Source organism: Collinsella acetigenes, from assembly GCF_012844445.1.
In the GTDB taxonomy this organism is placed as follows: domain Bacteria; phylum Actinomycetota; class Coriobacteriia; order Coriobacteriales; family Coriobacteriaceae; genus Collinsella; species Collinsella acetigenes.
Map to the genome: position 1 here is coordinate 1 of NZ_JABBCP010000005.1, position 57,671 is coordinate 57,671.

Consider the following 57,671-nt stretch of genomic DNA (forward strand, 5'->3'; position numbering starts at 1 on the left):
TCTCGGCGGCCCCGTCGCCCGAGCCCTCGCCCGCCGAGGTCGGGAGCGTCCTCGCGCTCGTCGAGGAGGCGTTCGACAGGAAGCTGCGCGCGGCGTAGCATGGGGAGGGCCCGCTCCGGGGGACGGCATTACACCACTTTTCGGGACGCGATACCAAATGACTGGCGGTTTTTCAAACACTTTTAAATGAGTGGCGGTTTTTGAAATGCCCCAAGGCCAAAAACTGCCTATAGATGCATGATTATCCGCCACACATTCGAAAAAACGCGATTTACCGCCACACATTCGCGCGTGCGAGAGAAGAGGCGGCACGACGTCTGCGGAGACTTACGACGGCAGCGCACCCAGCGTACCCCTTAGGCGCGAGGATGCGCCGAAAGATATACCTCGCGCAGATGGGTGCGGTCGACATGGGTATAGATTTGCGTCGTAGAGATGTCGGCGTGCCCCAAAATCTCCTGCAGGACACGAAGGTCGGCACCGCCCGCAAGCATATGGGTTGCAAACGAATGACGAAGCGTATGGGGATGCAGTCCCTCGATACCCACCAGGCGGCCGTAGCGCTCGCAGATAGCATGAACGGATTGGCGCGATATGCGTCCGCCGTTCTTATTCAAGAAAACACCCGGGCACGCGGCGACACGACGAGCATGAGCCGCCAACTCGCGGCGTGGTCCGTCGAGATAATCGACAAGAGCCTTGAGAGCAGAGCCGCAAAGGGGCACCAAGCGCTGTTTCGACCCTTTGCCGAGCACGCGGACAAACTCGTCATCCAAATAGAGATCTTGTACGTCTAGGCCCACCAATTCGCTCGCGCGTAGACCGCAGCCATAAAGGACCTCGAGCATCGCCCGGTCGCGCGCGCCGGCGGCACCGGCTGGAAACTCTTGATCAAGCAATGCCCGCGCAGCATCGATGGAAATATAGTCGGGCAGACGCTCCTCTTTTTTGGGAAGATGCACGTTAGCCGTTGGATGAGTCTCGCAGATCCCCTCGCGCACCAAAAAACGGTGGAAGCTCTTCACCGAGGAAAGCGCACGCTCGATCGACGCGCTCGCATAGCCACAGTCACGTCGCGCAGCCACGAACGCCTCCACATCCGCACGTCGAACGTCCTTGGGAGCATCGATGCCCCGTCCGATCAGATGCACAAGATACGCCTCGAGATCGCGACGATACGCAGCCACAGTATTTGCGGAGAGATTGCGTTCCACCACCAGATGATTGAGAAAATCACGTACGTTATGCTCAAGTGGGGTCTTACCCGTAAGTAGATCTCCCGCCGACCGTCCCCGAAAAGCTCCTGGCGTCCCAGAAACAAAAGGGACCTTCCGATCCCGCGTCGTGGCAGAATCGGAAAGGTCCATACGAACATTCATATCGCGAGAGCGTTGCGACAACTACTTCTCCTGCGGATTATGCGGGTTCACAAGTTCGCGCGATGTGCCCTCATGCTGGCCGATAGCCGCACGAACGAACTCGCGGAACAGCGGCTGCGGCTTGGTCGGACGGCTCTTGAACTCAGGGTGTGCCTGGGTGGCAACAAACCACGGATGAACATCCTGGGGAAGCTCTATCATCTCGACCAGACGCTCATCGGGCGAAACGCCGGAGATAACCAGTCCCGCCGTGGCAAGCTGGTCACGATAAGCGTTATTGAACTCAAAACGGTGACGATGGCGCTCGTAAACAAGCTCCTCCCCATAAGCCTCGCGCGCGAGAGTGCCCTCTGAGAGCTTGCAGGGATAGGCACCCAAACGCATGGTGCCGCCCTTCTCGGTCACGTCTTCTTGCGAGCTCATAAGGTCGATAACGGAATGCGGGCCCTCGGGATCGAACTCCGAAGAGCTCGCGCCCGCAAGACCGGCAACGTTGCGAGCAAATTCGCACACTGCAACCTGCATGCCCAGGCAAATACCCAGATAGGGAATCTTATGCTCGCGAGCATAGCGGGCGGCGCAGATCTTTCCATCAAAGGCGCGCTTGCCAAAACCGCCAGGCACCAGAATGCCGGAAGCGTCGGAAAGAACCTCGTTCACATTCGAGGCGTCAAGGCTTTCCCCGTCGACAAGCTGGACATCGACATGGCGATCGTAGAAGATGCCCGCATGGTGCAGAGCCTCGATAACGGAAAGATAGGCATCGGGAAGCTGGGTATATTTGCCCACTACGGCAATCTTGACGCGATCCGCATGCTTGTTAGCGTGGTTTTGCTTGCCAATGAAAGCATTCCAGTCGGCCATATCGCGTTCGCGCGGGTCGAGCCCCAGACGCTCACAGACACGCAAGTCGAAGTCCTGATCCGCCAAAAGGCCCGGAACATCGTAGATGCTTGCACAGTCTTCATTGGTAAACACGCAATCGGTGTCGACATCGCAGAAGCTGGCGATTTTGGAGCGAATGCTGTCGTCGATATCATGATCGGAGCGCAAGACGATGATGTCGGGTTGGATACCAAAGCTGCGCAGCTCCTTGACGGAATGCTGCGTGGGCTTGGTCTTGACCTCGTGAGCTGCGGCGATATAGGGAACCAAGCTCACATGGATGAAGCAGACGTTCTCGGGGCCAGCATCTTTGCGATACTGACGAATGGCCTCCACAAAGGGCTGTGACTCGATGTCACCGATGGTTCCACCCAACTCGGTAATGACCACGTCGGAGCCCGTCTGTTCCTCGATGCGGCGGAACTTATCCTTGATGGCGTTTGTGACATGGGGAATCACCTGGACGGTGCCGCCCAGAAAATCGCCGCGGCGCTCGCGCGCGATCAAGCTCTTGTAGATAGCGCCAGTGGTGAAGTTGGAATCGCGGGTAAGGTTCTCGTCGATAAAGCGCTCATAGTGACCAAGGTCGAGGTCGGACTCATAGCCGTCCTCCGTAACAAAGACCTCACCATGCTGGAACGGACTCATGGTGCCCGGGTCGACGTTGAGATACGGGTCGGCTTTCTGCATCGTCACCTTGTATCCGCGCGACTTAAGAAGACGGCCCAAAGAAGCCGCCGTGATGCCCTTGCCAAGCGACGAAACAACGCCACCAGTTACAAAAACATGCTTGGTCATATTTAGTTACCTGCGCTTCCCGTAGAAGTTTCCATTGTCTTCGACGGGTCTTTATTGTACGACGAGACTTTGGACATGCTATTGAAAATTAAAATCGAAATAAAAGAAATCGGGCGGCCCCGGCATCAAATGCCAGAACCGCCCTTTCAAAAGCAGTAGCTTCGGTGGCGCACCGAAAGCAGGAAAGGCAGCTATCGCTTTTCTGAAGCGATGCGCTTCCCCATCTCCAAACCTTTGAAATACCACCTGCCGGAATCGGTGATCGAATACGTGTTGGGGAGCTGCGCCCCGGCCTCGGTAAAGTGAACTTCCTGATCGAGCAGTCCCGCTTCGGATAACCGGGAGATAGCGGCGTGGATGCGCCATTCGCTTACACCAACCTGCTTGGCGAGCCATGCACGGGAGAACCCAGCAGCGTCGCCTCTTTTTTCCACGGCATCGATACTCTGTAGAATCGCCAACTCGACGCGCGCCATATCGGCAACGCTTGCACGTCCCCTACCTGCCATGCTATGTCCTTAGAACGTTCCGTCACTGCGCCATGGGCGGACACGCGACCGGGCTCATCCGGCCGCTCTTGCATATTTTAGGGCAATAAAACGCGCAAAATATAAAAAATCGGCATGATAGCGCGTATTTTTGGCAGGCGGACAAAGACCGGCCTCAGGCTCTCCTGGACCGGTCTTTATCAGGGGCATTTTGTTGCAAAGCAGCCTAGCGATGGTAAAGCGTATGGCGCTCGTACTTGGGCTCACAGCACACGTTGATACCCAAGCGGCGCATGACTTCCTCGTCGGTAGGCGAGATGATCACGCTAAAGAACGCATCGCAGCCGCGCAGCTGTTCAAGGCCGGAAAGGACGCGCGCCGCAACCTCGCTCTCCGCCGAGGTGATGGAGAGGGCCATGAGGGTCTCATCGGTATGCAGGCGCGGATTACTGCTGCCCAGGAAATGAGTCTTCAAGCGGCTGATGGGCTCGATGGCATCGTCGCTGATGACCTCGACCTCAAGGTCGACACCAGAAACAGCCTTGAGCGCATTCATCAGAAGCGAGCTGGCGCAACCCAGGCGATCGGATGTCTTGCCGGTTACCACAGAGCCATCGGGCATGACCATGGCACCCGCAGGCGCCCCGGTCTCCTGCTCGCGAGCGCAGGCCGCGGCACGCGCGGGAGAATAGTCGCTATCGACGCCCGCCTTGGTCATGATGCGCTTCAGGCGATCGACCTGCTCGTCACCCATACCGGTGCGACGAACCTGCTCGCGGCCGGCAAAATAGCGGCGCACGATCTCCATGCGACTCGCATCGGAGCACGCCTCGTCGTCGGTGATGGCAAAACCAACCATGTTGACGCCCATGTCGGTTGGGCTCTGATAGGGGCTCTCGCCCAAGATCTTCTTCATAAGCGCACGGACCACGGGGAATGCCTCGACGTCGCGATTGTAGTTAACCGCGGTCTTGCCATAGGCTTCCAGGTGAAACGGATCGATGATGTTCGCATCGTCGAGGTCGGCGGTTGCCGCCTCGTATGCGATGTTGACGGGATGCGAGAGCGGCAGGTTCCACACAGGGAAGGTCTCGAATTTGGCATAGCCAGCCTCGACGCCGCGCAAGTGCTCGTGGTAGAGCTGCGACAAGCAGGTAGCGAGCTTGCCCGAGCCAGGACCCGGGGCGGTAACCACCACAAGGGGGCGCGTCGTCTCCACGAACTCGTTCTTGCCATAGCCCTCGGGCGAAACGATCAAGTCGACATCGTGGGGGTAGCCCTCGATGGGATAGTGCAGCTTTGCGGTGATGCCCAGCTCTTCTAGGCGATGGCGGAAGACATCGGCTGCAGGCTGGCCCGCATATTGAGTGATAACGACGGCGGCGACGGCAAAACCGTTGCTGGAAAACAGGTCGACAAGACGCAGGACATCCTCGTCGTACGTGATGCCCAGGTCTCCCCTCGCCTTGTTCTTCTCGATATGGTTCGCGTTGATGGCGATGATGACCTCGACCTCATCGGCAATACTTTTGAGCATGCGGAACTTGGAGTCGGGCTCAAAGCCGGGAAGAACGCGGCTCGCGTGGTTGTCATCAAAGAGCTTGCCGCCGAACTCCAGGTACAGCTTGCCGCCAAACTGTCCGATACGCTGGCGGATATGCTCCGCCTGCAGCTCGATGTACCTGCCGTTGTCAAACCCCTGACGCATGCGACGGGCTCCCTCCATAACGATATGGTCTCGTATCCAACGGGAGATTATAGCGTGAGAGAGCGGCTTTTCGGCACGACAGGTGCACTCATGCAAAAACGATGCCGAAGCCCATACCGTGCTACCATAAACCTTCGAATAATACGAACCACCTGTTCAAGGAGCACCGCTCGTGGCAGATACCTCGTCAGCATCCACATCCACCCACGCAAAAACCGAGCTGCAAAAAGACATCTTTATCCTCAAGCAGCTTGTGGGCAAAGACTTTAAAATCAAATATCGCCGCAGCTTCCTGGGCGTTGCCTGGAGCGTGCTCAATCCGCTGCTCATGATGATCGTGATGGCCATTGTGTTCACCACCATCTTCGCCCAAGGGCGCAATGAATCGATCACGCCGGAGATGTACCCGCTCTACCTCATTGTGGGTAACGTCACCTTCGCCGTGATGTCTGATTCCACAAGCCAGGCGCTTTCCTCCATCATCTACGCATCTTCACTGCTTAAAAAGGTCAAAGTGCACCGCTTTGTCTTTCCGGTGCAAAAGGTCTTGTTCTCACTCGTGAACTTCGCCTTCTCGCTTATCGCGGTGGCAATCGTCATGCTGTGGTTCCACGTAGTGCCCACTTGGCATCTGCTGCTACTTCCCATCTGCCTGATTCTCCTCATGTTCTTTTGCATGGGCCTGGGCCTTTTGCTCTCTGCCGCCACGGTGTTCTTCCGCGATGTCATGCACCTATGGAGCGTTGTGCTCACGGCATGGACCTACTTCACCCCGATCTTTTGGACCACCGACTTCATCCCCATGATGGACTCGCACATCCTGCGCGTCTTGATGTATGCCAACCCCATGTATAACTACCTGCAGTTCATGCGCGATATCTTCTTGTTCCAGACCTGCCCCACCCCGCTCGAGTTCGGGCTTTGCGTTGCCTGGGCGGTTATCGCCATGGTTATCGGCTACGCCGTCTTTCACAAGAACGAGCACAAGTTCATCCTCTATATCTAGGAGCCCGGCATGTCAGATGCAAAGAACGCCGCGGCTGCGGCCGAAGAGTACGCCGTCGAGGTCAACGACGTCACCATGATCTTTAACATGGCCTCCGAGCAGCTCAACAACCTCAAGGAATACTTCATCAAGCTCGCAAAGCACGAGCTGTTCTTCAAGGAGTTCCGCGCGCTCAAGCACATTAGCTTCAAGGTGCGCCGCGGCGACGTGGTAGGCCTTGTGGGCACCAACGGCTCGGGCAAGTCCACCATGCTCAAGGTGATTGCCGGCGTGCTGGAGCCCAGTGAGGGCGAGTGCATCGTGCGCGGCAACATCGCCCCGCTCATCGAGCTGGGAGCAGGCTTTGACATGGAGCTCACCGCGCGCGAGAACATCTACCTCAACGGGGCGCTGCTTGGCTACACCAAGCAGTTTATCGACGAACACCTGGATGAGATCGTCGATTTTGCCGAGCTGCACGACTTCATGGATATGCCGCTTAAGAACTACTCCAGCGGCATGGTGGCGCGTATCGCGTTCGCCATCGCCACCATCACCGAGCCCGACATCTTGATTGTCGACGAAACCCTCTCCGTTGGCGACGTCTTTTTCCAGCAAAAATGCGAGCAGCGAATCCAGCACTTCATCGAATCGGGCGATGTCACGGTATTGTTTGTCTCCCACTCCATCGAGCAGGTCGAGCGCATCTGCAAGCGCGCCGTCTGGATCGAAAAGGGCGATCTTCGCATGGATGGCCCTGTCAAAGAAGTATGCGAGGCATATCGCAACCAGTTCAACTAGCCCGCGGGCAGCAATCGAAAGCACAATATGCCCCATAAAATCGAGAAAGCGGAAGGGGTCTACACAGCAGGCACCCTTCCGCGTATTTTAGGTGACAACCTTCGCCGTGCGCGCGAGGAGATGGGCCTTTCCCAAACACGTTTTGGCCTGATGGTCGGCCTTTCGCGTCAAATGATCAACACGCTTGAATGCCGGGGCTGCAATATACAGATTGACTCGCTGCAGCGCATTGCCGACGGATTGGATATCCCCGCTTGGAAGCTCTTGGAAGACCATGCGGGCGAATGCACCGAGCGCGAAAACACCCACTCCACGCATACGCATCGAGACACGCACGTTTGCTGGTAGGCGTCGGCGGCAGCTGTGCGCGCGTAAACGGAATACACTCGGCCCGCGCACATACCGTCTCCATGCTAAAACGCATGACCGCACGATTCTTTGATAGCCCCCGCCTTGTCGCGCTGCATCATGGCTACACTGGTATATGCCAGCCATTGCGGCAACAACGCCCCACGAGCGACAAGGAGCATATCGATGGTCGCTACCGAACGTGCCGAACAAACCCTAAAGTATCTCTCGCTGCTCTCGCAGCAGTTTCCCAATCAGCAGTCTGTCTTCACCGAGATCATCAACCTGCAGGCGATTCTCAATCTGCCCAAAGGAACCGAGCACTTTATGAGTGACCTGCACGGTGAATATGAAGCCTTCATGCACATCCTCAACAACTGCTCGGGCGTTATTCGCGAGCACATTGACGAAATATTCGGCGATACGCTGTCCAACTGCGAAAAGGGTGACCTATGCACGCTCATCTACTATCCAAGCGAAAAGCTGCGATTGGTGCGTGCGGCGAGGCGGGACTCCCCCACCTGGTACAAAGAGAATCTCAACCATCTCATCACCGTGGCGCGCTCCCTTTCGAGTCGCTATACGCGCTCCAAAGTCCGCAAGGCCATCCCCCACGATTACGCCTATATCATCGATGAGCTGCTGCATACGCACCCGGATGAAAACAACTACCGCATTCGTTATCACGAGCGCATCATCGACTCGATTCTCGAGACCGACTCGACCGACGACTTTATCCGCTCGCTCTCGGCGCTCATCAAGCGCCTGGCAGTCGATCACCTGCATCTTGTGGGAGACGTCTTTGACCGCGGCGGTGGCGCGGCAAAAATTATGGACCGCTTGATGGACTACCATTCGCTCGATATCCAATGGGGCAATCACGACATCTTATGGATGGGAGCCGCTGCAGGCGAAGAAGCGTGCATCATCAGCGTCTTGCGCAATAATCTGCGCTACGACAACTACGAGATCCTCGAAAACGATTATGGCATCTCGCTGCGCGCCCTTGTCGCCTTCGCAAACAAGACCTATCACGCCAACGACAGCATCACGCCGCTCATCAAAGCCATCAACGTCTTGCTGTTCAAGCTCGAGGGGCAGATCATCATGCGCCACCCCGAGTTCGACATGCAAGATCGTCTGCTGCTCGACAAGATCGATACAGATGCGGGCACCATCGATATCAACGGCATTACCTGGAAGATGCGTACAACCGACTTCCCCACCGTCGACTCCGAACACCCTTACGATCTTACAGAGGAAGAGCAGGCTATCGTCGATAAGCTCGTAGCAGAGTTCACCGGAGCCGATCATCTGCGTCGCCATATCGAATTCCTCTACAGCCGTGGGTCCGTTTATCTGGTACGCAACGGCAACCTTCTGTTCCACGGCTGTGTTCCCATGAATGACGACGGCACGTTCTCGAGCTTCAGTTGCATGGGAACGTATCGCTCTGGCCGCGATTATCTCGATTTTTGCGACAACGTGGCCCGCCGCGCATGGCGCACGCGCGAACGCGATGCTCTCGACTGGATGTGGTATCTGTGGATCGGCTTCAAATCGCCAATGTCCGGCCGCCTCGTCAAAACCTTCGAGCGCTCTTATATCGAGGACCGTACCTCATGGGAGGAGCCCATGGATCCATACTTCACCCTTACGCGCGAAATCCCTGCATGCGATGCCATCATGCGTGAGTTCCGCCTTCTGCCGGGCACGGGTCATATCATCAATGGACACACACCGGTCAAAACCGTTGCAGGCGAAAAGCCCATTCGCGCCGACGGACGCCTGCTGGTAATCGATGGCGGCTTCTGCCGCGCCTACCATCCCAAAACCGGCATCGCAGGCTATACGCTCATCTCCAGCTCGCGTGGCATGCGCCTAAAGGCGCACGAAGCGTTTAAGAGCGTTGACGAGGCTTTGACCAGCAACGCCGACATTCAAAGCGTGACCACGCGTTTTGATGTCGCAAAACGCCGCTTGATGGTTTCCGACACCGACACCGGCGAAGAGATCCGTCGTCATATCAACGACCTGCGACTCCTGCTTGACGCGTATCGAAACGGCGTCTTGCCCGAGGTCTGCCAGGTCTAACTGCACGCAAGCCCGCACGGCGCACGAGGCAGACGCTGGGTCATGCGGGCTGCGGATTTTTGACCAGCGTTGAGCCGTTCCTACCCAGCATTGCCGATTCTGCCCAGTAAACAACATTCGGCCGTTTAGATGGCCTTCACCTACCGCCTACGGATTTGTAGGCTTAGTAGTTTTGTAAGGCCACCCCTTACCTTTGCATAACAAAACCCATAAAGTATCTCTTCGGACTTACTACCTTATGTCCGTAAGCGTCTAATCAGGAGCATCTGTGCGAAAACTTGCCAACATGCCAACAACAAAGCAGTTTGCAAAATTCGCCGTGGTGGGATTTGCCTCCCTCGCGGTTGATTACGCCTTACTGTTGGTCTTGGTTGAATGGATGCATATCGACCTCCTCTTTAGCACGACGGTCTCGTTTATCGCCTCTGTGATAGTGAACTACGCACTGAGCATGCGCTTTGTCTTTGAGCATAAGGAGGACATGAGCCGTAAGCGTGAGTTCACGATTTTTGCCATCCTCTCCGCCATCGGACTTGGTCTCAACGACCTGTACATGTTTGTAGGCGTCGCCGTTTTCAACATTGGCTACCAGTTCATGAAGCTCGTATCCACGTTCCTGGTAACCTGGTACAACTACTTTAGCCGTCGTCGTTTTCTGGACGGCAGCCGCGCATAGCCGTCAGCAATAGCACATTGATTGATAGGTGCCCTGCAGAGTTTTCTGCGGGGCGCTTTTGTATATGTATGGGTCCTCGCGCGCGGAAAAGCTAAGAGCAACGGTGGCGCAGTCCTCGCCGTCTGTGCACGATACGCAGCACAGCTACGGCCTCTGCCCCGCCCCAGAGCCCACGTCCCAATGCCCGCACACAACGATGAAAGCATCTGCTTCGCAAGCCGAACCAATACGGCCCGAGAGGCAGCCCGCACGTCTTGCAACAAAAAGCGCCGAGATCCGCAAAGGATCCCGGCGCAATTGAGCAATCGAGTCAAAGCGATACCTAGAGGCTACTCCCCCGTCACATATCGCCAGACGATCTTCTCGCCGCCTGCAAGCTTATAGTTAGCGCATGACGTCATGGGCATTACGCCGTTGACGTAATACGTCCAGCCGCTCTTGCCACCGTGCTCTTTCTCGGCAAGGCCGCCAATCGAAGAGACATATAGACCAAACTGCGTATTGCCAGCGTTGATGCTCACACCGGTTGCGCACAAGGCGTCATAGACCGTTGCTCCAGCAGGAATCGAAACAGATGCCGAAGAACTACCGGCGCCAACCGCAGAACCATCCACGGTGACAGAGACGGTAATGCTCGCATCCGCTTGAGCAGGGGAACTCGAACTCGAGCCCGAGCCCGACCCCGCTTGAGACTGAGCAGCAAGAACACTATGCGATTCCGTTGTCTTGACAAGAACCTCACCTTGCGAGGTGGCCTGCTCGATAACGGTAACCTCTGCGTCATCGGGCAAAACAGGAGCATCGCCCGCTTCTTGTTTGAAGCCGTGGTCTTTACCAAGGGCAGCATACGCGTCGCCCGAGATGCGGTACCCATCGCAACCAGCCAGGATTTGCGCAGTATCCTCGTTTTTGCTCGCACGCTCCACGGGATAGGAAACGACAACGCGCACGGAGCCGGCCATGTCCTCGGCAATCCAAGTAACATGCGAAACCTTAACGTTCGCCTCACGCGCCCATGAAGCAAGGGCGGCGGCGCGACGCGCGGTGCTGGTGATTGCATCCTCCGCCGTGGAATCGCTCGCGTTTTCAATCCAGATGCCGTCCTTGCCAAGAACAACGTTCACGTCGCCTGTCGAAAGAGAGACATCGTCCGAACCGTATTTGAGCCGAGCGATCTGCCCTTTGACATCGTCATCGGTCACCGAAGAAGATGCAAGCTCCAGCGATGGCGAAGAAGATGAGCCCTCCTCGACCGTTTGGAGCGTATTGCCGCCCAGGAAGGCAAGCGGATCGGATCCGTTTGCATACTGATACGCGGACCATCCGCAAAAAGCAATCACGAGAGCCGCAAGCACAGCAACGACAACGCGAACTGCCTGTGCGGCGTCCGAATTCCTACGTGCAGAATTTGCCATGCTACTCACCGCCTTGCTTTTTGCGCTTAAGCACTATAAGAACAACCACGCAGACGCCCAAAGCGATGCCGATAAACGGCCAGGTGGGTAGATCGACCTTCTTTTTCTCAGCGGTTACCGCAACTGCCCCGCGATCGGACGACTTCTCGACGGAAGTCTCGAGCTCGCCAGAATCAAAACCGGCAAGAAGCGACTCATGCTCGCCGGTCTGCCGCGCCGCATTGCTCTTGAGGACCCCCGCCAAAGACACAGTAGCGTGCGAAGTAAGGACGAGAGAGGTCGAAGAGGCGTTGCCCTTGGTTGAGACCGGGCGAGACGAAGGAACCGGCGAAGGCACAGGGCTCTCGTTCTTTGTCCACTTGGCATAAAGCGTCATATCGGCCGTCACGACGTCTTTGGAGAAATCCCACTTCTTGCCTTCAGCCGTGTACCAGCCGAGGAATGTATAGCCGTCGCGGGTAGGGGCGACCGGCTCGGAAACCATCTTGTTCTTGGCAACATAACGCGGTGCGACGTACGAACCGCCCCGTGCATCGAACGCAACTCTCCAGGACTCGGCACCCGCTAGCTTAAAGAGGCGTCCCGAGTCATTGGCGTAGTACAGGTTGCCCTTCTCATCACAGATGATAGAAGCGGTGCAGTATTCACGATACTTTGCGTCGGGCGTGAATATCATTTGCGCCGCATCGTCGCCCAGTTTATAAGCGTAAACGCCACCGGGCAGAGCGTTGCAGGTGAAGTACACGTACGTGTCGTTACCTTGAACCGAGACGAGCGGGGCACTCTTGGACTCGCCCTTGTCTGCGCGGATGCTCTTTTTAACGCTCATAGTGCTCAGATCGATGACAGAGAGCGTTCCGTAACCCTCGATGTCCATGCCACAGACATACGCCAGACCGTTGCTCACTGCCGGCGTAGAGGTGGAAATGGCAGCGAAAGCGACACCCTTCCCCTCATTCTCCATCGTGAGCCTGTTGCCGCTGCGACGAATCTTGTAGAGCGTTCCGTTATCGCGGGAGACCGCGAGATACGTGCCGTCGCCGTTCTCGCCAGCCTCGACGGCGACGATGCCAGAGCGAACGGGCGTGCCTACGCTTACGCTCGAGAGCTCTTTGCCGTTGGAGCCATCAATGAGGGCAACCTTACCGGACTCGTTACCGATGATGATGTCGTCACCGGAGGCCGCAGCGCCCGCCCAGTAGTAGCCCTCGTTCTCGTTGGTCTCGGACTTCTTCTTGTCTGTTGTCCAGTCCACTTTGCCGGAAGCCAGGTCAACGCACACGAGCGCACCTTCTGAACCGTCGACAACAGTGAAGCCTGCGTAGGCCTTGCCGCCGGAAATGGTCACGGACGTGAGAGCTTGGGTATCTTTGATCCCGAGCGAAGGGGTCTTGTATCGACAGGCTATCGAGTACTGCCCATCCTTCTTGTCCAGAACAAAAATGCCGAGCGAGCCGTCCTCAAAAGGAACGACCAGATAGCCGTCTTTATAGGCGGGACGGCAGAAGTAGCCATTGTTCGCACCAATAGAGCAGCTCGCAAGCTCCTTCTTTCCGGTTTCAGAATCTATGAGCACAATGCGGTCGCCCTTAACCGCGCAAATATTACCGTCGATAATGAGCAAGTCCGAAACGCCTTTTGCACCGCCCTTGATATCCGCAGGCTCATCCCACGCAGATTCAGCTGCACCAGACGGAGTCGGCACTTCGACAACCGAGCCATTGGCTTTGCCGCCGGCAAACGCAGACCAGGCAGAGTCGAAGTTAGACTTAGGCGCGTTGGGGTCGGTCGTGAGGGCATCGGGGTCAGGCAGCTTGTCGTCAGCCGTATAGACCCAGGCGATAGACTTCGCGTCCTTCAGCTTGACGCTGCCCGCGCCCAAATCGGAAGGCTTGCCATCGATAAAGAGCTTCCAGTAAGCCCCAGTCGTAGAGTCCCATGCGAGCGTTCGCCCATCAAACGGCGATGTAATTGAGTTGAGGAACCAGCCCCATGTACCCGTACCATAATCCGCAGAGATGCCACTCTGCTTGAAGGCAAGTTCAGTCGCATCAGCCACGGTCGCGGCATCAACCATGGTGTAGTCAGCCGCAGGCGCCCACGTCTGAACATTACCGCCGCTGTCAACACCGATAATCTGCAGGGAAGCCTTTGTCTGCCCAGGCATAGTACCGTCAGAGCCGTAGACCCAGGAAACTTTGTCACCGGCCTTGAGCGTGTAGTTACCGGCGCCCACATTTGCAAGCTTGCCGTTGACAAAGAACTGCCAGTAATTCCAAGTGGAAGCGTCAACCTTTTCGGTCGAGAGCTTTACGCCCTCATCAAACGGAGAGGTGAGCGAGTTGAGGTACCAGCCGTAGGAGCCCGTCCCGGTGTCAGCGCCAATGCCAGCCTGCTTGAACACCTGCTCAGAGAGCTCCGCGGCGGTCGAGCCCTCCTTCACTTGGACGGTCGTGGGCTGAGCCCAGGTCTGCTGGCTACCGTCCTTAGCCTGGCCAACAACCTCGCAGCTCACGGAGAGCTGGTCGGTGGGCGCAGCGTCACCGTACTTCGAGTAGCACCAGACGACAGAGTCGCCCGCCTCGAGCGTGTAATCGCCAGCGCCCACCGATGCGGCCGTACCGTTGATAAAGAGCTGCCAGTACGCTCCGGTCTGCGAATCATAGCCAAGCGTTCGGCCCGCGTCGACGGGCGAGGTGACGGAATTGAGGTACCAGCCCCAGGTTCCCATGCCGTAATCGGCAGTGAGGCCGTGCTTCTTGAAGAGCGCCTCAGAGAGGTCGGCGGCGGTAGACCCCGTTTTGAGCGTATACGGCTCGGCGGCGGTCCAGGTCTGCTGGTTGCCCTTAGCGTCGACGCCAATAACCGAGCACGTCGCTGTGACCTCGGGGCTGTTTTGACCACTCGTGCCCACGACCGTCAACGTTGCTGAGACATCCTGGTTGGCAAGCTTGGCATACGTGGCATTGTCAGGATAGCGCTCGGCATAGCGAGCGTACTTCTCGCTCGTCAGGCGCGAGGAAACGACAACCTTCGTGTTGTACTGCGGCTGCGTGACCTTGAGATTCTCTGCGGAAACAATAGAGCTGTTGCTCGACTTAAACAGACGCCAGTCCTGTCCGGACATCGCATCATAGCCAGGCAGGTCAACAGGAACAATGCCGAGGGACGTCGAATCGGTCGTTGCCTTGTTGTAGCTCCAGGCAAGGTTGCCGTCGGCATCCAGATACGCTTTCTGAAACGCGTGCATGTCACCGGTAACAGCAGCGGCATCCTGACCGTTAAGGATGGCAGCAGCGTAACCAGCCTTCGCCTTTTCCATAAGAGAAAGCTCAGCATCGAGCTCCCCCTGATCCTGCGGAGCAATCGCAAAGTCGAGGGTCTTGCTTGCCGTGACCTCGGCGTTGGACTTATCGGTCACCGTAAGGGTAATCTTGGCCTTCGCCGCCTCGGCGCCAGGCAGCGGCTGGTAGACCGTGCCTTTGTAACCGTTGAACGTGATGCCGTCGGTGCTGGCGGAGTACTCGACCTTGTAGTACTTGCCGTCGATATTAAGCGTGCTCGTGCGCGGCATCTGCAGATCGGCGGTCAGGCCATCCTTGTTAGCGACCGCGTCGGTGCCGGAGTACTTGATGTTGTTGTAGGTAAAGGCCGCATCGACCTTCTCCTGCAGTGCCTTCTTGTCGGCGGCGATCTTCTCGGGATCGCCCTTGACGGTGAGCTTGAAGTCGTGCGAGCCGGCAAGCTTGATGTCGCCACTCGTAACCGTAACCTTGGCGGTCAGCGTCACGTCTCGATCGCTCGATGCGCGCGAAACCTTACCCGTCTTATCTTCCCAGCTATAACCAGAAACAGACAGGCGCTCGGTGTCGGAGCTTGTCCATTCAACAGAGAATTTCTTTGCGGAACCCGCCTTGTACGGAAGCGTGACATTTTGGGTCACGCCATCGGCGGACTCGCCCGCCGCGTAGCCAATCTGCAGGGATTCGGCGGCACTGTCAAGAAGGTCTTGCAGCTCAGCCTCGTCCCAAGCAACCTGTACCGACTTGTTGGGCTGGTAATACTCGGTCTTGCCATCGCGCGACAGCTCAAACACCACATCGGCGCTACGCAGACCATCGATGTTGTAACCGGTGTAGTTGTTGGGGTCGATGTAGAAGAACTTCACATCGCCGTTGGTCTTATCCTGGGCGTCGGAGATACCGACCGTAGCCTTGGCGTCCTCGGCCTTAAAAGCAACGCTGCCCTCGGAGACCTTGACGTCAATATCGGTGAAGCCCAAATCGGCAAGCTGCGCCTTCAGAACATCGTTGACGTTGCCGCCCTTGGCGCTGTAATCAACGGTGATCAGTTTATTGGCATCGTTGAGCTTTTGGACTGCGGCCTCAAGCGATCCTGCGGCGATGACGGGATTGGCAGAGACGAGCTCGACCGTCGAGCTGCCGCTCGTGGCGACAGCCTTCAGATACTTGCCCGCGGCAGAAGCCGAGACCGTCGCCTCGGCGCCCGACATATCGGACAGAAGCGTCCAGTCGGCCGTCGGAGCCTTCGCGTCGTCGGCCGCATACCAGGCAACAGTCGCCCGGTCGGTGACGTCGATACCGTTGGTGGTCGAACCGTCGGCGCGCTTGGCCTGTGCCGTCGCCTTAACGCTATCGCCCGAGACGAGATGAATCGAATCACTATTGATCTGCGGCGTAGTGGTCACGCGCAGCAGGTTATACTCCCCCGCCGCGGTAACGCTGTCCGACGAAACCCACTCAACCGTGTTGTCGAGAGCGCTCGCCGTAACCTTGATCTTCTTGCCGACAAGCGCATCCGTAATAGTCAGGCTACCGTCGGTCGTATCGATGCCGTCGGTGAGCTCGGTCCAGTCGGCATCGCCCTCGCCCTTGGCATACCACGCCATGGTGAGCTCAGCATCGTCGGGCACGTCCTTCGTCGAGCCCGACCAGCTGCCCGGAACCTGCACGCTCGGCGTGATCTTTGAACCCACGCTCAGCGTAACGTTCTTATCGGCAAGCTCAATGCCCGCCAGCTTGTACTGGCCCTTAAGCGTCACGGGACCAAGCGGAGCAATAGACTGCGTGCCGCTGTACGAGCCCTTCTTCTGCGTGCTGAAAACGGTATTTTCGCTCGTCACCTTCACGCGCAGATACTTGCCGGCATAGGCAGCGTCAACGGTATAGGTGGCCTCAGTAGCACCGGGGATATCGGTATAAGCGGAGTCATAGCTCGAGCTGGTATTTGCATACTGCCACTGATAGGTCACATTATCGGTGCGGTCGATATAGTTATAGTTGGAGCCGTCCTTTTTGCGCACCTTGGTCTTGAGCTTGTCGCCCACGTGCACGCCGTTGGTGGCAGGAGAGCCCTCAAACTGCACGTCATAGAGCTCCACTTGACCCGCAACAGAAACAGGACCCGCCGCATAGTAAGAAGGCTTCTGCTCGCCGTAACCGCCGTTGGCCTTGGCCACGACGTAGTAGCCCTTAAGGGCAGCGGTCACCGTCAGGGTGCTACCGGTCTCACCCTCGATAGGCGTGTTGCACGAGTTGGCCCTGTTCGAAGTGCCCTTGTACCACTGCCACGAAACGTGCGAATCAGCGGTAACGTCAGTGGAACCCGCCTTGGCGGTCGCCGTAATCGTGGAACCAACCTCGACTTTGCCCGAAGTCGGGCTCATAGTCACGCTCGTGACATTAATTGAACCGGCAGCAGCAACGAGAGCGCCCGTCGAGTTGGTCAAGCTCGAAGAGCCGATCTTCGAAGACACCTTGCACTTGAGGTACTTGCCGCCCAAAGTATCGGTTAGCTCGAGGGTCTCACCCGTAGCACCCGCAATGTCGGTATACGTGCCGCCCTTGGTGTCAGAGCTCTGCCACTGGAAGTTGAGCTTGTCCGCGTCAACGAATGCGCCGTACGCGCCGCCCGTCTCCTTAGCGCGAGCTTTAGCGGTATCCCCTACTGTGAAGACGCTCGTGTTGTCCTTGGTGTTAACGATGGACACGGCCGAAATCTCGACCTCACCGGCCAGCTTGACCTTGCTGGATGTGGTCTTGCTCACCGTGTTGACGCCGGCAGTAGCCTCGACCTTAATGTACTTACCCTCGAGGTCATTGGTCAGTGTAAGCGTAGCGCCCGTCTCGCCCTTAATCTTGGTAAAGCCCGAGTACTTCGAGGTGGATGCGGACCACGTGTAGGTGACCTTGGCGTCGGCGGGGGCTTGCTGATAAGAGCTTATGTACGGAGTCGCCGTAAGGGTATCGCCCACGCTCGGCGTGTCGCTACTGAGTTTGACGCTGCCAAGCTCCATCTGCCCGGCGCCCAGCACGGGACCGGGGATGTTATTGGCATTGATGCCCGAGCCGGAAGAAACGGACGGACCATAGTAGTCCTTGCCATCAACCGTTACCTTGCAGATGAAATATTTGCCTTCCATCGCGGCGGTGACGGAGAGCGACTGCTCATGGCCTACGACCTCGGTGTAGTCGGCGACATTGCTGCTGGCCCTGGTCGTGCCGGCGAGCCAGGTGTAGGTCCAGGTGCCGGGATTGGCAACGGACTCAGTCAAAGTGCCGTACCAGTCGTCCTCGACCTCATCGTACATGTTTGCCCAGAGCGTATCGCCCGCATTGAGCGCGCCCGACTTTGTGGAATAGGAGTTGTCTTTATCCTTGGAGTCCTGGATATAGACCTTGGCCTCGGAGGTCAGCTCGTCAGCAGAGGCGATTGCGGGGGCATTGGCCTTTCCTGTAGCGGTAACCGCAGTGGGCGCGACGGCCGCAGGCTGCTCGACAGCAGCGTCGGCTTCGGGCGCGGCCTTCTCTGCCGGCTCCTCATCGGCCACAGGCTCCTGCTCGGCGTCGGCCGCGGCGTCGTCGGACGCGGGCGCGTCCTCGGCAGACTGATCCTCGGCAGCGGCCTCGACCTGCGGCGTCGCCGCGAGCTCATCGACAGCCCGGGCGATGCCCTCGGCGCCTTCGGCCCACAGCTGTGCCGGCGTGGTGCCAAAGACCATAAGCATGGTCATAAACGCCACAAGAACACGTGCGGAGGCTATTCTCATGTTCCTGATTGTGCGCGCTACTCGATTGCGCGCCTCTTTGCTCGACAAAGCGGCAGGCTGCCGCTCACCGTCGTGCGGGTGCTGTCCGATCACGTCGGACCTCCTTTCTCCAGAGCCGTGTGCCGCATGAGGCGACACCTAGATGGGAGGCGATCCGACTTGACATCATCCATCCGCGCGCACCGCCCGATCTGCAGCGCACTGATTCCACGGATGTCCGAGATACGGTTACTGGTACAGCCGGGGATTCTCACCCCGATTCTCCTGGGCGCATGCGCCCGTGCGTCTCCGCACCACCATCTTGGCCATGTTTTACCGGAGCTATCCTACCACAGACCGTATGGTCCCCTACCTGCCGGAACAATCATCGGGCAAGCTTTTCACGCACTGTTATTCAAGATGCGTGGTCAGACGCACGAAACTCGCCTGCAACCGGTCGGCGTCAGCAGCTCTAGGGTTTTGGCAATGCGATAAGCGAAGCGCAAACAGTAACGGTAAAGCACATCACAATCACGCCCGTTCCAACTAAACACACCTGAAGCTGCCCACAATTTCGAAGCACGGGAATACGCTTCCACAGCCCGCGTTTATCGAGCAAAATGCTAACGATAGCAGCAGGGGCGACAACGGTTAACAGGTCGTATTCCATAACACGAAACCAAAATGGAAGCGCCGTATCGAACGCATTGGGATAAAAGATCGCAAATTGACTGCCCAGAATGCATAAAAACCAATTGCAAAGAAGCAGCAGATTCCAAATGGCTCCCGCCCATCGCGGTATACGGCGTAGCATTCGGATAAAAGAGCTGGCAGCACCCCGCATGTTCGAGAACGCTCCATGCGCCTGATTTACCATCGAATCGAAGGGGGCCGGATGACCACTTGAGTTGGGTCCGGGGCGCTTCATCCATGCCTGCTGCGGCAGCGAGCTCACCGCGGAGCTCAATTCGCGAACGCTCGCATAGCGCTCGCGCGGATCAAAAGCGCAGGCCTTGCATATCACCCGTGCGATAGAATGCACAACGCCAGCCTCCTCGCAAGAAGACACATCCATAGCGTTGGGAGGCTGCCTACCCGTAAGACAAAAGAACAGCACCTTGCCCAAAGCATAGATGTCGCTGCGCACACTCGTCTGCCCAAAGCCAAACTGCTCGGGCGGGGCATAGCGCCGCGTGCCAAAATGCGTGGTATCGCACTCTGCGTCTTCATGCCACAAGCGCGCAATGCCAAAGTCGATCAACTGCGGCCCCGAGGGCGAAATGATTATATTTGATGGCTTAAGATCCCTATGGATAACGGGCGGATTGATGCACTCATGCAGCTCGCGAACCGCTGTGCAAAGCTGTAAAAAGAGATATTTCATCGCTGCCGGAGAGATGCTACCGCTCGATACGTATTCGGAAAGCGTGGGACCCTCGATATACTCCATCACGACCGAGCGACGCTCGGGACCTCGCAAGCATTCGACGATCTTTGGCACGTGACCGATAAAAAGCCCCGCCCGCTGAGCCCGCTGCAACACCTCGTAAACGTCAGCTCCATCCGATTGCACGGGATATACCTTACGAACATATCGCGGCACCGCGCTATCGAAACTGCCGTGCGCCACCGGCGCGCCGGCGGGCACAACGACCTCAGTCGACCCCGTAGCGTCAGCATCTTTTAGCACTTCGATTACGCGCCACCGGTCGTCATGGCCGTACGCTCGCAGAAAACAATCGAGTTCGCTGTCGAAATTGCTCTCTATGTCACCTGTTATATCCATGGGGCATATCATAGCAAGGCGTGCGGACAAGATTTCGAATCAATGTATGACGAGAAACGTCTAACAGATAGTATCCTCGCCCAGGCGATAGAGCTCCTCGTTGACCTTTTGCAGCGAGCGAGCGCGATCGATGCAAAACAGGATGATGGCGTCGCGCCGGCACTTGGGATCCAGGCGCGCCGCGCCGGCAGCCGTAAGCGCACGATTGGTCTCGCGCACGCTCAAGGCCATGGCAAAGGCGATTTGCAGCACCTTGTTACGAGACGGGTGGCGTTGCCCGGTAAAAATCTGGTAGCCAAAGGTCTCGTTAAGGTCGGCCATACGCACCACACGCACACGTTCGAGGTGCTTTTCTTCCAACAGCTGCTGAAGATAGTCGGAAAGGGAGATGTCTGGCAGCTCATGGCTGCCGAGAAACGAATCGACCGTCGGAGCATCCAGCAGCTCATGCAAAAGCTCTTCCGTCAGACGTTCGTGCTCCATCTCCCCCTCCTTTCATAAACAATTCGGTTAACACGAAACCGCTTCTTAGAAGCCAGAAACGTCCACGCGCTCCCAGTTGGCAACGTCCTCGGGCTTCTCCATGCTTGCCGCCTCGAACTTCCAGGTGCCGCCCGCCTTGAGGTTATTGATGTTCGCGAGGGCTGTGCCGATCTGCGCGCCATCAGCATCATACAAGTTGTACTCGATCTGCAAGTAGCTCTTATCCTCATCGGTATTGTTGACGAGGGTGCCGGTGATCTTCACGCCGTAGGGGTTCGAAGTGTCGAGAGTCTCGTCCGAAATGGTGTAAGGCTCCTGCTCTGGCTTCTTCTCCTCGGTCTGCTCGGTCTTTGCAGCGCCGGCGCTCGTAGAGGAGTCACTCCCCTTGTCGCCGCCGGAAAGCGAACCAAACGCGCCGAGCGCCACAAGCACAACGACAACGATGAGGACGATCTTGCCAATGGGTTTTTTCTTTTTCTCTGCCATGTTCTTTCCATTCTCCAGTCCAACGAGAGCACACGTCACGTGATGTACCGCCCATGGTAAAGAGAGTGGAATTGTATTTCATTAGCTGGGAGCTAATGCGAGGGTGGATGGCGAATTTCGGCAGCACGTAGGGAGGCCACCCGCGCCCACTCAACGCCGAAAACCCGCGCACAAACGCGCATATTTCGCCCTCCAGAGCAAAAAGTCGACGTTTGTGCGCGGGTTTTGAGATGCGGAGCGCCAGCCGCAGCAGGCCACTCGTGACGTACTGTCGCTGCACGCAAATGCCTAGACTCGAGTGCACGCAAAGGCACGACCGGCGGCCTGTTTGCCCTATGCCATATGCACGAGGCGCTTGTACACGTCCAGGCCCAAAAGCAGGCACTCCTCCGAGAAGAGCATCGTATCGGTATGGAGCGCAGCCGTGGCGTAGGCAGGGCACCCCTGCTCATCGCGCGGGTTTTCGACCGGCAGCCCACCATCCTCCGCCGTGGGAACGCCACAGCCCAGCAGGAAGAACACACCCGGTAGGTGGCGCTGGTAGAAAGAGAAATCCTCGGCAATCAGCAAGGGCTCCTCGATAAGCTCGAGCTCGGGCACCACCTGGTGCGCCAAGCCGAACAAAGCAGGATCGTTATCCACAGGCGGATATCCTTCAGCAAAATCAAGATCGTAGGTGCAGCCCGTAGCCGCACAGGCCTCCTCCAACGCGCGCCGGATGCCCGCGCGTGCACGGTTGAGCATCGAATCGGTAAAGACACGCAGGCTACCGGCCAGGTGTGCCTCCCCCGCCACGGCATTGCACACCGTACCCGCCTCGACCAGACCAAACTTGCAAATGCATGGTTCTTCGGCGCCCAATCTATCCATGAGCTCACGCTCAGCCACCAAGAACCGCGCTGCCGCGAGCGCGGCGTCGTGCGACTCCGCCTCGTGCACGCCAAGAGTCTTGGCAATGTGGATGCTTTCACCGTGGATACGCACGTGCGTCTCGCTCGCACGCGCGAGCATGGGGCCCGCACAGGATGCAACGGTACCTGCCGGCAAATCGGGCCACACATGAAATCCGAAGATACGATCGACGTGATAGCGCTCGAAAACCCCGCTCTCACACACCGTCTTAGCGCCGCCCGTGGTCTCCTCTGCCGGCTGAAACACAAAGAGCACATTGCGTTTGAGCTCACCGGGGCGCTCACGCAAAACGTAATCGACATACACGGCGGCCGCAAGGGCCATTGCCATATGGGCGTCGTGGCCGCAGGCATGCGTCTTGCCCGGATGAGTCGAAGCAAAGCTCGCGCCCGTCGCCTCTTCAATGGGCAGCGCATCCATATCGGCACGAATCGCTGTCGTAGAAGCAGCGTCGACGCCCGCGTCGAAATACGCGCAAACGCACGAATCACACGGATGCGTCACCTCGCAGGAAAGCCCAGCGAGTACGCGCTCTACATATGCCGTGGTCTGACCCAGATCAAAACCGAGCTCCGGGATGCGGTGAAGGTCTCGGCGATAGCGCACGATCCGTGCAAGGTCGGCGTTTCGCTGCGTATCGTTTGTATCCATGGGTGCCCTTCGACGCGTTTGATTGCCCGACATTATAGGGCACCCATCTTGCCCCAGAGCGTCGAGGTACCCTTTCATGCGAGTATTACGAAACAGTGTCGTTGCTGCTTTTCGCCTTGTTTCACCATCATATTCATGGTACTGTGGCAAAACTCGATAGAGGAGCGGGCGCGAAGACGCGCGGGCGAGCCGGCAGGCAACGACCCCGCACCGAGGCAACCCCGCCGAACTTGGTCGACCGGGCACGGAAGACCAGGTGGGCTTGCGGGAAATACCCGCAAGACTGTCTGCACGGACATTCTGCAGGAGTGCTATCAGAAAAGGAGCCTCAATGGCAAAGACCCCCTTTGTGTCCAAAGACCAGCTGGTCGCTATAGCAAAGCAGTTCCCTACCCCGTTTCATCTGTACGATGAGGCAGGCATTCGCCGCAACATGGAAGCGGTGCGCGACGCGTTTGCTTGGAACCCCGGCTTTAAGGAATACTTCGCCGTCAAAGCGAATCCTAACCCGCGCCTCATCTCCATCCTGCATGAGTACGGGGCAGGCTGCGATTGCTCGTCTGAAACCGAGCTCATGCTCGCCGGCGCCATGGGTATTGCGGGTCACGACATCATGTTCTCGTCCAACGACACGCCTGCAGACGATTTTCGTCTGGCAGCCAAGCTAGGAGCCATCGTCAACTTTGACGACATCTCGCATATCGATTTCTTCGAGCGGGTGGCAGGCCCCATCCCCAAGACCGTGAGCTGTCGCTTTAACCCCGGCGGACTCTTCCAGCTGGCAAACGGCATCATGGATAACCCGGGAGATTCCAAATACGGCATGACCGAGGAACAGCTCTTCGAAGCTTTCCGCATGCTTGTTGAGCGCGGCGCCGAAAATCTGGGCATCCATGCCTTTCTGGCAAGCAATACCGTCACCAACGATTATTACCCCGCCCTCGCGCGCATCCTGTTCGACCTCGCGGTACGCCTGCAACGCGAAACAGGCGCGCACGTGACATTTGTCAACTTGTCCGGCGGCGTTGGCATTCCCTATCGCCCCGAGCAAGAACCCAACGACATCCACGTTATCGGCGAAGGGGTGCGCCGGGCGTTTGAGGAAGTGCTCGTCCCTGCGGGCATGGGGGACGTCTCCATCTTCTGCGAGATGGGCCGTTTCATGATGGGTCCCTACGGTTGCCTGGTCACGCGTACCCTGCACGAGAAGCATATCTATAAGGACTATATCGGCGTCGATGCAAGCGCCGTCGACCTCATTCGCCCTGCCATGTACGGCGCCTACCATCACATCACCGTGATGGGACAGGAAAACGGACCGGACAAATCTAGCGCCCCGGCCACAAGCACCTACGACATCACCGGCAATTTGTGCGAGAACAACGACAAGTTCGCCGTCGACCGAGCGCTCCCCCGCATCGACATCGATGACCTTCTGGTCATCCACGATACCGGCGCGCATGGCTACTCCATGGGCTACAACTACAACGGCCGTCTGCGCTCGGCAGAGGTTCTCCTGCACGAGGACGGCACCTGTGAGCTCATCCGCCGCGCCGAGACGCCCGCCGATTACTTTGCCACGCTCGACGTCGCTCCCACAGGTCGGCAGCTTCTCAACAATCTGAAGAACAATTCTTAAGAAAGGGACTCAATAATGGATATCCGCAATCTGGAGGGCTCGATCGTAGCTCTCGTCACGCCTTTTTGCGCCGACGGCAGCATCGACTTCGCCGCACTTGAACGCTTGGTTGACTTCCATCTGCAAAACAACACAGACGCCATTTTGGTGCTCGGCACCACGGGTGAATCCGCAACCATGACCGACGAGGAAGACAACACCGTCGTTGCCGCCGTGGTCAAACAGGTTGCCGGACGCGTCCCCGTTATCGCGGGCTCCGGATCCAACTCGACCGCCACGATGCTCGATAAGTCGCTCTCCTACCAGCGCTTGGGCGCAGACGGCTTGCTCACCATCACGCCGTACTACAACAAATCCAATGAAGAGGGCATCTATCAGCACTTCAAGACCGTGGCAGACGCCGTCGACATCCCGTGCATCCTCTACAACATTCCCGGCCGCTGCGGTTGCGGCATTAGCAAGCACAACGTCGAGCGCTTGGCTGCCCATCCCAACGTCATGGGCATTAAAGAGGCCAGCGGCAACGTTGCGTTTGCGGCGAGCATCGCGCATCTTCTGTCCGACGAGTTTCGCATGTACTCTGGCGAAGACGCCCTCACCGTGCCGCTTATGAGCCTGGGCGCCTCGGGCACCATCAGCGTCTGGGCAGATGTTCAGCCCGCGCTCGTCCACGAGATGTGCCACGCGTATCTGGATGGTAACGTTGAGCGGGCGCGAGAGATTCAAATCGCCGGTCAGCCGCTCATCCAAGCGCTCTTTAGCGAGGTCAATCCCATTCCCGTCAAAGAGGCCCTGAGCCAGATGGGCCTGCTCGACCTTCACTATCGCATGCCGCTCATGCCCATGGCGGACAACACCCGCGCTGTCCTCACGGCAGCACTTAAGGAGGCAGATATCATTGCTTAGCACCATCATCATGGGGACGGGCCGCATGGGCTCGCTCATCAAGGCAACCGCCGAGTCCATGACGGATGCATCCGGCGAAGCGCTTTTTGACATCAAGGCCCAAATTGGCTTTGATACAGACGAGCTCACCACGGCACCCGCCGCCGACGTGATTATCGATTTTTCCAACGCCTGCACCCTGTCTGCCGTTGCCGCCTATGTCGAACGCACGGGCGCAGCGCTCGTGAGCGGCACCACGGGCTACACCGCAGAACAGCTCGAGCAGATAAAGCAACTGGGAAAGCACGCCCCCGTCATGTGGAGTGGCAACTACTCCATCGGCGTGGCTACGCTGCGCCACCTGGTGGCACAGGCAACGCGCGAGCTCCCCGGCTTTGATGTTGAGATCTGCGAGACGCACCACAATCAAAAGGTCGATGCCCCTTCTGGCACGGCAAAGATGCTGCTTGACGAGGTTATTGCCGCCGAACCCGAATGTGGCTACCACGCCCAATATGGCCGCGAAGGCATGTGCGGCAAGCGCGACCCCAAAGAAATCGGCATGCATTCGCTACGTGGCGGCACCGTCGCGGGCGTGCACACAGTGAGCTTCTTTGGCACCGATGAGGAGGTCTCCCTCACCCACCGTGCCACGAGCCGCCAGATCTTCGTTAACGGCGCGCTTGCCGCCGCGCAGAAACTCGCAAAACGCGAACCCGGTTTCTACACCTTTGACCAAGTTATGTTCGAGTAGCCAGACGCTAACAAGAGCCATACACCGGCTACGCCCCTCGTTTTGAAAGGAAACCCCATGTCAAACGACACCAATATGGATGCACAGGAGATCATCAACTTCATCGCCAACGCCAAGAAGAAGACACCCGTGAAAGTTTACGTGCGCGTTAAGGCAGGCAGGAAGGTCGACTTCGGCTCCGCTCACACCTATGGCGAGGGCGCGGGGCAGGTTGTCTTTGGCGACTGGTCTGAGCTCAAAGGTATTCTCGATGCCCATGCAGACGATATCGAGTACTTTGACATCGAAAACGACTGCCGCAATTCAGCAGTGCCCCTGTTGGATATGAAGGGCATCAACGCACGCATCGAGCCGGGCGCAACCATCCGCGACCGTGTGTCCATCGGGGACAATGCCGTGATCATGATGGGTGCTGTCATCAACATCGGCGCCGTGATTGGCGAAGGCTCCATGATCGATATGGGCGCCATCCTGGGCGGCCGCGCCACCGTGGGCAAGAACTGCCACATCGGTGCCGGTACCGTTTTGGCCGGCGTCGTCGAGCCCGCAAGCGCTACGCCCGTTATCGTTGAGGACGGCGTGCTCATCGGTGCTAACGCCGTTGTGCTCGAAGGCGTACACGTGGGCGAAAATGCCGTCGTCGCCGCCGGCGCCGTGTGCGTCGAGGACGTTCCCGCGGGCGCTGTCGTAGCAGGCGTTCCCGCCCGCATCATCAAGCAGCGCGACGAGAAGACCGATAGCAAGACCGGTCTCGAGGAGGGACTGCGCCAGCTGTAACAGCAAAGCAAAGAAAAGCCCGAGAAAGCTGAACTGCGTCCCAAATCTTAGATGCCCTAAAAGCGACTAGGCTGCGAGGGTCTGGTTCCGGAACTCCTCCGGGTTCAGACCCTTCAATCTTACCTGCGGCTGTGATCTGCGCCGCACCGGACAACAGCCCTGCATGGGCCGCGTCCACGGCCATTCCCTCCGGGATATTATGTAGCGGCACCGCCGGCGTCCCGATGGCGGACGCACCGGCAATGCCGATTTTTTATTGCCGTTGGCTTCCAGCCATGAAATTGCCGCCCCCATGCGCTCCAGCGGATACCTGTGATAGCCGTGATTTTTTTCGCGGACAACATGGCGAGCGCGTTTACGCCGCGAGCGCAAAGCTATTTCTCTGCCCGGCGCAAGCCGATCCTCTGGATTACCCCGATCAAGGCAATGACTGCGCGGTCCGATCCGCCGACGCATACCCAATATGCGCCATAGAAGCCACTGATTCCTCTGTACTTCAATCATCACACGACCGATTCCGGCCTTATTTCTCCAAGATCTCCGCGATCTTTGCAAAGTCCTCTTTTGCCTCCCTGAAGATCGGCAGCATGCAGTAACAATGCACCATCTTCGGGCGGGCAGACACCGTATAGGGGACATTTGCCCGCTTACAGGCTTTCTCAAAATCCGGCAAAGCACCGTAAAGCACTTCGTCGGCAGAATAGAAGAAGTTGATATCGCCTACGCCGGTAAAATCTCCCCGAGAGCCAGAGATCATATAGTCCGGCACATTCTCGCAGCCGTGCCGCATAAACTTCTCCACCGTCACCATGAAGGCATAATCGATGGAAACGTCTCTTTCATTGAGCGCCTGCATCCGCGCCCGTTCCGCATCATTCCACGGCACCTCGCCGGGGGATACGGCGACAATGTGCCTCGGCTGCGGCAGCGGCTCGGGCTGTGCATTGTTATGCGCCGCAATGCCAAGCGCCAGCGCACCGCCAGAGGAAAAGCCGCAGGTACTGACGTTCCCACCGCCATACATCTCAATCATTTTTCGGTAACATTCGTACACCATCGCGTAGGTTTCAGTAATGCAATGCTCCATGCATAACGGGTAAAACGGAAACCACACATCACAGCCGGTATCACGGCACAGCTTGCGCATCACAGGCAGATCGCCCTTATCGGGACCGATCACCATGCCACCGCCGAAGAAATAGAGAATAGCTCGCTCGGACGGCTTCGGACGCTCTCGCACAATCAGGCAGGGAAGGCCACTCACGGTGACTGTTTCATAGTGCGCCTTGCGGTCGGTGGGCGTAAAAACGCCGCGGTGCCGATTCTGCTTTTCGATTTCCTTTTGCAGCGCATCCTCCGGCAAAGCAAATGCCTTTTTCGCACCGGAGAGTTTATAAGCCATGCGCAGGATAGATGCAAAAATGCTCATGCTCGATCTTCTCATTTCCGTGCCGTGATGCACAGCCAGTTTTTCTTTTTGTGTAGCTGCACATCGTGAAAACCCACTTGCTCCAGATGAGCCTTCAGCTCGGTGTCCTTGTAGATGACCATGCCGCCGATGATCTTCGTCCACTTCTCATCCTTATCCGTGTCGCCGTTGCTCTCGTTGCAGATAAGAAAGGTCCCGCCGGGCTTCAACACTCGATAGATCTCCTGGAAGCATTGCGGCAGATCAGGCCAGAAATATACCGTTTCAAAGGCCGTAACGACATCGAACCAGTCATCTGTGAAAGCCATATCCGCCACACTGCCTTGAAGGACGGAGCAGCGCCCCTCCGCGATGGCGGCGCGGTTGACCTTCCTTGCCTTCTCCACGCTGACGGGCGAATAGTCGATGCCCTTCACGATACCCTGCGGGCAGCTCTTCAGCAGCCTCTTGATATTTGATCCGCCGCCGCAGCCGCAGTCCAGCACTTTGGCATCCGGTGAAAGGCACAGGAATTCAAGTCCCCATGTTGCCACAGGCGTATGTCCAAGATTCATCATAGAAACCATGATCCTGCCGCCAAACCCTACGGGCTTGCGGGTGTTCTCGAAAAAGGACATTCTCCGTCACTCCTTTTCCAAAACGATGATCTTATTCGAGATATTCCGAACGATAGATAGCTTGCCCAGCAGCTTATAGATTGGCGCAAACGCCGCCATGCCTTCCGTCAGACTGTGCTCTTCGACAAATCGGAAATCCGGCAGCAGCGCCGCAAGGGCTTCACCGTTCTTCACTCCCCAGCTGAATTTCGCATGGCTGCCCTCGATGGACTTTTCCTTGAAGCACCTCGCCATCATCGGATTCATCGTTTCAACGAATACCGTGACCTTCTCAAAGCGGCTGGAAATCACTGCAAAAATCTGCTGCACGTCTTTTGCGTTCAGGTACATGGTCAGCCCCTCAATGACAATCAGTGCTGGCACATTCCGCTCGCTGATTTCGCCTCCCCAATCGTCCATGGCGGACATGGCTATTTGCGAAATCGCACCGTTTTCCGGCAAGAGCTTCTCACGCACCGCCATCGTCTCCGGCAGGTCGAGGTTGCACCAATGCGAGTAGCCCGACACCCGATAGCAGCGGGTGTCCAGCCCGCAGGCGATATTGACCACCACCCCACCCGGGTGTTTCGAAAACCATTCTTCCGTCAGACGATCCAGCACAATGGTGCGGGCAATAACGCCGCTGCGCATGGCGGCATCCTTGTCGGCAAGGGAGAAATCGTAGTCTAGCTTCTCAATGATTCCCTCTGCTTTTGCGTCGTGAATGGTGCCGCGCCCCCGACTCTCTTTTGCCCTTGCATAGACGGTTTGCAGCATGGTCTCCGGCACGCCCGAGAGCTTGATTTTTTCTCCCATGTCATAGCTCCTTTTGTTTTGCGCACTCTGCGTACGTCAGTGGGAACGAGGCCTTCAGCACGGTGCTTTTCTGCACCGTCCAGCCGTTTTCCCGCAGAAATGCCAGGTATTCCTCGCTCGTCCACCTGCTGTGCAGAGGAAAGCCCGCCAGCTTCATGGCAAATGCCTTGACCCTTCCAAAGAAGGAGTTGTCCGCGTGGGTGAAGGTCGGCGCGACCAGAACGCCGTCGTTTCTTAACACCCGGCGTATTTCGGAGAGAGCATTCTGCGGTTCCGGGACGATATGCAGGGCATTTGCCACAATGATCACATCAAAGCTTTCATCGGCATAAGGGAGATGAAACATATCCTGCACAGAGAAATGCAGCTTGGTGGATCGATTGTCCCGCCGTGCTTCCGCGATCATCTCTGCCGACGCGTCCGTTGCCTCGATATGGTCGGCGCTGCTTACGATGTTCTTTGCGATAAGCCCCGTGCCAGTGGCCAACTCCAGTGCCGTTTTGCGCCGCACCGCGGGGCGTAGCAATCCGTATAGCTGCGCGTAGGCCGCCGCGTCCTTGCGCATGAAGAGGTCGTATCGCCCAGCGTTTTTATCCCAGAAGGTTTGGCTTTTTTCCATCGCCCTGTCCTCGCAGCAAAATGTTAAATCGCTCTAACTAATATAGATGATCGGAACAGTTAGATTAGTCTAACCACAGCCATTTTAAAAGTCCCACGCCGCAGCTTTTCCGCTTATGCAAAGCATGGATGGGTTTGGGATCCAAGAGGTTCTCACGCCCCGCGGTAAAGACACAACGGGTCTGAAGATCCTCGAACAATGCCTACCCGACTACATGGTTTTGAGCCGCAACGCTCTCCTCTCTTTCACATGCCTTGAGAGAGGGTGCACCGTGGTGGATCCAAATAGGACAAGCCACCAGCCCGATGACCTGCCCTATCCCAAAGACATTTAAGGTCTTAGGCACGGGCGCGCAGCATGCAGCGACCTTGTTGAAGACAGGATAAGCAAGTGCCGCTGCATCATGAAGTTTATGAATCGCCTATACAGAGTTATGGTCGTTGAGCGCTATGAACGACAGCAGGCCCCTTCTACGCCATTCAAGCGTCATGAGGCGTCGATATCCTATCGGTTCTCGATGCTGCTGATCTTCTTGAGCTCAATAGAGATGAGACCGTTGGGCTCGTTGACGAACTCGATGTAATCCGAGTTGGAGCCCATTTCGGCCGGGAAACTGATCTCGATACCGGTATCGGTGCGAATCTTGTGATTACGCACAGCCGCGCGCTCAACTTGCTTGCGCTCCACGGGCACGCGCTCGGGCAGCTTCTCCTCGCGCAGGGCGGACTTAACGCTCTCTTTGATCTGAGGACTGTCTTCGAACACCTCGTCGACGATATCCCAGGGCGGCAGCTCTTCGTCGTCCTCAACACGCTCGGCCACAGCGGCCTTGACCTTAGCAAGCGCCACCGCGGTGTTAGTGCCGTGCTCTTCGGCGACCTCCTCGACCACGCGCGTAACGGTGTCGATAGCCTCCTTGCCCGAGACGCCCGTTTCGCACTGCAGCAAGCCCTCCGGAATCAACATACGGTCCTCGCCGGCAATCTTGCGTTTCTTGTCCACGTAGCCGATCTCCATAGTGCTTGCGCGCACCACGCAGTAGCTCTGCAGCTTCTGCGAGGGATTGGGCAGAATCGCATAATGGCGAGCGATGCCGTTGACGGTCTGGCCAGCATCGGTGCCCACCTCGTGCATAAACGCCTGTTTGCTCGAAAGAAGCATCACGGCAAACCAGCGCACATCGTCGTCATCATCAAAATCGGCAACGAGAATATCGGTTGATTGGGCTTTATCAGCACGCGAAAGCTCGCCGCCGATAAAATCTGCCACCTGCTGCGAAAGGTCGATAAAGTCGCGCTCACCATAGAAATAGCTCTTGAGCTCGCTGCCGAATGCAGATTCCTCGGAGAAAGTCGCCCGCTTGTTGTCCCCACTTTCTCGCGCACGACGCAGATGCGTGGTGACAAACTGACGGCACGCACGACTGTCCTCGAGGTCGAGCTCACGTTGGCTGATGACGTTGACCGCAGAATCGAAGTCCAGAATATGCAAGATGGCGTGATTGATCTTCATCGATATGCTCCTCGGTGCGAATTGAACCCTGCCATGATACCAGCACATGCGGGGCGCAAACCAAAACTACAGTGCCTTGTTCGAACCAGATCCGTATTCGCGCAGGATGGCGGCAACTTTATCTCGCCAGGCAGAGACTCCATCGATACGCTCCAGCGGCAACGATGCCCGAAGTGTCTCGGTCAAACTTGAAAGCTCGGGCAGCTTGGGAGTCAATGCGCAGCGCGCGAAGGCAGCCAGGGTATCGATGAGGAACCTCCGCGTATCGGAATCAACCTCGGAAAGCGCAGAAAGAATCTTTGGCACGTTTTGCTGCCAATCGGCAGCAATATCCGAAAAGTGCTTCGCGCCCGTAACGCTCAGCAGCCCAAACAGCTCGTCAATAAAACGGCCGCGCTCTGCAGGCGTCACGCCGGAAACCCATGCAGCCAGGGCATCATCCATATAGCGCGCGCCCGCCGAGAGACCCTCGCAATAGGCGAAATCGGTTGCCCCCTGCGGCACCACCCAGGAAAAGGGATTGTGCTGCAAAAGACCAAAGTCGCAGCTTTCGACCACAGCATAATCCTCTTGATGCTCAAAGATCATACCGATAATCGAAGAGCGCGGGAGCGTTTTGTCAATCTTGCCCGCAGCCGCCAGCGCCTGATACTCCGCGCCGCCCAAAAACGTCTCATTAAAGCCAGGGCCATCATGGGAATACACGCGTACAAGGCGCTCACGCACAGCGGGGTCGCACATGCTCGCCGCATAGACCGCAAGGTTTCCACCTTTGGAATGACCGCCGCACATAAGCGGACCGTCCAGCGCGAGCGCGGCCGATTCAAGATATGAAGTCGCTGTTGTTTGCGCAGGCACAGGACAGCGGAAAGACATGTTGAAGTCTTCCTTCCAGCCCACCATAGTCGAATCGGTTCCTCGAAAGGCAATGTAGACGCTTCCGTTGGGTAAACAAAACGTCATGGCGGCAAACTGTTCCTCCGCTGCCGCGTCAAACACCGCGCGATAGCCGCATACGCGCATGCCGCGATAGCGTGGATTGGCGCACACGGCGACCAACAAGTCCCAACTGCCCCGTGGATCCCATAGCTCCCCTGTCATGGACTCGCGACACTCCAGGCGCAAAAGGTCGCGAACGTCGACGCCCTTCCAGGTGTTAACAGAAGGGCAATCGGCAGGCAGCCGATAGTAGGCAAGCCAGGACAAAACGAGGCTATCGACCGCACAAAACGGTCGCTCATTCCATGTATCCAGAGCGGTTTGAGCATAGGTCAGGAAATTGCCCGAAGCACTCACGTCCTCTTTGCGATCGTCCATGAACCCCTCCCTGCTTCAGATGCTTCCGTGTCTCCATCCTACCCAAACAGCAGACAGAATCGAAATGTGACAGATTAAACCAGAGGACTTTCTGTCACATCGCTCATCAATAGAAAGATGCAGGCCAGAACCAACAAGGTCCTGACCTGCATCTTCGTATAATGTGTCGAAATAAACCTGTCGACTTTTTTGACACACGAGAAGGGTTTTTACGCCTCGAAGTCGACGTTGGACATGACGTCCTTGAGAGCGTCGGCAGAACGATGCAGCTCGGCGTACTCCTCGTTGGAAAGCGAAACCGGCACGCGGCACTCTACGCCGTTGCGGCCCACGATGGTAGGCATAGAGATGCAGATGTCATCGAGCCCATACTCGCCCACCATAAGGCTGGAGACGGGAAGGATGTGCTTCTCGTCGCGCATAATCGCCGTGCACAGACGGCGCACGGACATGGCGATACCATAGTAGGTGGCGTGCTTCTTGGAGATGATGTTGTAGGCAGCGTTCTTAACGTCGTCGGCAATCTTCTTCTCGGATGCCAGGTGATCGTAGTGACCGCGCATCTCGCAGAAATCGCTCAGGGGCACACCGGAAACATTGGCGGAGGACCAGACTGCAAGCTCGGAGTCGCCATGCTCGCCGATGATGTAGGCGTGAACGTTGCGCGGGTCGACATCCAGGTGGGCACCCAGAGCCTCCTTGAGGCGTGCGGAGTCCAGCACGGTACCGGAGCCCAGAACATGGCTCTGGGGTAGACCGGACATCTTCATGGCGGCATACGTCAAAACGTCAACGGGGTTAGAGACGATGAGCAAAATGCCCTCGAAGCCCGCCTCGCGAATGCGCGGAATAATGGACTTGAAGATGGAGACGTTCTTGTTCACAAGGTCAAGACGCGTCTCGCCCGGCTTCTGAGCAGCGCCAGCGGTAACGACGATGATCGCGGCGTCGGCGGCGTCCTCGTAGTCGCCAGCGTAGATCTTCATGGGATTGCCAAACGGTGTACCGTGGCTGATGTCGAGTGCCTCGCCCTCAGCACGGTCGCGATCGACATCGATCAAAACCATCTCGGAAAACAGGCCGCTCTGCATCAACGCAAAGGCGGAAGAAGAACCCACGAAACCGCATCCGACGATGGCGACTTTCCTGTCGTTAACCATGGCACTCCCATCTCTCATGAGCCTAGTTGTCTCTCTAGGTCCAACTCAGGTTATCTACAAACCTATTATGAACCACTCGACAGCTCTTTATCGACCGTTCGCCGAAAAAGACATGCAATTGTAGGAGCTTTTTCCTTTAACCAACGATGCCGGCAGCCTCAATAGCGTCAACGGCTGCACGCAATCCCTCGGGAGGCAAGACGAGCGCCATGCGAACATAGCCCTCGCCATGCGGGCCAAAGCTCGCACCCGGCGTCACGATCACGCCGGCACGCTCCATGAGCTCCTCGCAAAACGCCATGGAGTCCACGCGCCCACCGGGAAGCTTTGCCCACACGAACATCGAGCCGTGCGCATTGGGGCGCTGCCAACCGATAGCCTCGAGCCCGTCGCACAAGGCATCGCGACGCTCTTGATACATCAAGCGCTGATGCTCGACCTCATCGAGCGGGCCGGTGAGCGCGGCGATAGCGGCCTTTTGCAGCGGCAGATACATGCCAAAGTCAATCTGACTGCGAAGTTTGGAGAAGGCGGCGACCACATCGGGGCGCCCTACCAAAAAGCCAATGCGCGCACCGGTGACGTTAAACGATTTGGAAAGCGAGAAGAATTCCACGCCCACTTCGAGCGCGCCGGGATACTGCAGGAAGCTGCCACCGCGCGGACCATCGAACGTGATGTCCGAATACGCGTTGTCATGAACGATAAGCAAGTCATGCTCACGCGCAAAATCGATAATTTGGGCATACAGCTCGGGCGTGCCCACCGATCCGACCGGATTGGCGGGAAGCGAGACGATCATGTACTTGGCACGATCTGCCACCGCAGGATCGATACCCTCCACATACGGCAGGAAATCGTGTTCGGCGTTGAGCGGATAGTATGCGAGCTCGCCACCGGCAATCTTCACGCCCGCCTCGAACACGGGGTAGCACGGATCGGGCACGAGCACCGTATCGCCCTCGTCAAGCATGGCAAGGCCAAATACGCCCACTCCCTCCTGCGTTCCGTTAACGGAGCAGACCATATCGGGCGTAATGCCCTTCACACCAAAACGCCGAACGTAATAGTCGCACACAGCCTGCTTGAGCTCGGGCAGGTCGCGCAGAGAGTACTTCCACATCTGAGGGTCCTGAATAGCCTGCGCGACAGCATCGACCACATGCGGGTACGGCTCGAAATCAGGTGTTCCCACCGAGAGATTGTAGATAGTTCGACCCTCGGCCTCCAGGGCGACACGACGGTTATTGAGGGCGGCGAAAACCTCGTCACCAAAGCGATCGAGTCGGCTGGAAAACTTCATAGGACGAACCTTTCAATTATGCGAAATAAAGACGATGCTCCTCAGTGTAGCGCTGCCGCACACCCGCGATGTTCAAAAAGGCGGATGCACGGCAGCGTTTACAAAGCAGCCTGGATTGCCAATACCCGTTAGCGCTTACAGGGTTTCAAGCTGCGCCTGCCAGAGCGCGACCGCGGCGTCGCTCGGCATGCGCAGGTCCCCGCGCGGACTCACGGCAACGGAGCCCACCTTGGGGCCATCGGGCAGGCAGCTGCGCTTGAACTGCTGTGAGAAGAAGCGCCAGTAGAACTTCTTAAGCCACTTCATGATGGTCTCGGCATCATAGGTACCAACGAAGGCGCCATCGGCATCAGCGCCGCCCGCATAGCGCCCATCAAAAGCGGCAAGCGCCAGTCGATACACCTTTTTGGGTGCAAACCCACAGCGCAGTACCTGATACAGGAAGAAATCGTGCAACTCATAGGGACCAACAAGGTCTTCGGTCTTTTGCGAGATCTTGCCGCCTTCCGTCGCAGGGAGAAGCTCCGGGGAAACCGGAGTGTCAAGAACATCAAGAAGAACGGCGGCAAGACCCTCATCGCCTTTAGCACGCGCCTCGTCGGCAACATAGTGCACCAGATGACGCACGAGAGTTTTGGGCACACCGGCATTGACGCCGTACATGCTCATATGGTCGGCGTTGTAGGTTGCCCAACCCAAGGCCAACTCGGAAAGGTCGCCGGTACCCACCACCAAGCCGCCCTCGCGATTAGCCACATCCATGAGAATTTGAGTGCGCTCGCGAGCCTGTGCGTTCTCGTACGTGACAGAGTGGTCGGACTCGTCATGCCCGATGTCCAAGAAATGCTGTCGTACTGCGGCGGCGATATTAACCTCGCGCAGCTCGCAGCCAAGCGCCCGGCTCATAGCCGTCGCGTTGCCGTGCGTGCGGTCGGTTGTTCCAAATCCCGGCATCGTGATGGCGAGAATTCCGCTGCGGTCAAGACCCAGCAGGTCAAAGGCGCGGGCACACACCAGCAGCGCCAGCGTGGAATCCAAACCGCCGGAAACGCCAATCACCGCGCGACGGGAATGCGTGTGCGCCAAGCGCTTGGCAAGACCATGCGCTTGGATGGCAAAAATCGACTCGCAACGCTCCGCGCGGCGACTGGGGTCCGCCGGCACGAACGGATGCGGGTCGACAAATCGATCGTCAAGCGAGACCTCGCATACATCAAGGTCAAACGAGGAGATCGCGTAGCCCGAGGCATCCGCCTCGACGGAGAACGTGGACATGCGGCGACGCTCTGCCGCCAAAAGGCCGAAGTCAACCACGGCGGTAGCGCCAACAGCGGCATGCCCCTCCCCCGCACGGATCAGCTCGATATCGTTGAGGGGATCTGCCTCGCGCAGCATGCGACCGTTCTCGGCAACCAAGCAGTGGCCACCATAGACCACGTCCTGCGTCGATTCGCCCCAGCCGGCACTGGCGTAAGCGTAGGCGCACATAAGGCGAGCGCTGGTGGAGGCAACCAGGTTGCGACGATAGTCCGCCTTGCCCACCAACTCATTAGAAGCCGAGAGGTTGCAGACAAGCGTGGCACCTGCACGAACGGCATCGGTGCTCGGAGGATTGGGAACCCAAAGGTCCTCGCAGATCTCTGCGGCAACGACAAGGCCCGGCATGGTATCGCACTCAAAAAGCTGCTCGGTGCCAAACGGAACCTCATCGCAGCCGGCAAAACGGACCATGCTCACCGAAGTAGGGCCGCAACAGAAGCGGCGGCCTTCGTAGAACTCACCGTACATGGGGATATTCCGCTTGGGCACAAGGCCCAAAAGCTCACCATGGCACAGCACCGCGGCGCAGTTGTAGAGCTTCGCCGCCACGCGCACGGGCACGCCCACAAGCACGAGGGAATCGACGTCTGCCGTCTCTTCGGCCAAGCGGGCCACGCCCTTCTCGGCGGCATCGAGCAGCACCTCTTGTAAAAAAAGATCCTCGCAGGTATATGAGGTGATAGCGAGCTCTGGAAGCACCACAACCTGGGCTTTCGCCGCGCGCACGGCCTCAACGCACGCATCGACGTTGTAGTCGACATCTGCCACACGCAGCGCCGGCGTCATCGCGGCAACTCGAACAAACCCGTCTTTCATGTCAATCTCCCTCACATTGAACGTGCAGCGGATGCGTCAGATAAAACGTTCCACGCAGGTTTTCACACCGCGCGTGGCAGCAAAAAAGGCAATCAGGTCACGCTTTCTCATCTCGAACCCCGACCCTGCGCTCTGCGCCACCGCAAGGGCGGCACGACGCTGCGCCCCCTTGGGCGGAAGCGTGTACCATTTCCCCCCGTAGATGTCGCGCAGCAAACGCGATAGGTGCAACGCGCACGTATCCGCCTCTGCAGACGGCAGGCGCACCAGATCGAACAGCGTCAGGTCCAGACACCAAGCAACCATCTCGCCTGGACACAGCCCGAGTAGGCCACGTTTACGCCATTCGTCAAAGATAACTTCGAACATCAAGAGATGCTGCTCAACCTTTTGCACGCGCGACGCTTCGGTGTTATATACATGGGTGAGCGACCCATCCGTCATTCGATAACGGTAGAGCTTGTCGGGAATAAGGACCGTCTTTTTGCTGAGCGGATAGACGGTGAACTGATACGGAACATCCTCCGCAAAGCGCAGGCACGTCGAGAAGCGAATCTTCTCGCGCTCCATAAACGTACGGCTTATAGCGGTGCGCCAGGCATAAGGCTGGGCATTCGCAGAGAAGAGCAATACAGCATCAAAAGTATCGAACGTTGCCGCAGAAGGACTGAGCAGCTGCCGGATACGCTTTGAAGCACGATCCTCGGGCTCGCATACCGCGCCAAACGTCACCGCGTCGGCATCGGTCGCATCGAACACCTCCACAAGCCGCCGGCAAAGATCGGGCGACACGGTATCGTCGGAATCGACAAAGTCGACGATGCGCCCGCGCGCGACATCCATGCCCGCATTGCGCGCGGCGGAAAGTCCTTGGTTTTGCTGGGTTATCACACAAATACGCGCATCTCGAGACGCGTATGACTCAAGGATGTTCGCGCAGTTATCGGGCGAGCCATCGTTAACGCAGATGATCTCAATATCGGCCTCGGTCTGCACAAGGAGTGAATCCAGGCACGCGCCGAGCGTGGCTTCGGATTTATAAACCGGAACGATAAGGGAAACGGCAGGTGCCAACGCCGAACTACTCATGGTCCGACCTACTTTTTGCATAGGCAAGAAGGAGCCCAGGGCCCCCAAGCTTGAGATAATGCATCGCGCGTCCAAACTTGCCCGAAGTCGCATAGTGCTCGTTTGCCCGTGCCCACGCAGCGGGATCTTTCAAGATGCTCTCCAGGTTCGCACGCTTCCAGGGCTTAAGGTCGGCAAGCTCGAATGTATGGTCATCAAGCGCCGCCTTGAACTCGGACGCCATGCGCTCCAAGAACATCACGCGAAACTGCGGTGCTAGACGCACATAGCTCCACATATAGGAGTCGTACTTCACCGCCTGGCAAATGCGCGCCAGGCGCGCCGCCTCCTCCTCACCGCAACGATCGGCATACTCACACGAGAGCCAACGCTCAATCTCGGCGTATTCGTCGTTGACGCAAAAGACCTTGTTGGAAGCGTTGACCGAGGAGCCTTCGTTGTCCTGACGATACGAGAGGATCGAATCGTGGATCCACACCGCTCGGTCCGCCAAGGCAAACGCCTTGAACGTAAAGGAGGCATCCTGGAATGCGGCGCCCGGCGTAGGGAGGAAACGAATATTGCCATCTTCCAGAAAATCACGCCGATAGACGGCAGACCAGATGGAAGGCTTCTGGTGGAATGCAAAGGCATCCGCCGCGGGGCGCACGACCTTGCCACAGCGATTGGGAGAAAACATCTCAAAAAGCTCGCGGCGCTCCTCGGGCGTCGACCAATAGAGGTCGAAGTTTCCTTTGACGATCTGGGCATCGTGGGTGCGCGCGACATGTACCAGCTTCTCGAGCGCATCGGGAGCCATGAAATCGTCCGACTCCAAAATGCCAACGTACTCGCCACGCGCCTGGTCGAGGCCCCGGTTCATAGAGTCGCCGTATCCGGAGTTGGCCTTGTCGATCATGACGAAGCGCGCGTCGCGCTCCATGTACTCGCGGATAATCGCAGGGCTCGAATCGGTAGAACCGTCATTGATGCAGATGATCTCGATGTTCTCGAGCGTCTGCGTCGCAGCGGAATCGAGGCACTGCCGAAGATAGCGCTCCACGTTATAGATGGGAACCAGAAGCGATAGCACCGGTTGAGCGTGTTGGTCCACAAAGCCACCTTTCGAGCCAAAATTGATTGGTTCCATAATACCCCGCCGTGCCCAAGCACACGCCGGCGCGAGACGTCGCCTCTCAGACATCATCGGATTGCGCGGTTTTTCTCAAGATGCCGCAGGGACTCTATAATGAATCCATCTGAAATGACGTCGTAAAGGTCTTCAAACGTGAGCGAAATCCAAACAGCTGGCACATCCGCATCGCCCATCGAGCGTCTTGCGCTCGTCGTGGTCACCTACAAGCGCCAAGAAATGCTCGCAAACCTTTTTGATTCAATCGCCGCACTCGACGATGCCCCCTGGCGCATCGTCATCGTGGATAACGAGAACTCCCCCGCCACCAAACAGATGGTGGCGGAATTCAACGAGCGCTGCCTTGCCCTTTGGGGCCACGGTGACGAGGCGGATGCCGAAGGAAGCGCAGATCGCGTGGTCTACGCCCCGCAGCTTGAGAACACAGGCGGCGCCGGTGGCTTCTCGGCCGGCGTTAAGCGCGCCTATGAGCTGGGAGCCCAGTGGTTTTGGGTCATGGACGACGATGTGCTCGTTATCCCCCAGGCAATCTCGCGCCTGGCTAAGTGGACCGACCGCTACGACGCAATCCAAGGATCGCGCCTTGATTTCGATGGCGGCCCCTTCTTTTGGCAGTATCAGCTCATTGTGCCCCTGGGCATCCCCAACCCGGTAGCCCCCGCCAACCTGGGAGAGGCCGGATGCAAGCCCATGAATCAGCTCTGCTTTGAAGGTGGCCTCTTTAGCCGTCGCGTAGTGCAAAAGATCGGCTACCCCGACGCGCGTTTCTTCATCTATGGAGACGACGCCTGCTATGGCTATCTCGCCAGCAAGCACTTCCCTGCCGCCGTGGTATCCGACCTCATCCTGCAGCGCGCCCGCGTGGTCTCGAACTGGGACATCGCCGGCAAGCGCCAGCTCAACTCCACCAGCGATACCAACCGCTACTACATCATGCGCAACCGCGCCTATCTCGCTCGCTATCTCAAGCTCTACGGCGATTACAATCCGGTGCTCTTCCGCCTGGGCAATGTTGCCACCTTCTGCAAGGAGCTCATCCGCCTTGCCGTTGTAGACAAGACGTTCAAAACCGGTGTGCCCGCGCTGCGCCGCGGATGGAAAGATGGAGCAAAGATTCTCTCCGACCCCTCCTGGGAGCCCATGCCACCCGTCGAATAGCGGCCACGCGATCAAGCGCCCGACAACCGGGCGCTTTTTTATCGTTAAGCGAGCACCTCGCGTCTATGCTCGCAGGAGTCGAACCCTCACAGAAGCGATGCAAAACCAACACAGCCTCTTAACGTGAGTTGGCACTTTCTGTTGACTCAAGCAAACGCGTTCACAAACGCGGCCCGGGGTACAACAATCGAGTGCGCGCCACGCGCATACCGCGAAACGCAGCCCTAAACGAACCACCTATGCCGCGGGAGGAGAATTCCGCCATGGCCCTCAATAATGCACAAGAACGCTACACCGACACCCGTCGCACCCGTGTTTACCAGCGCGAACAAGAACAGTTCATCGGACAAACCCAAGCGATTGCTCCTAAGGAGAAGTTGCTCGAGGGACTTTCCATCCCTCAGGTTATCGCCGGCGCCGCAGCAGCTGCGACCTCTGTCGCGCTCGCCTCGCATATCGGCATCGCGGGCTCGGTAATCGGCGCAGCAGTAAGCTCCGTCGTGACCGTGCTGAGCTCGCAGATCTATCGCTACTTCCTTTCAGCGGGAGCGGCGAAGCTCAAACATGAACCGCAACACCCCGGCCCTTCAAATGCCTACGTGTCGGGCTATGGCTACAGCGAGCGCGCCGCGCAGGGCTATTACGATCGTCAGCCCGCACGCTACGGGGCACGCATCGCCCCCACTAAGCTCCAGGCGCGCGCTGCGGCCGAACGCGCGGCAACCCAACGCAAAGTCGTGATGTTCTCTGTTGGAACGGCAGTGCTCGCCGTTGCTCTGAGCGTGGCGATCATCCTTGCCCTCACCGAAGGGGAAGGCCTGGGCGAGCGCGTACCCGCCCCCTGGTCTGCGGCAGAGCCCGCCCAGGAGCAGTCGGACAAAACGCCGGAGACGCCGCAGGCCGATGCCGCCGCGTCGACCAGTCAAGACATCGCAGCAAGCAACGACGCATCTACTAGCTCCACCCCCCTCGAGCGGCACCGGTCAAAACCAAGACTCGTCTTCCGCAACCGGGAACAGTGGAACCGCATCAAACGGTACCTCCAACTCCGAGACATCCGGCACCGATAAGGGAGGCGACTCGGATTCCCAACCCTCATCTGGAAACTCAGCCAAAGGTGACACCAACACGACAAGCGGCACGCCCGCATAGCCTGCAAAGCGCCATCTGAGGCGTTTGAATCCATAGGGTGGGTGGTGCCATAACCTGCAGACAGACTCAGGTTAGGATTTCATATGCCTCAGAACACCTCCCTTACCCTCGGAAATCATATCTATCTCTACCGTCTGCTCTCCGAAGCCATCGGCTGCGGCAAGCAGACATTTCTCACCCAGGTCGAAGAGGCCCTCGAAAAAGAGTCCCTTGGCGCCGCGGACCTTGGATTCGAATCCACGCGTGAACTTCTGGAAGAGTTAGACGATTTCATCAAACTCACCGTCTTCAAAGGAGGTCGCATCTATGCGACCGTCATTGCTCAGCCCGCATGGGACGAAGCTCTAGCTGCCCCGCAAAAAAAGGCAGATACCAGCGGCAAGTCCTGGAAGAAAAAACGCGGCGACAAGTCGATCAAGGCGGTGAAGCCGCGCCGCGTCAAGCGCGAGATTCTCGAATCTATCGAGACGATCGAAAAAACTCCCGTCGAAGCTGCCGCGCAAGCCCAGGCCGAAACGGCCGTCCTCGACGAAGCGGCTGCCAATGATGCCGACTCCCAGGCAGAAGAAACCATCTGCGAACAGGAGGATTCCGATGTAGCCGAGCCGGTCGAAGACGATACCCTCAAAATTAATACGACAGAAGAGGGCGAGGAGAGGCCAACCGTCGAAGAGCAGGAAAGCGACTCCCTCCCCGCCATCTCACTGACTGTTATCTACGACCCAGATAACGCCAACGCAGGTGTCACCACGATCGAATCGAATCCCATGGCGGACGCATCCGCAGCCGAACAAAGCTCTGACGGACAAGATTCCGATCTCGCGCCCGTCAAGGATGACACGCCCGCAAACGATAGCGAACCTGTGAAAGCCCCGGAAAAGGCACCGGAGCCCGCCACTGCAGCAAAACCTGCGCCGCAACCCGTCGAGCCCCCGGCTCCCGCACCCGCACCGGAGCCTATCGATCCCGCAGCACAATACCCCGACTATCCCGTAGATTTCTCTACCGAAGTGTTCTGCCCAGGCGATATCCTATTCGAGCTTGCGTCGCTTCTTCCCTTTGGAGCAGACGCCATGGGTATCGCTGGCGAATACTACTGGATTGCCCGCGAGCGGGGCACCATCGACGCCACCCGCAACCGCGCGTCTTTCGCCCTACGCTACACCCAAACCGGAAAACGTCACGAGGCAATCGTGCACTTGCGACGCCATCCCAATACCCCAGGTTCCACTTGGGTCATCGATCAAATCGAAGCCTCCGAGCTGTAACAAAAAAACGCCTCGAATCCAAAACGGATTCGAGGCGTTTTTGACTCAAGCGATAAGCCTAAATCGTCGATACGGCAGGCTTGCCGAAGCCTAGTCGCGCGTCAGCTTGCGATGGATGCGGTGCGGCTGAGCAGCGTCCTCGCCCAGGCGCGCCACACGATTTTCCTGGTAGGACTCGAAGTTGCCCTCAAACCAATACCAGTTGCCGGGATTTTCGTCCGTACCCTCCCAGGCCAGGATGTGCGTAGCCACACGGTCAAGGAACATACGGTCATGGCTGATGACAACCGAGCAGCCCGGGAACTCGAGGAGCGCCGCCTCGAGCGAGGAAAGCGTCTCGACGTCCAGGTCGTTGGTGGGCTCGTCGAGCAACAGCAGGTTACCGCCCTGCTTGAGGGTAAGAGCAAGATTCAGGCGATTGCGCTCGCCGCCAGAAAGTACGCCGGCACGCTTCTGCTGGTCTTGACCCTTAAAGCCAAAGCTCGCCACATAGGCGCGGCTGGGAACCTCGGTCTCGCCCACCATCATGCGATCGAGGCCGTCCGAGACAACCTCCCACAGGCTCTTGTTGGGATCGATGCCCTCACGGTTCTGGTCAACATAGGAAATTTTGACCGTCTCGCCGATCTCCAGCTCGCCCAAAGTCAGAGGTTCAAGGCCCACGATGGTCTTGAACAGCGTCGTCTTGCCCACACCGTTAGGGCCGATCACGCCGACGATGCCGTTGCGCGGCAGGCTGAAGGAGAGGTCATCGATAAGCACGCGGCCATCGAACTCCCTATGTAGGTGATGAGCCTCAAGAACCTTGGAGCCCAGACGCGGGCCCACGGGAATGCGAATGTCGGTCCAATCGAGCTTTTGGCTCGCACGGGCCTCAGCCTCCATCTCCTCGTATCGGGCAAGACGGGCCTTGTTCTTTGCCTGGCGTGCCTTAGGAGAGGAACGGACCCACTCAAGCTCGGCGTTCATACGCTTGGCAAGCTTGGCGTCGCGGTTGCCCTGCGCCTCGATGCGCGCGGCCTTGGTCTCCAGGTAGGTGGAGTAGTTGCCCTTGTAGGGATACAGGTGACCGCGGTCGACCTCGCAGATCCACTCGGCAACGTTATCCAAGAAGTAACGGTCGTGGGTGACGGCAAGCACGGCGCCGGGATAGCTGTGGAGGAAATGCTCGAGCCACAAGATAGACTCGGCGTCCAGATGGTTGGTGGGCTCGTCGAGCAGCAGCAGGTCGGGAGCCTCAAGCAGCAGCTTGCACAGCGCCACACGACGGCGCTCGCCACCAGAAAGGACGTTCACGGGCATGTCGGAATCAGGCAGCTGAAGGGCATCCATGGCCTGACCGAGCTTGGAATCGATGTCCCAGCCGTCGGCGGTGTCGATCTCGTCTTGCAAGGTGGCCATCTCGGCCATGAGCGCATCCATATCGCACTCGGGATCGCACATCTCCTCGCCGATCTTGTTAAAGCGATCGACCTTGGCGATCAGGTCGCCAAACGCCATGCGCACGTTCTCGATAACGGTCTTATCCTCGTCGAGCGGCGGCTCCTGCTGAAGGATGCCCACGGTATAGCCAGGGGTGAGCTTGGCGTCGCCGTTGGAGACCTCCTCGATGCCAGCCATGATCTTGAGCAGGGTCGACTTGCCCATGCCGTTGGGACCCACGACGCCGATCTTCGCGCCCGGGAAGAAGCTTAAGGTCACGTCGTCGAGAATGACCTTATCGCCATGCGCCTTACGTGCCTGACACATAGAATAAATAAACTCGGCCAATTTTTCACTCCGTTAGCTCGGGTTTTATGTTTCTTACGCCAGGTATTGTCGCATGCCGCCGTCAGCGTCTCCGCCCGCGCCCTGCGCGCCTACCGAAAGACCACGGGTTGGCGCGGGGCAACAGAGTTGATTCACGGTCCTGAGTTTCGCAGGCACGTCTACAGATACGCTACCGTATGAAGCCGGCGAAGCCATTCCCTCGAAGCTCAAAGGCAAACCGCGCCGACAGGTTTGTTAATCATCGGCGCGTGATGCGCATCTTGTCATATCGAGAGTATCCTGATGGCTTGTCGCAACTGCAAAGCCACGCGAAAGGAAGCCATTCGTGCCCGGACTGGGAACCCTCATCAACGTCGCCCTCATTATCGCAGGAGGTGCCGCCGGCCTCATTGGCGGAAAGTTCATCACCGTTCGCGTGCAAGATGCCCTGCTCAAAGCATCCGCTCTCTGCGTTTTGTTCATCGGTCTTTCCGGTGCATTGGAAAAGATGCTCATCTTCGGCGATGGGAAACTTACGAGCACCGGATCGACCATGATCATCGTCTCTTTTGCGACAGGAGCGCTCGTGGGCGAGGCTCTCAATCTGGAGCGACATATGGAGCGGCTCGGTGAATGGCTGCGCGACCGCTTTGCAAATGGAGCAGAAGGCGGGTTTGTAGACGCCTTCGTCACAGCATCCCTCACCGTGTGCATCGGAGCCATGGCCATCGTGGGATCCATTCAAGACGGCATCCTCGGCGACTGGTCCACACTTGCCCTCAAAGGTGCCCTCGACTGCATCATCGTATGCGCCATGACCGCCTCGATGGGGCGCGGCGCCATCTTCTCCGCCTTGCCAGTAGGCGTGTTCCAGGGAACAATCACCCTGCTCGCACGCTTTATCCAGCCCATCATGACCGCGGGAGCGCTAGACAACCTCTCGCTCGTAGGGTCCATGCTCATCTTCTGTGTAGGCGTGAACCTCATCTGGGGCAGGACATTCAAGACCGCAAACCTCCTGCCCGCCGTTATCGTAGCAGTCCTTTGGGCTCTGGCGTGCGAAGCGTAGCGATGCCGGCTGAAGACGCGCTTTCACAGCGACCGCCTTTTCGCATTGCGCCACACTAGGTACGAGTAGGCATACATAGCCGCAGTGCCGCCCATGACCAATACGACGATGCCGACAACGACCATCGAATCCGAAAACAGTGGGGCCACCAGTCCCAGCAAAACCATACCAAGGCCCATAACAACAAAGCACTTGCCGCCAAAGCGTTGGGTACGGCGCCAGTTATCGGGGTCGGCAAGCGCCCAGGGCGTCTTCACACCCATCGTGTAGTTTTGCTTGACGCGCGGCAAGTAATTGCCAATGCCCACGAACAAAAGGCCGATAGCAGTGGAAACAGCCACATTCACCACGCCGCGAGCAGGGACGATGCCCCATACCGTCAGCTCGCACAGCCAGCCGATAGCGCACATAATCAGCGTAAAAGCAATCACAAAACCCTGGTAGAACTTGCCCGAGGTTCGATATGCCTCGCCTTTAGGGTCGATACGTGGCACCACATAGAACATCGCCAAAAACGCCAGCGGCAGAGCACCGAGCGCGGAGGCCATCCAGCGCGGACCCCAGCCGTCAACGGCTCCATCAGCTCCCCAATGTGTAGGAATCTGCGCGGGCAAGCTCGGCATCACGATGAGATGAGCCGCCACGTTAACCAGACACAAAACGATAAGGACAATCCATACGCGCAACGATACACCCGTAGTACGAACGTCCCTTGTTTCCTTATTCATCCCCATCATCCCCATTGTCTGCAAACCCCATAAACCAACCAATCAAATCCTGCATGACCGTGGTGTTTAGGCTGTATACGATATTTTGCCCGTGACGCTCGTCCCTCACGAGGCCCGCGCTCTTAAGCGTTGCCAGATGATGACTCAAAGAGGGCTTGCTCATATCGAAATGTTCAGCCAACTCCCCCGCCGTCAGGTCGCTGCCGCGCAGCAACTCTAAGATGCGCCGTCGCGTGGGGTCCGCAAGCGCTTTGAATCCCTCTCCCACCACGGAGCCTCCTTCCAATCGTCTTCAACAGCATCATATCCAATAGTTAGACGTTTGTCTAACTATCTAATTTCTCAAAAAGAAAAGAGGTGCGCCCCACCGGAGCGCACCTCTTTTGGCTGATCACCTAAAGAATCTCGACAGACCCGTCTTTTACGGTCAGACCCATATTGCCAGCCAAAAGGTCGTCAAGCAACGTACCCACAAGCTCGAAGCGCCAGCCATCGCGCAGCGGGCTGCGCTCGGGATGCTCCATATAGGAGAACAACTCATCGCGACTCGCAATGATGGCAGTCGCCACGCCGGAGCGCTCGGAAACCAGGCGCATGAGCGCGTACATGAGGTCGCAAACGCTTTCGACCTCGGGCGTGGGCGTATGATGCGGGCGACTGATGAAGGGAAGCTTATCGGAAGGACAATTGCGCCCGCGCTCGATGGCGACGAGAGCGGCGTCAACATCCGCCTCGGAAAGCTGCTCGGTTCCGCGTGTACGACGGAAATCGTCAACGGTCTTGGGCGCACGCTTAACCAAGGCAACCAAAACCTCGTCCGACATGATCCACTTACGCGGAACGTTGCGACGCTCGGCACGGCGCTCTCTCCATGCCGCGAGCTCGCGGGCGATGGCGAGTTGTCGACGCGTGCAAGAGTTGATGCGCTTGACGCGCTTGAAGGCAAGGCGGTGGTCGACAACGTAGTGCTCAATATTTGCGAGCGGGCGCATCTCATCGGTCACCCACGACACGCGACCAAGCTGCCCAAGTCTATCCATAATGACCCCGTATGCCACAATGAGGTAGCGCACGTCATCCACAGCATACTCGAGCTGCAGATCGCTCAAAGGACGACGAGACCAATCGGTCAGCGACTCGGTTTTTGGTAAATCAACATCACAAAAAGCATGCACAAGACCGTTATAGGACATCTGCATGCGCTCACCCAAAAAAGCGGCAGCCACCTGTGTGTCAAAGATGGGAGCAGGAAGAACGCCTAGCGTGTGGTAAAGAACCTCCATATCCTGCGAACAGGCATGGAACACTTTAATAACCCTCTCATCACCCATCAGCTCCGCCAAGGGAGAAAGGTCTTTGATAACAATGGGGTCGATGATCACGCACTCTTCGGGCGTCGCGGCTTGCACCAGGCACAGACGTGCATGGTACGTGCGCTCGCGCAAGAACTCGGTGTCGATGGCTACGGCATCAAAAGCCGCGGCGCGCTTGCAAAATGCCAGGAGCTCCTCATATGTGGAGATGTACATGCTCCTCCAGAATCATGGTTGGCGCACTCGTGCGCAGGGTAGGATATCGCTACATAAACTATACAGGGCTTTACGACGAACGGGACCTAAACGTATGCGTTGCCTTATCATCCACAATCCCGCCTCGGGCACCCGCTCCGACGAGATCTACGCCTTTGCCCATGCGCTCGCTCAGGCAGGAGACGAAATCACCATGCGCTTTATCGGTAAGGGCATGGAGCCAGAAGACGCCACGCGCGATGTCACCGCGTTTGACCGCGTGGTGGTCTCGGGCGGTGACGGCACCGTCTCCAACGTGCTCAATTGTTTGCGAGACACGCATGTCCCCACCCTCATCTTCCCTTCGGGCACGGCATGCCTGTTCTTCAACAACATCGGCAACGCACCGGAGGCTGCGGCCCTTGCCAAGGCATGCCGCCGTGGACATACTGTCCCTGTCGACATGGGCGAGCTCTTTTGGAATGACGCCGAAGGCAACGAGCAGCGCCACGGCTTCATCATCATCGCCGGTTCCGGCTTTGACGCCGCCATCATGGAAAAGGCGGCGCCAAACAAAAACGAGATCGGCGAAATCGCCTATGCGCTTTCCGCACTTGCCACTCCCAACCCTCAGGTAGCGCACTTCACGATTGAACACGATGGCAAGGTCGATGAGTTCGATGGCATCGGATGCATGGTGGGCAACACCGCAGTGATTCAAAACGACATCAATCTGTTTCCCGATTGCCGCATGAACGACGGTCTCATCGACATCGCCGTCATCGAACCGGTGGCGACGGTACAGCTGCTCCCCACCCTACTCGCAGGCGTTTTTGACCCCGCAGGCAAGGGGCTCGGGCGCCCGCAGTTCAAGATGCTTCAGGCAAAAGAGGCGACGATTACCTGCTCGCCCTCGCTTGGCATGGAGTACGATGGCGAGCTCATTCCCAATCCCTCGGGCATCTTTGGCGCACGCGCATTGCCAAAATGCCTGGATATCATCGTCGACGACTTCTCCAAGCTCAATCCCGACAACCTTTAGCGAATCTCGGCCGTGGGCTCGTGTTCTACCGCCGCCCACAGAAACAGTTTCGAAATACTTGTTGCGCCGCCCTCTTGCTGTGCTATAGTGCAGCGCAACCTAAACAACTTCGCTTTCCCGAAAGGAGCCACCAGAATGACCAACTTCTCCAACAACTCTGTCATGAACTGGTGGTGGCGTGATGCGTATACGGTCGGTCGACTGTGAGTCCCTCACGCCTAAAATAGCTCCAGGCAAATAATGAGGCCTCCGGTTTCGACCGGGGGCTTTTTTCTTTACCTCGGCTCCAACCGCACGCATCACGCGCCTCCATCGCATCTACCCACCAACGACGACAAACCCCAAAACAGCTCAAGAAAGGTTGGCCATCATGTCCAACGCAGCAACCCAGCCCCGCACCGTTTCCGCCACCGACCACGGCACCCTCGACGTTCGCGCGCTTGTTCTTCTTGCCGTTCTCTTAGCCGCCGGCTTTATCCTCAACTTCACCGTCGGCAAGGCGATCTCGAGCATTTCGGGCGGCGTCATCAGCCCCGAGTTCATCATCTCCGCCTTCTGCCTCACCATTCTCGTCGTTCGTCCCAATCTTGGCCAGGCGCTCGTCATCGGCCTTATTTCCGCCGCCGTAATCCAGATCACCACCAGCTCGCCGTTTATCGATTTCGCCGCTGAGGGCATCGCCGCAATGCTCATGGCCGCAATCGTCACCGCCGCATCGCGCCGCGGCACCATCTCTCCCGTCGCAGCAGCCGTTGCCACATTCGCAACCACCCTTGTCTCCGGCTGCATCTTCATGGTCATCAAGATGGCGATGATCGGCCTCGTGGCAGAGCTCGCCGCCGCCATGCTTCCCGTCGTCGCCGCTACCGCCGTTTTCAATGGCATCCTGGTCGCAGCCCTCTACCTGCCCATCAAGAAGGCCCTCAAGCTTTCCTAGCCTTTATATCCGCCAAACTGGCAACCCGCCAGCCCCGTATCTCATCTCTTTCATCCTCGAAAGGACACCGCTTATGTCCAGCACCACCGCCCACAGCATCTCCATCGGGGCTGCCGGCGCTTTGACGATGGCCAAAGCAATCAAAAAATAACCTGGGGGCGCCTTGCCCGGCGCGAGGATACCTTCATAGGTGCCCTCGCGCCCTTTGAGCGAAAGCATCGCCCGTGTTTGCCCTCTTGAACCGAAAGGCCGTTATGAATCCGATCATCGACATTGAGGACGTCTCGTTCTCGTATCGCGAGACGCACGCGCCCGCGTTGAACCACATTTCGCTCGCGATAGGCGAAGGCGACTTCCTCGGCATCATCGGCCCTTCGGGTGCAGGCAAATCCACTCTCGCGGCATGCCTTTCCGGTGCGATTCCCCATCACTTTGGAGGAACGCTCTACGGAGCTGTTCATGTTGCCGACAAGGATACCTGCGAAGTCACGCTCACCGATATCTCGCGCATCGTTGGAAGCGTTTTGCAAGATATCGATACCCAGATGGTCGCATCCGTCGTGGAAGACGAGCTGCTTTTTGGTATGGAAAACTTTGGCGTGCCGCACGACAAGATCGAGCAGCGTCTCTCGGAGGCCCTGCAGACCGTTGGCATTGCCAACCTGCGCGATCGCGAGATCGCCACGCTCTCGGGCGGCCAAAAGCAAAAGGTCGCCATCGCCGCGATTATGGCGTTGCAGCCTCGCGTGCTCGTGCTCGACGAGCCCACCGCCGCTCTCGACCCGGCAAGTTCGCTACTCGTTTTCGATACGCTCGCAAAAATCAACCGCGAACAAAACGTGACCGTCGTGGTAATCGAGCAGAAGGTGGCGCTGCTCTCCACATTCTGCAACCATGTGGTCGTGCTCGATAATGGGAAAATCGCCCTTGAGGGAACGCCGCACGAGGTCTTTTCGCACGCCGAAGAACTCCAGCAAATCGGTGTCGACAGCCCTCGCGTTGCTCGCATCTCAAACAGCCTTGCACGCAAGAAAATCTGTTCTCAAGCGTCGCCTTGCCTTACCGTCGACGAAGCAGAGGCGCTTATCAAGCACGTGGCGGGAAACGCCCCCCCCCACGACATGAAGCGCTTCGCCGCGCCCTCGCCCCACGCGCCCCGGCCCGCGACAGCACAAGAGCCCGTGGTCGCGTTCGAACATGTTGATTTTGCCTATCCCCTGGGCGGAACTGCGGTACACGACCTCACCCTCGAAGTGCACCCCGGCGAGCTCATAGGTCTTGTAGGCCAAAACGGCGCAGGCAAGACTACGTTCACCAAGCTCCTCACAGGCCTGCTCAAACCCGACGCAGGCAGCGTGCACGTTGCGGGCGCTGATACCAAAACTACCCCCACAAGCGTTATTGCCCGCTCGTGCGCGACGCTCTTCCAAAACCCCGACCGTCAGATCTGCAGGGAAACCGTTGAGGACGAGATTGCCTTTGGTCTCGAGCTCCACGGAATGGAATCAACCCGCGCACACGAAAAGGCGCGCAAGGTGGCGCAGCGTTTTGGCCTCCCGCTCGACAAGGCGCCGTTTTCGCTCTCGCGCGGGCAGCGGCAGATGGTTGCGCTCGCGAGCGTCCTTGTGGTGGAGCCGCGGGTGATCGTGCTCGACGAGCCCACAAGCGGACTCGACTACCGCGAGTGCATGACCGTGATGGAAACGGTCAAGCACATGGCCGAGGCAGGCTGCGCTGTGATCATGGTCTGCCACGACATGGAGGTGGTGTCCGACTTCGCCGAGCGCATCGCTGTCATGGCAAATGGACGCATCCTGGCATCGGGCCCCTCGCGCGAACTGTTTGCCCAGCCCGAACTCATGCATGCGGCATCGATCGAACCGCCGCAGGTCATCGAGCTTGCACGCCGCCTTTCGCAGTCCGTCTCGCCCGCCTTTGAAGGCATCAGCGAGGTTTCGGATATCGTTCGCATCACCGAGGAGATGGTCCATCGTGGTTAATGTCATCGATTACGTGCCCGGCACCACGCTGTTGCACAAGCTCAACCCGGTAGCAAAGCTCGCACTCGCCGCAGCGATCATTCTCTCCACCTTCTTGGCTCAAAGCTACGCGATGCTCATTGGTCTGCTCGCGCTCACACTCGCTTTGGGCGTCTACGCGGGCGTAGTCGATCGCTTGCTCAAGCTGCTGAGGCTGCTTATCCCCATCGCCTTGATCATGCTTGTGCTTCAAACCGCCTTCATGCGAGAAGGCGAGACGCTTTTTGCTTTTGTAACCGACACCGGTCTCATCACGGGCTCCAAGGCCTGCCTTCGCCTTTTGGGCGTGGCGCTGCCACTCGTTTTGATGCTCATGGTCACCAAGCTCAACGACCTCGCAAACGCCTGCGTTGAGAAGCTGCACGTCCCCTACCGCTACGCCTTCACCTTCACCACGGCGCTGCGTTTTGTCCCCGTGTTCAGTCAGGAGATGAATGCGATTATCGAGGCGCAAACGGCACGCGGCGTGGAGTACGACACCAAGAACCCCATCAAAAAGCTCAAGCTCATGCTGCCGCTGTGCGCCCCGCTGCTTATCTCGAGCGTAGGCAAGACCGACGCGACGGCACTCGCCGCCGAGCAGCGCGGCTTTTACCTGCGCACGCGCAAGAGCAGCTACAAGCGCTACCCCTTTGCCGCCTGCGACATCGCAGTCCTCGTCTTTTGCGTCGCCCTTATCGCTGCAGGAGCGGTTCTTTAGTTTTTGTTCCCCCGTCGCGCAGACGTGCTCCCCTTGCTACCATGCAACAGGAAGGTATGTGATAAGGAGAGCATATGGCACGCCGCAAGAAGCAAAAGAAGCAGGTTAAGGAAGCACTCGATCTGCGCACGTTCGAGCACACCGATGAGGCGGAAAAGCTCAGCGCGACGTTTGGGGACATGGCACTTCCCTCGTTTTTCATCGACTCCATCGCCGGTTCCTACGGTGCTGCCGCCTCCTCTATATTGGAAGGAATCGCGCAGGCCAAAGACCGACCCGTAACCTTCCGCGCAAACACGCTGAAGTCGAGCGCAGAGGAAGTTGCCGAGGCGTTGCACGCCGCGGGTATCGAATTCAAACGCGTACCGTGGTATGCCGACGCCTTTATCGTCCCCGCATCCTTTGAGCAAGCCGTTTGGAATCTCGACCTCATCCACGATGGCAAGATCTACCTGCAGAGCCTCTCGTCCATGCTGCCTCCACTGGCTTTGGCCATGCAGGCAGGTCAGGATATCTTGGACATGTGCGCGGCACCCGGCGGCAAGACCACACAAATCGCGGCCCTCGAGCCGCAAGCCCATGTGACAGCTGCGGAGATGCACGCACCCCGAGCAGACAAGCTCGAGCACAACCTTGAGAAGCAGGGCGCCAAAAACGTACAGGTCATGCGCGTCGATGCGCGCGAGCTTGACGAGTTCTTCTCGTTTGACCGCATTCTGCTTGACGCCCCCTGCACAGGCTCGGGCACGCTCATCGCTGGTTGCGAGCGAACCCTCAAGGGCTTTAGCGAGCAGCTTCTGCAAAAATGCGCGCGCTCCCAACGCGCACTGCTGGACCGCGGTCTCACCGTGCTCAAGCCCGGTGGCTACCTGCTGTACTCGACATGCTCGGTACTTCCCCAGGAAAACGAGGACGCCGTTGCCCACGCACTCAAAAAGCATCGCGATTGCGAACTCGCGGCTCTCGATAAGGCAGAAGACGCCGACGGCAACCTCACGGTCGCCGCGCCGTTTGCCGAGCTGCTGGCCCAACATGATATCCCGGTTCTGCACAACGAAATCGAGGGCACCGTCACCGTTGCTCCTTCGCGCGAATACGAGGGCTTCTTCCTTGCGCTTATGACCAAGAAGCGTTAATGGCGATTGCGACCGTTGTCGCTACGAGAACCAACTTGGGAATCCGAGCGGCGATGAGCGCCTCCCGAGGCGGCATCGCGCTGCTCGCGACGGCGGGCCGATGCTCCCTTGATGAGGGTCATCACAAAATAGAGGGCGGCGGCGATGCAGATCACGCCAACGAATAGCGCTACGGGACCGATAATGTCCATGAGATTCATCTGCATCTGTTTCTCCGTTTAGTTTGCATAGACGATGCGTGGGTATAACTACTCCATTAAATTACTCCTAACAGAGTGATAGCTTATCTTCGGCATGCAAGCACGCACAAAAGAACAGGAGTCCACCACGGCGTGGGCGCAAATGCAACACATGCATGCCGTACAAAAACGAACATCCATCACGGCCAGGAAGGAGCAACTCCGTGGATAACCTGACTGAGAACAAGCCATATGCCAATCCCGATATGCTACCGTGCAAAAACGTTTCAGCAGCCCCGCTGGATACAGAAGAGCATGAGGCTAAAGTCGAGCAGAGCATCGACGCCACGGTCGATTTTACCGAAGTCGATATCGACCCCGATCTGTCTGCCCCTCCCCATGCCGTAACCCCGGCGGGAATCCTGCCCATGGACCCCGCGCCCATCGAGGGAACCTTGCGCAAAGCGACTATCTCCGTACCCGATGCCATCGAGGATGCGAGCGGCTTCACGCTTTTTGGCCGCCGTATCAAGTCGCTCATGTACTCGACCGACGTCGCTGTCATTCGCAACAGCAATGCCGACGCCGTCTTTGCGGTCTATCCCTTCACGGCACAGCCCGCCATCACGCAGGCCCTGCTCACCGCAGCCGAGTGCCCGGTGTTCGTAGGCGTGGGCGGCGGCACGACGACAGGTAAGCGCTCGGTACAGCTCGCAGCCGTATCCGAGATGCAGGGCGTCGCAGGCGTGATCGTCAACTCTCCTGCCTCGCCCGAGATGGTCGAGCACATCGCGCACATGGTAGACATCCCTGTCGTAGCGACCGTGGTACGCGCAGACGACGCACATGCCAAGGTGCGTGCTGGCGCCAAGATCCTAAACATCGCCGCAGGCAAAAACACGCCTGAAGTCTTGCGCGAGCTGCGTCGCTCTTATCCCAACCTTCCGCTCATCGCACCAGGCGGCAAAACGCCCGAATCCATCCAGGCGACTATCGGGGCAGGTGCCAACGCTATCATCTGGACCCCGCCCTCGGCGCAGATGATGCAGCAGGACATGATGGCTCGCTACCGCGAACAGGAAAACGCAGGCCTGCACGAGGAGCCGTCGATCGACCCCATCTCTGCAGGCGATATCAACCCCATCGAAGGTGTGGGCTCCGATATCCCATTTACCGACGACGTAATCGCTCACCTGGCACAAGCATCCCAGCGTCGCCGCGAACGCAGAAACGCGTTTTTCTCGCGGCGCAAATAATCTACCCGACCGCACAGCGTAAACCAGCGTAAAAATAAAGCGCATCGATACCAAAACCGGTATCGATGCGCTTTTTCTTGCATGCTCGAGAGGTGCAAAAAGGCACCGCATCTAGTCGACGCGCGCATCTCCCATAAAGAACAAAGCGACGGTACCAGGACCGGTATGGGAACCAATCACAGTGCCGATATCATTGATATCGATCTTGCCGGCAAGCTGAGGCATTTGCTCGACCAAAGCGTCGGCCACCGCCTCGGCGTCCGCACGGCACGCCGACTGCGACATGCATACCTTGCCAGTGTAGGCCGCGCCGCCATCGATGTGCTCCATGCAGGTCTTGACCATCTGGGCGATGGCGCGTTTTTTGGTGCGAATCTTCTCGCGCGGAATCAAATGGCCCGTGTTGTCCACGTTCATGAGCGGACAGATCTTGAGAGCAGTACCCAAGACACCACTCGTCTTTGAGATGCGGCCGCCGCGAATGAAGCTCGTCAAATCGCTCGAGAAGAACCAATGATGGACATTGAGTTTATGAGCCTCTGCCCAGTCCGCAACCTCGTCAAACGTCGAGCCGGCGTCACGCAAGTCGGCAAGATACTCCATGAGCAAGCCGTATCCCGCAGACGCCGCAAGCGAGTCAATCACGCGAATACGACGCTCGGGGTAGCGCTCACGCAGTTGCTGGGCTGCCAGACAGGCAGAGTTATATGTTCCAGAAATGCCCGAGGAAAGTGAGACATGCAGCACGTCTTTCCCCTCTTTGAGAGACGGCTCCCAAAAATCGATGTACTCGCCCATACCCACCTGAGAGGTCTTGGGCTGCGCACCCGCCGTGATGCTCGCAAAAAACTGCTCGGACGTCGTGGATTGGTACAGATCGTCCAGATAGACCTTGCCGTCCACTTCGTAATGAAAGCAGATGTACGCGATATCGTGCTCGGCAAAAAACGCCGCAGTGCGATCTGCGGTCGACTCGCAGGAAAGCATGAACGAAGACATGGAAACCTCCAATTCAAGACGGACGAACCCGCCCCGCAAAGACTATTGATGGGGATATTATCCCACAGCAAAAGGCACGGGCGCTTTGTTATCCGCAAACCGGGGCCAATGGGACGGACGGTTCGTTATTTGCCCTTGCACCCTTCAAGCGAGCTCAGATCCACTTCCAGATGAACCTCGGGCACCGCAGAGAGCTCTGCCAAAGTCACGCCATCCACATAGGCATCGATCGCAGCCTCGAGACCGGTCCAAAATTTGACTGTCGAGCAAAGCCCCGCTCGACCGCACGAGCCGTCGAGGCCTTCGCATGCAACCGCACCCGTTGAGCCTTCCGCCACGCGCAAGATATCGCCGGCGCGAATCTCTTCCGCAGGCTTGGCGAGCATATAGCCGCCGCCCTTGCCGCGAACGCTCTTGAGCAGCCCCGCCCCCATCAAGGGACGAACCAGCTGCTCGAGATATTTCAACGAGATGCTCTCGCGCTCGGCAACCTCTCGCAGGGCGATCTTGCCTTCTTCATCGCCAAACGCCGCGATGTAGATCATGAGTCTCAGGGCATAGCGCCCCTTAGACGATATAAGCATTCGTCCTCCCATCGGCAAACAAGACGCGCGAGGGTGCAAACCCCGCAAAACCGCTCGTAG

General features: G+C 57.9%; 47 protein-coding genes, 1 pseudogene and 1 riboswitch. Of the genes and pseudogenes, 19 read left to right on the forward strand and 29 right to left on the reverse strand.

All coding sequences use genetic code 11. From position 1 onward, the window contains the following. Positions 1-356: 356 nt before the first annotated feature. The 4 genes and pseudogenes from xerD to HF320_RS06610 all read right to left on the reverse strand — a co-directional run. Positions 357-1,241: pseudogene (gene xerD / locus HF320_RS06595) on the reverse strand (site-specific tyrosine recombinase XerD); the annotation flags it as partial. A 159-nt stretch (positions 1,242-1,400) separates the two neighbouring features. After that, a complete protein-coding gene (gene pyrG / locus HF320_RS06600; protein WP_169277621.1) occupies positions 1,401-3,062 on the reverse strand; it encodes a CTP synthase in 1,662 nt (553 codons plus the stop codon). Positions 3,063-3,253: 191 nt separating this feature from the next. Beyond that, positions 3,254-3,571: a hypothetical protein gene (locus tag HF320_RS06605; RefSeq protein ID WP_022386365.1), complete on the reverse strand. Its 318-nt coding sequence runs from the start codon at positions 3,569-3,571 to the stop codon at positions 3,254-3,256. Between the two features lie 205 nt (positions 3,572-3,776). Beyond that, positions 3,777-5,258 (reverse strand): DUF1846 domain-containing protein, encoded by a 1,482-nt coding sequence (locus HF320_RS06610; protein WP_169277622.1) that lies wholly within the window; start codon positions 5,256-5,258, stop codon positions 3,777-3,779. Positions 5,259-5,430: 172 nt separating this feature from the next. On the opposite strand from HF320_RS06610, the gene HF320_RS06615 reads away from it, so the two are divergent. The 5 genes from HF320_RS06615 (at position 5,431) to HF320_RS06635 (ending at position 10,162) form a co-directional block, all read left to right on the forward strand. Further along, positions 5,431-6,264: an ABC transporter permease gene (locus HF320_RS06615; RefSeq protein WP_169277623.1), complete on the forward strand. Its 834-nt coding sequence runs from the start codon at positions 5,431-5,433 to the stop codon at positions 6,262-6,264. Between the two features lie 9 nt (positions 6,265-6,273). Then, positions 6,274-7,044, forward strand: a complete 771-nt coding sequence (locus HF320_RS06620; RefSeq protein ID WP_169277624.1) for an ABC transporter ATP-binding protein — start codon at positions 6,274-6,276, stop codon at positions 7,042-7,044. Positions 7,045-7,071: 27 nt separating this feature from the next. Continuing rightward, positions 7,072-7,392, forward strand: coding sequence for a helix-turn-helix domain-containing protein (locus tag HF320_RS06625; RefSeq protein WP_169277625.1), 321 nt, complete (start codon positions 7,072-7,074; stop codon positions 7,390-7,392). Between the two features lie 186 nt (positions 7,393-7,578). After that, positions 7,579-9,486, forward strand: coding sequence for a fructose-1,6-bisphosphatase (locus tag HF320_RS06630; protein ID WP_169277626.1), 1,908 nt, complete (start codon positions 7,579-7,581; stop codon positions 9,484-9,486). Positions 9,487-9,754: 268 nt separating this feature from the next. Beyond that, positions 9,755-10,162 carry a GtrA family protein gene (locus tag HF320_RS06635; protein WP_249360775.1) on the forward strand — a complete coding sequence of 136 codons (408 nt, stop codon included), beginning with the start codon at positions 9,755-9,757 and terminating at the stop codon, positions 10,160-10,162. Positions 10,163-10,491: 329 nt separating this feature from the next. On the opposite strand, the gene HF320_RS06640 is transcribed toward HF320_RS06635, so the two are convergent. From HF320_RS06640 to HF320_RS06665, 6 genes are all read right to left on the reverse strand, one after another. Next, complete coding sequence (locus tag HF320_RS06640) at positions 10,492-11,577, reverse strand: DUF4430 domain-containing protein (protein WP_169277627.1); 1,086 nt, start codon at positions 11,575-11,577, stop codon at positions 10,492-10,494. Position 11,578: 1 nt separating this feature from the next. After that, the gene (locus tag HF320_RS09190) at positions 11,579-18,739 is read right to left on the reverse strand and encodes a DUF4430 domain-containing protein (protein ID WP_169277628.1); all 7,161 of its coding nucleotides are present in this window, start codon (positions 18,737-18,739) and stop codon (positions 11,579-11,581) included. A gap of 358 nt (positions 18,740-19,097) precedes the next feature. Continuing rightward, positions 19,098-20,198, reverse strand: coding sequence for a protein kinase domain-containing protein (locus HF320_RS06650; RefSeq protein WP_169277629.1), 1,101 nt, complete (start codon positions 20,196-20,198; stop codon positions 19,098-19,100). Between the two features lie 273 nt (positions 20,199-20,471). Then, complete coding sequence (locus HF320_RS06655) at positions 20,472-20,894, reverse strand: XRE family transcriptional regulator (protein ID WP_169277630.1); 423 nt, start codon at positions 20,892-20,894, stop codon at positions 20,472-20,474. Between the two features lie 45 nt (positions 20,895-20,939). Then, on the reverse strand, positions 20,940-21,380 hold the full coding sequence (locus tag HF320_RS06660; RefSeq protein ID WP_040220302.1) for an FxLYD domain-containing protein: 441 nt from the start codon (positions 21,378-21,380) through the stop codon (positions 20,940-20,942). Between the two features lie 333 nt (positions 21,381-21,713). Next, the gene (locus HF320_RS06665) at positions 21,714-22,943 is read right to left on the reverse strand and encodes an amidohydrolase (RefSeq protein WP_169277631.1); all 1,230 of its coding nucleotides are present in this window, start codon (positions 22,941-22,943) and stop codon (positions 21,714-21,716) included. A 149-nt stretch (positions 22,944-23,092) separates the two neighbouring features. Beyond that, positions 23,093-23,265, forward strand: a riboswitch (Lysine riboswitch). A 9-nt stretch (positions 23,266-23,274) separates the two neighbouring features. Here HF320_RS06665 and HF320_RS06670 point away from each other — a divergent pair. Genes HF320_RS06670 through dapD form a run of 4 tightly spaced genes read left to right on the forward strand, consistent with a single transcriptional unit; the run spans position 23,275 to position 26,998 of the window. Next, entirely contained in the window at positions 23,275-24,582 is a 1,308-nt protein-coding gene (locus tag HF320_RS06670; RefSeq protein WP_169277632.1) for a diaminopimelate decarboxylase, read from the forward strand. Between the two features lie 15 nt (positions 24,583-24,597). Next, a complete protein-coding gene (dapA, locus tag HF320_RS06675) occupies positions 24,598-25,488 on the forward strand; it encodes a 4-hydroxy-tetrahydrodipicolinate synthase (RefSeq protein WP_169277633.1) in 891 nt (296 codons plus the stop codon). Continuing rightward, complete coding sequence (gene dapB / locus HF320_RS06680) at positions 25,481-26,221, forward strand: 4-hydroxy-tetrahydrodipicolinate reductase (RefSeq protein WP_211159004.1); 741 nt, start codon at positions 25,481-25,483, stop codon at positions 26,219-26,221. The genes dapA and dapB overlap by 8 nt, the downstream gene beginning before the upstream one ends. A 57-nt stretch (positions 26,222-26,278) precedes the next feature. After that, on the forward strand, positions 26,279-26,998 hold the full coding sequence (gene dapD, locus HF320_RS06685; protein WP_169277634.1) for a 2,3,4,5-tetrahydropyridine-2,6-dicarboxylate N-acetyltransferase: 720 nt from the start codon (positions 26,279-26,281) through the stop codon (positions 26,996-26,998). Positions 26,999-27,521: 523 nt separating this feature from the next. Here dapD and HF320_RS06695 read toward each other — a convergent pair. From HF320_RS06695 to HF320_RS06745, 11 genes are all read right to left on the reverse strand, one after another. Next, entirely contained in the window at positions 27,522-28,427 is a 906-nt protein-coding gene (locus HF320_RS06695) for an alpha/beta hydrolase (RefSeq protein ID WP_211159005.1), read from the reverse strand. Positions 28,428-28,438: 11 nt separating this feature from the next. After that, positions 28,439-29,044, reverse strand: a complete 606-nt coding sequence (locus tag HF320_RS06700) for a class I SAM-dependent methyltransferase (RefSeq protein WP_169277635.1) — start codon at positions 29,042-29,044, stop codon at positions 28,439-28,441. 6 nt (positions 29,045-29,050) lie between these two features. Then, a complete protein-coding gene (locus tag HF320_RS06705; protein ID WP_169277636.1) occupies positions 29,051-29,839 on the reverse strand; it encodes a class I SAM-dependent methyltransferase in 789 nt (262 codons plus the stop codon). A gap of 1 nt (position 29,840) precedes the next feature. Continuing rightward, positions 29,841-30,458, reverse strand: coding sequence for a class I SAM-dependent methyltransferase (locus HF320_RS06710; RefSeq protein ID WP_169277637.1), 618 nt, complete (start codon positions 30,456-30,458; stop codon positions 29,841-29,843). 504 nt (positions 30,459-30,962) lie between these two features. Next, positions 30,963-31,970 (reverse strand): nucleoid-associated protein, encoded by a 1,008-nt coding sequence (locus HF320_RS06715; protein ID WP_169277638.1) that lies wholly within the window; start codon positions 31,968-31,970, stop codon positions 30,963-30,965. 66 nt (positions 31,971-32,036) lie between these two features. After that, positions 32,037-33,287: a DUF2974 domain-containing protein gene (locus HF320_RS06720; RefSeq protein WP_211159006.1), complete on the reverse strand. Its 1,251-nt coding sequence runs from the start codon at positions 33,285-33,287 to the stop codon at positions 32,037-32,039. Positions 33,288-33,496: 209 nt separating this feature from the next. Further along, the gene (locus tag HF320_RS06725; RefSeq protein ID WP_169277639.1) at positions 33,497-34,447 is read right to left on the reverse strand and encodes an L-lactate dehydrogenase; all 951 of its coding nucleotides are present in this window, start codon (positions 34,445-34,447) and stop codon (positions 33,497-33,499) included. Positions 34,448-34,583: 136 nt separating this feature from the next. Next, positions 34,584-35,750 (reverse strand): pyridoxal phosphate-dependent aminotransferase, encoded by a 1,167-nt coding sequence (locus HF320_RS06730; protein ID WP_169277640.1) that lies wholly within the window; start codon positions 35,748-35,750, stop codon positions 34,584-34,586. A 135-nt stretch (positions 35,751-35,885) separates the two neighbouring features. After that, on the reverse strand, positions 35,886-37,886 hold the full coding sequence (locus HF320_RS06735) for an NAD(+) synthase (RefSeq protein WP_169277641.1): 2,001 nt from the start codon (positions 37,884-37,886) through the stop codon (positions 35,886-35,888). Positions 37,887-37,922: 36 nt separating this feature from the next. Then, a complete protein-coding gene (locus HF320_RS06740) occupies positions 37,923-38,975 on the reverse strand; it encodes a glycosyltransferase (protein ID WP_169277642.1) in 1,053 nt (350 codons plus the stop codon). Then, a complete protein-coding gene (locus tag HF320_RS06745) occupies positions 38,968-40,068 on the reverse strand; it encodes a glycosyltransferase (protein WP_169277643.1) in 1,101 nt (366 codons plus the stop codon). Before HF320_RS06745 ends, HF320_RS06740 begins: the two co-directional genes overlap by 8 nt. A 174-nt stretch (positions 40,069-40,242) precedes the next feature. On the opposite strand from HF320_RS06745, the gene HF320_RS06750 reads away from it, so the two are divergent. The 3 genes from HF320_RS06750 (at position 40,243) to HF320_RS06760 (ending at position 43,685) form a co-directional block, all read left to right on the forward strand. Next, positions 40,243-41,265, forward strand: a complete 1,023-nt coding sequence (locus HF320_RS06750) for a glycosyltransferase (protein WP_169277644.1) — start codon at positions 40,243-40,245, stop codon at positions 41,263-41,265. A gap of 263 nt (positions 41,266-41,528) precedes the next feature. Beyond that, positions 41,529-42,335: a hypothetical protein gene (locus HF320_RS06755; RefSeq protein ID WP_169277645.1), complete on the forward strand. Its 807-nt coding sequence runs from the start codon at positions 41,529-41,531 to the stop codon at positions 42,333-42,335. A 165-nt stretch (positions 42,336-42,500) separates the two neighbouring features. Continuing rightward, positions 42,501-43,685: a hypothetical protein gene (locus HF320_RS06760; RefSeq protein WP_169277646.1), complete on the forward strand. Its 1,185-nt coding sequence runs from the start codon at positions 42,501-42,503 to the stop codon at positions 43,683-43,685. Positions 43,686-43,775: 90 nt separating this feature from the next. On the opposite strand, the gene ettA is transcribed toward HF320_RS06760, so the two are convergent. Next, positions 43,776-45,455, reverse strand: a complete 1,680-nt coding sequence (gene ettA, locus HF320_RS06765) for an energy-dependent translational throttle protein EttA (protein WP_169277647.1) — start codon at positions 45,453-45,455, stop codon at positions 43,776-43,778. A gap of 325 nt (positions 45,456-45,780) precedes the next feature. Here ettA and HF320_RS06770 point away from each other — a divergent pair, with 325 nt between their 5' ends. Then, the gene (locus HF320_RS06770; RefSeq protein ID WP_349290714.1) at positions 45,781-46,503 is read left to right on the forward strand and encodes a DUF554 domain-containing protein; all 723 of its coding nucleotides are present in this window, start codon (positions 45,781-45,783) and stop codon (positions 46,501-46,503) included. Positions 46,504-46,526: 23 nt separating this feature from the next. On the opposite strand, the gene HF320_RS06775 is transcribed toward HF320_RS06770, so the two are convergent. The 3 genes from HF320_RS06775 to rnd form a co-directional block, all read right to left on the reverse strand. Beyond that, on the reverse strand, positions 46,527-47,231 hold the full coding sequence (locus HF320_RS06775; protein WP_169277648.1) for an SdpI family protein: 705 nt from the start codon (positions 47,229-47,231) through the stop codon (positions 46,527-46,529). After that, complete coding sequence (locus HF320_RS06780; protein ID WP_349290715.1) at positions 47,224-47,502, reverse strand: autorepressor SdpR family transcription factor; 279 nt, start codon at positions 47,500-47,502, stop codon at positions 47,224-47,226. Before HF320_RS06780 ends, HF320_RS06775 begins: the two co-directional genes overlap by 8 nt. 124 nt (positions 47,503-47,626) lie before the next feature. Continuing rightward, entirely contained in the window at positions 47,627-48,760 is a 1,134-nt protein-coding gene (rnd, locus tag HF320_RS06785) for a ribonuclease D (protein ID WP_169277649.1), read from the reverse strand. A 94-nt stretch (positions 48,761-48,854) separates the two neighbouring features. On the opposite strand from rnd, the gene HF320_RS06790 reads away from it, so the two are divergent. Both HF320_RS06790 and HF320_RS06795 read left to right on the forward strand, forming a co-directional pair. Next, positions 48,855-49,781 carry a diacylglycerol/lipid kinase family protein gene (locus HF320_RS06790; RefSeq protein ID WP_169277650.1) on the forward strand — a complete coding sequence of 309 codons (927 nt, stop codon included), beginning with the start codon at positions 48,855-48,857 and terminating at the stop codon, positions 49,779-49,781. A 370-nt stretch (positions 49,782-50,151) separates the two neighbouring features. After that, a complete protein-coding gene (locus HF320_RS06795) occupies positions 50,152-50,718 on the forward strand; it encodes a hypothetical protein (RefSeq protein WP_169277651.1) in 567 nt (188 codons plus the stop codon). Between the two features lie 3 nt (positions 50,719-50,721). Here the strand turns inward: HF320_RS06795 and HF320_RS06800 are convergent, their stop codons facing one another. Continuing rightward, positions 50,722-50,937 (reverse strand): hypothetical protein, encoded by a 216-nt coding sequence (locus HF320_RS06800; RefSeq protein ID WP_169277652.1) that lies wholly within the window; start codon positions 50,935-50,937, stop codon positions 50,722-50,724. Between the two features lie 35 nt (positions 50,938-50,972). Here HF320_RS06800 and HF320_RS06805 point away from each other — a divergent pair, with 35 nt between their 5' ends. The 3 genes from HF320_RS06805 (at position 50,973) to HF320_RS06815 (ending at position 54,593) form a co-directional block, all read left to right on the forward strand. Continuing rightward, positions 50,973-52,718, forward strand: a complete 1,746-nt coding sequence (locus HF320_RS06805) for an ABC transporter ATP-binding protein (protein WP_169277653.1) — start codon at positions 50,973-50,975, stop codon at positions 52,716-52,718. Then, on the forward strand, positions 52,711-53,457 hold the full coding sequence (locus HF320_RS06810) for a CbiQ family ECF transporter T component (protein WP_169277654.1): 747 nt from the start codon (positions 52,711-52,713) through the stop codon (positions 53,455-53,457). The genes HF320_RS06805 and HF320_RS06810 overlap by 8 nt, the downstream gene beginning before the upstream one ends. 74 nt (positions 53,458-53,531) lie before the next feature. Beyond that, positions 53,532-54,593 (forward strand): RsmB/NOP family class I SAM-dependent RNA methyltransferase, encoded by a 1,062-nt coding sequence (locus HF320_RS06815; protein ID WP_248276658.1) that lies wholly within the window; start codon positions 53,532-53,534, stop codon positions 54,591-54,593. Here the strand turns inward: HF320_RS06815 and HF320_RS06820 are convergent. Continuing rightward, positions 54,590-54,799 carry a hypothetical protein gene (locus HF320_RS06820; RefSeq protein ID WP_169277655.1) on the reverse strand — a complete coding sequence of 70 codons (210 nt, stop codon included), beginning with the start codon at positions 54,797-54,799 and terminating at the stop codon, positions 54,590-54,592. The two genes, HF320_RS06815 and HF320_RS06820, sit on opposite strands and share 4 nt — an antisense overlap. A 197-nt stretch (positions 54,800-54,996) precedes the next feature. Here HF320_RS06820 and HF320_RS06825 point away from each other — a divergent pair, with 197 nt between their 5' ends. Continuing rightward, positions 54,997-56,028, forward strand: coding sequence for a hypothetical protein (locus HF320_RS06825; protein WP_075843738.1), 1,032 nt, complete (start codon positions 54,997-54,999; stop codon positions 56,026-56,028). A 111-nt stretch (positions 56,029-56,139) separates the two neighbouring features. Here HF320_RS06825 and HF320_RS06830 read toward each other — a convergent pair whose 3' ends face one another. Continuing rightward, positions 56,140-57,027, reverse strand: a complete 888-nt coding sequence (locus tag HF320_RS06830) for a DegV family protein (protein ID WP_169277656.1) — start codon at positions 57,025-57,027, stop codon at positions 56,140-56,142. Positions 57,028-57,152: 125 nt separating this feature from the next. Beyond that, the gene (locus tag HF320_RS06835; RefSeq protein ID WP_022386411.1) at positions 57,153-57,611 is read right to left on the reverse strand and encodes an RrF2 family transcriptional regulator; all 459 of its coding nucleotides are present in this window, start codon (positions 57,609-57,611) and stop codon (positions 57,153-57,155) included. Between the last annotated feature and the right edge of the window lie 60 nt (positions 57,612-57,671).

What these genes read in the sequence shown, in the direction of transcription:
- pyrG (WP_169277621.1), bottom strand. Translation starts at nt 3,062, where the DNA reads ATGACCAAGCATGTTTTTGTAACTGGTGGCGTTGTTTCGTCGCTTGGC.
- HF320_RS06605 (WP_022386365.1), bottom strand. Translation starts at nt 3,571, where the DNA reads ATGGCAGGTAGGGGACGTGCAAGCGTTGCCGATATGGCGCGCGTCGAG.
- HF320_RS06610 (WP_169277622.1), bottom strand. Translation starts at nt 5,258, where the DNA reads ATGCGTCAGGGGTTTGACAACGGCAGGTACATCGAGCTGCAGGCGGAG.
- HF320_RS06620 (WP_169277624.1), top strand. Translation starts at nt 6,274, where the DNA reads ATGTCAGATGCAAAGAACGCCGCGGCTGCGGCCGAAGAGTACGCCGTC.
- HF320_RS06625 (WP_169277625.1), top strand. Translation starts at nt 7,072, where the DNA reads ATGCCCCATAAAATCGAGAAAGCGGAAGGGGTCTACACAGCAGGCACC.
- HF320_RS06630 (WP_169277626.1), top strand. Translation starts at nt 7,579, where the DNA reads ATGGTCGCTACCGAACGTGCCGAACAAACCCTAAAGTATCTCTCGCTG.
- HF320_RS06640 (WP_169277627.1), bottom strand. Translation starts at nt 11,577, where the DNA reads ATGGCAAATTCTGCACGTAGGAATTCGGACGCCGCACAGGCAGTTCGC.
- HF320_RS06655 (WP_169277630.1), bottom strand. Translation starts at nt 20,894, where the DNA reads ATGGAGCACGAACGTCTGACGGAAGAGCTTTTGCATGAGCTGCTGGAT.
- HF320_RS06660 (WP_040220302.1), bottom strand. Translation starts at nt 21,380, where the DNA reads ATGGCAGAGAAAAAGAAAAAACCCATTGGCAAGATCGTCCTCATCGTT.
- HF320_RS06665 (WP_169277631.1), bottom strand. Translation starts at nt 22,943, where the DNA reads ATGGATACAAACGATACGCAGCGAAACGCCGACCTTGCACGGATCGTG.
- HF320_RS06670 (WP_169277632.1), top strand. Translation starts at nt 23,275, where the DNA reads ATGGCAAAGACCCCCTTTGTGTCCAAAGACCAGCTGGTCGCTATAGCA.
- dapA (WP_169277633.1), top strand. Translation starts at nt 24,598, where the DNA reads ATGGATATCCGCAATCTGGAGGGCTCGATCGTAGCTCTCGTCACGCCT.
- dapD (WP_169277634.1), top strand. Translation starts at nt 26,279, where the DNA reads ATGTCAAACGACACCAATATGGATGCACAGGAGATCATCAACTTCATC.
- HF320_RS06695 (WP_211159005.1), bottom strand. Translation starts at nt 28,427, where the DNA reads ATGAGCATTTTTGCATCTATCCTGCGCATGGCTTATAAACTCTCCGGT.
- HF320_RS06700 (WP_169277635.1), bottom strand. Translation starts at nt 29,044, where the DNA reads ATGTCCTTTTTCGAGAACACCCGCAAGCCCGTAGGGTTTGGCGGCAGG.
- HF320_RS06705 (WP_169277636.1), bottom strand. Translation starts at nt 29,839, where the DNA reads ATGGGAGAAAAAATCAAGCTCTCGGGCGTGCCGGAGACCATGCTGCAA.
- HF320_RS06710 (WP_169277637.1), bottom strand. Translation starts at nt 30,458, where the DNA reads ATGGAAAAAAGCCAAACCTTCTGGGATAAAAACGCTGGGCGATACGAC.
- HF320_RS06715 (WP_169277638.1), bottom strand. Translation starts at nt 31,970, where the DNA reads ATGAAGATCAATCACGCCATCTTGCATATTCTGGACTTCGATTCTGCG.
- HF320_RS06720 (WP_211159006.1), bottom strand. Translation starts at nt 33,287, where the DNA reads ATGGACGATCGCAAAGAGGACGTGAGTGCTTCGGGCAATTTCCTGACC.
- HF320_RS06725 (WP_169277639.1), bottom strand. Translation starts at nt 34,447, where the DNA reads ATGGTTAACGACAGGAAAGTCGCCATCGTCGGATGCGGTTTCGTGGGT.
- HF320_RS06730 (WP_169277640.1), bottom strand. Translation starts at nt 35,750, where the DNA reads ATGAAGTTTTCCAGCCGACTCGATCGCTTTGGTGACGAGGTTTTCGCC.
- HF320_RS06735 (WP_169277641.1), bottom strand. Translation starts at nt 37,886, where the DNA reads ATGAAAGACGGGTTTGTTCGAGTTGCCGCGATGACGCCGGCGCTGCGT.
- HF320_RS06740 (WP_169277642.1), bottom strand. Translation starts at nt 38,975, where the DNA reads ATGAGTAGTTCGGCGTTGGCACCTGCCGTTTCCCTTATCGTTCCGGTT.
- HF320_RS06755 (WP_169277645.1), top strand. Translation starts at nt 41,529, where the DNA reads ATGGCCCTCAATAATGCACAAGAACGCTACACCGACACCCGTCGCACC.
- HF320_RS06760 (WP_169277646.1), top strand. Translation starts at nt 42,501, where the DNA reads ATGCCTCAGAACACCTCCCTTACCCTCGGAAATCATATCTATCTCTAC.
- HF320_RS06775 (WP_169277648.1), bottom strand. Translation starts at nt 47,231, where the DNA reads ATGAATAAGGAAACAAGGGACGTTCGTACTACGGGTGTATCGTTGCGC.
- rnd (WP_169277649.1), bottom strand. Translation starts at nt 48,760, where the DNA reads ATGTACATCTCCACATATGAGGAGCTCCTGGCATTTTGCAAGCGCGCC.
- HF320_RS06790 (WP_169277650.1), top strand. Translation starts at nt 48,855, where the DNA reads ATGCGTTGCCTTATCATCCACAATCCCGCCTCGGGCACCCGCTCCGAC.
- HF320_RS06795 (WP_169277651.1), top strand. Translation starts at nt 50,152, where the DNA reads ATGTCCAACGCAGCAACCCAGCCCCGCACCGTTTCCGCCACCGACCAC.
- HF320_RS06800 (WP_169277652.1), bottom strand. Translation starts at nt 50,937, where the DNA reads ATGCTTTCGCTCAAAGGGCGCGAGGGCACCTATGAAGGTATCCTCGCG.
- HF320_RS06805 (WP_169277653.1), top strand. Translation starts at nt 50,973, where the DNA reads ATGAATCCGATCATCGACATTGAGGACGTCTCGTTCTCGTATCGCGAG.
- HF320_RS06815 (WP_248276658.1), top strand. Translation starts at nt 53,532, where the DNA reads ATGGCACGCCGCAAGAAGCAAAAGAAGCAGGTTAAGGAAGCACTCGAT.
- HF320_RS06820 (WP_169277655.1), bottom strand. Translation starts at nt 54,799, where the DNA reads ATGCAGATGAATCTCATGGACATTATCGGTCCCGTAGCGCTATTCGTT.
- HF320_RS06830 (WP_169277656.1), bottom strand. Translation starts at nt 57,027, where the DNA reads ATGTCTTCGTTCATGCTTTCCTGCGAGTCGACCGCAGATCGCACTGCG.
- HF320_RS06835 (WP_022386411.1), bottom strand. Translation starts at nt 57,611, where the DNA reads ATGCTTATATCGTCTAAGGGGCGCTATGCCCTGAGACTCATGATCTAC.